The following is a 52,111-nucleotide window of genomic DNA, read 5'->3' on the forward strand; positions in this document are numbered from 1 at the left end:
AAAGCTAATAGACCAATAACAATGCAAGGAAAGCCCAACGCCGTAGGCAAACAACCAAAGCCCAACGCCGTAGGCAAACATGAAAACCCTGATTTCCCGACATTGAAAAAACCATGACCATGACTATGACCTTGACCCACTTCCAGAAAACCCTAAAAGACCCTTCCCTGTTCAGGGAAAAAGCCTACCTCGCCGGCGAATGGAAAACATCGGATGACGAATCAACGTTGGAAGTCAGGAACCCGGCAACCGGTGAGCCACTAGGCAAAATCCCCCGGATGGGTACCTCAGAAACACGCCGCGCCATCGAAGCGGCCAACAACGCCTGGCCAGCATGGCGCGCAAAAACCGCCAAACAACGGTCGACCATCCTGCGTGCCTGGCACGACCTGATGCTCGAAAACGCCGACGACCTCGCACTCATCCTCACAACCGAACAAGGCAAACCCCTCGCCGAATCCAAAGGCGAAATCCTCTACGCCGCCTCGTTCCTCGAATGGTTCGCCGAAGAAGCCAAACGCGTCTACGGTGACACCATCCCCACGCCCGCGGCAGACAAACGCATTGTCGTCACCAAAGAGCCCGTCGGCGTCTGCGCCGCCATCACGCCCTGGAATTTCCCGGCCGCCATGATCACCCGCAAAGTCGGCCCCGCTCTCGCGGCCGGTTGCCCGATCATCGTCAAACCCGCCGAAGCCACCCCCTTCTCCGCGCTCGCACTCGCCGTCCTCGCCGAGCGCGCAGGCGTCCCCGCCGGCATCTTCAGTGTCGTCACCGGTGAGCCAAAGGTCATCGGCGCGGAAATGACCGGCAACCCGACCGTGCGCAAACTGTCCTTCACCGGCTCAACCGCAGTCGGCCGTCTGCTGATGGCGCAATGCGCTCCCACCGTCAAGAAGGTCTCGCTCGAACTCGGCGGCAATGCGCCGTTTATCGTTTTCGACGACGCCGATCTCGACGCAGCCGTCGCCGGCGCCATTGCATCGAAATATCGCAACAGCGGTCAAACCTGCGTCTGTACCAACCGCTTCTATGTGCATGACAAGGTCTACGAAGCATTCGCAGCCAAACTGCGCGATGCCGTCGAACAATTGAAGGTTGGCCGCGGCACCGACGAAGGCGTCACGCAAGGACCGCTCATCAACGAAGCCGCCGTGCTCAAGGTCGAGTCGCATATCGAGGACGCACTCGCCAAGGGCGCACGTATCGTGACCGGTGGCAAACGCCATGCGCTCGGTCACGGTTTCTTCGAACCGACCGTGCTCGCCGACGTCACGCCCGCCATGAAAGTCGCCCGCGACGAAACCTTCGGCCCGCTCGCGCCACTGTTCCGCTTCTCGTCGGACGAGGAAGTCATCGCCCTTGCCAACGATACGGAATTCGGCCTCGCTTCGTACTTCTATAGCCGCGATATCGGGCGCGTGTGGCGCGTCGCCGAAGCGCTCGAATACGGCATGGTCGGCATCAATACGGGTTTGATCTCGAACGAAGTCGCACCGTTCGGCGGCGTCAAGCAATCGGGACTCGGCCGCGAAGGCTCGCATTACGGCATCGATGACTATGTCGTGATCAAGTATCTGTGCATCGGCGGCGTCTAAGCCGTACAGGTGTGGCGGTCACGTGGGACCTCCGCGTGATCGCGTTTAAAACTGCCGCCGCAACCTGGCGCTAAAGCACGCCCGTGCTGTCGCATCCAGCGCACGCCTCCCCTCACTCACAGCGTTGACGCTGTTTGGCTGCGTCAATTCAACTGCACGGTATACATCTTCATTTCGGCAGCACTCCTTACGCACGATGCGGCACGCGTAACGGCACGCCGGGTTCGTCCTCGCGTGCGCAAAACATGCATGCTATATTCATCCGATAATATCCACGCCGACCGCCAGGGAGACACGGCACGGACGTGGCCATCCCCATTTTTTGCCGCGCTGCCATGTACGACACGTCGAAAGCTGTCGGCAAGTCATTCACCGTCGAACCGCACGGGTCGGCGCCTGCCTGGCGTGGCATCGCACCGCGTCTGTCGCAGTTGGCTGCAGTCAGCCTGGGCGTCGTCATCATGCTGGCCTCCCTTCTGCTCGGCGAGCAGTACGCCACCAGCGCGGTCAACGCGCGTGAACGACTGGTTGGCAGCGAACTTGCAGCGTCCGTCGACAGGATCCTGAGCCGCGTCGTCACACGCCGCCACCTCGATCTGGCCGCGCTGCCGGGACGCAGTTGCGGCGACGCCTGGCGTTCGCTATCGGAACTGCAAACCTACGTCGCTTACGTGCGCGTGGTCACGCTGGTGGATCATGGGCGCGTCTACTGTTCGTCCGCCCTCGGGCCGATCGACCTGCCCCTCTCGAACTATCTCGAACCAGGTCCCGGGCCCGTCACGATCAACCTGCTGGCCGAGACGCGGTTCCAGCCAGGTGTGCCGGTCATCGCCGTGTTCGACGCTCTCGGGAAAGACACCGGCATTCTCTATATCGTCGAAGGTGAATACATCGCCGACACGCTCGCGCACGGCGTCAGATACGGTGCGCAGCACCCCGCCTTGTCGATGGCGGGCGTCGGACGACTGACCGACGAGGGCAGGTTCGTTCCGGCCTCGCAGCCGCTGCCGCGCGACACGGAGCGCGTCGCGTCCGGAGCGTGGCCGTTCTCGATCGAGCTGTCCGCGGCGCCGGACTTTGTCAGCGCAACACGCTGGAAATACGGTCTGCTGTTCGGCGCGATAGGCGTGCTGCTGAATGCGCTGATCGCCGCTGTCTACCTGCTCGGCTTCGCACCGCGCCGCCTGATGTTGAACGCGGTACGGCGCGGCCTGAAACACGGCGAACTGCACGTCGTCTATCAGCCGATCGTCGAGATCGCGAGCCGCAACGTGGTCGGCGTAGAAGCGTTATTGCGCTGGAGCCATCCGAAGTGGGGGCCCATCAGCCCCGTCGTGTTCATGGCCGAAGTCGAGTCCAGCCCGCTGCTTGCCGACGTCACACGCTTCATCCTGCGCACGGCGGCTGCAGAAATGAGCCGGCACGCACCCAGCCTGCCGCTGCGTATCGCGGTCAATATTGCACCGAGTGACCTCGAACGCGAAGACTTCGTGGCCGAAGTGCTGGCCGTCAACGACGCCTTGCCGCCGGGCCTGAGCCTGACTCTGGAACTGACCGAACGCTTCCTGCTAAACAAAAACCCGCATACAGAGGCGATCTTCGAGACGCTCAAGGCGCACGGTATCCGTTTCGCCATCGACGATTTCGGCACGCAGCACAGCAATCTGGATCTGTTGAGCCGTTTTCCGTTCGACCTCGTGAAAATCGACCGGCAGTTCGTGCGCGAAGTCGATACAGGCGGCGCCGAGCTGATCAGGGGAATCGTCTCCGTAGCACGGCATTTTGGCTTGCAGATCGTTGCGGAAGGCGTAGAGACCGAATCCCAACATGAGGCGCTGCGCGAAGCAGGCGTGCCGTTCGGTCAAGGCTATCTGTATGAGCGTCCGTTGGCCGCCCAACAACTGGCCGACCGGCTGGAAACCGCGCAATCGGCGCATTCATGATGCATCGCTCTGCGGCACCCGTTACCCCTAAAGCTAAACGACAAAGCGCGCTACTGCGATCTGCAGTGCCTTCGCCTGTTCGTCCAGCGAGAGCGCCGCGGCGGTGGTCTGCTCAACCAGTGCAGCATTTTGCTGGGTCACTTCGTCCATCTGCGCAACCGCACGGTTGACCTGTTCGATACCGTCGCTCTGCTCGCCGGATGCTGCGGCGACTTCGCTCATGATGTCGCTGACCTTCTGGATGGATTGCACGATCTGCTGCATCGTGGCGCCCGCTGTTTCGACGAGCCCCGTGCCGTCGCCAACGCGGCTCGCCGACGCCTGAATCAATCCCTTGATTTCCTTGGCCGCAGCGGCCGAACGCTGCGCCAGGGTGCGGACCTCGCTCGCGACGACCGCAAAACCCCTGCCCTCCTCGCCGGCCCGCGCCGCTTCGACAGCGGCGTTCAGCGCAAGGATATTGGTCTGAAACGCGATGCCTTCGATTGCACCAATGATCGCCGACATCTTTTCGGACTGCTCGTGAATATCGGCCATCGTGTCGACCACGCGGTCCATCACGCCGCCGCCGCTCGCGGCGATTTCGGATGCCTCTTTCGCCAGCTGGCTGGCATGGCTCGCGTTGGCATTGTTCTGTTTGACTGTCGCCGTCAGCTGCTCCATGCTCGCGGCGGTTTCCTCCAGGGCGGCGGCTTGCGATTCGGTGCGTCGTGACAGATCCGCATTTCCCGCCGCGATCTCCTGAGTCGCCGTCACCATCGTGCCACTGCTGTCGCGCACCGACGAGACCGTGCCCAACAGAGCGTCGCGCATTGCTGCAAGCGCGCGCAGCAGGGTGCCCATTTCATCGCGCGAGGTGGAGGTAATCGTCTGGGTGAGATCGCCCTTCGAAATCGCCGAGCAGGCGCGCAGCGCCGCCGCCAACGGCACCGAAATCGCCCTCTGCAGTCCCACCGCGCACAACGCGGCGATTGCAATACCCAGTAGCAGCAGGCCGCCCGCCACCAGGCTCATGGTTGCGAGCGTTTGCTGGAAGCCGTCGTAATTGTCGGCGCCGCGCTTGAGCAGGTACGCGTTCAGTTGTTCGGTGCTCTTCGTCAGCGCGAGCGACAGCACCGGCACGACCGTCATGGTGAGCATGTCAGCGGTTTTCGCATCGCCGTGCTGGAGCGCCTGCAAGGCGGGCTCGACGCCTTCGTTGAGGAGCTTGTCGAAGTTGGCGGTCACGGCGTCGACCAGACGCTGCTCGTCGGCGTCGTGAGGCTGTGCGAGGTAGCGGGCCAGCGCCTGCTTCGATGTGTCCAGATAACCGCGCGTCTTGGTGATCAGAGTGGGGACGTCCGGCGCTTCCGGGTGCAGCAGCGCACGGTCCATCGTCGCGCGGGCGATTGCGAGGTTGTACTTGCTATCGCCAATTGCCACAGCCGAGGCGAGTTGCACGGAATAGGTTTCGCGCAACGCAGTTCTGCCGGATTCGGTGCTGAACTGGTCCAGCATCCCGATGACCACCAGCAGCGCCACGAGGCACCCCACCGTCGCCCAGATACGGGCCTTGATCGAGAATCGGGAAAACATGATACGGCGAGCGCTCCGGGAGATTGGGCGGCCGGCCCATACAGGCCGGTCTCAATGGCATTAACGGCCGCGCGACGTAAAACTTTACGCATGCCGTCACGAAGATGTCCCCACTATTCTTCCGACAAATTTCCCCCGGTGCGTCCCTCGCACACCTACTGCACCGTAATCGTCTCCTTCATGTTGGGATGAATGCCGCAAAACACCTTATAGACGCCCGGTTTGTCGAATTTGAACTGGTAGGTGTCGTTCTGATCGAGCGCGGCTGAGCGGAACAGGCCGGCGTCGTTCACCACGGTATGCGGCTCGCCGTCGAGATTCTTCCACGTCACGGTCTCGCCCGCCTTCACGGTAAGCGCCATCGGCGAAAACATAAAGTTCTTGATGGTGACCGCATTCGGTTCCTGCGCCTGCGCGACGCCCGCCGTCAGCATCGATCCCACAAGTGACGCGGCAAGAACACGGCGAATAACTTTCGTTAGCATGACTGATTTCCTGATGGGTGATGAGATCTGCAAGATTGACGTTACTTAGACGAGCGTGCTGTCGTCCAACGTAGCCTTTAACGGATGCCGTTTGATCTGGATGCTCGTGACCCCCAGCATCTTCGGCAGCTGGTCGCTCGCAACCGTCAGCGGCATCGGACCAGGCCCGTTGCCGGCCGTGGGTTGCGGATAGGCCGTCGAACGTGCCGTGTGAAACGTGATATTGCCTTCCACCTTCGAGACGATCTGGTGAATATGGCCATTCAGCACGGTGACCGAACCGAAACGCTTCAGGTAGCTCATTGCCTGCCCCGCGTCGCCGGTACCCCAACCCCAGGGTTCGTAGATGGTCCATAACGGCATATGGGCGAAGACGACAATCGGGGTGCTCGACGAGCGCCCTTTTAGATCGTTTTCCAGCCATTCGAGCTGATCGTCGCCAAGGCCGCCCAAACCATTCGGCTTGAAGTGCATGACGTTGACGAGTGCAATGAAATGCACACCGTTATGATCGAAGCTGTAATAGCCCTTGTTGTCGGAAGCCTGCCCGAAGCGGTTAAAGTATTCGGTGCCGGGGCCGTCGGTCACGTCGTGTTCGCCGGGCACGGTATGCAACTCCGTGATATTCAGGCCCGACATCAACTGCGCCGCGAGATCGAACTGCTCCGGCTTCGACAAATGCGTGATGTCGCCCGTATGGATGGTCAACGCCGGCTTGACGGGCATTGCGTTGACGAACTCGATGGTCTGCTTGAGCGTGCCGGCCACATCGGGATTGGCTTCTTTGTTAAAGCCAATGTGCGTGTCGCTGATCTGCAGAAAAAGCGGTACGCCAGCCGCTTTTGACGAGGCTTTGGCTTCCGCCGCAAGCGCGAGATCCATTGGAGTGAGAACCCCGCCCGCGAGCACGAACAGCGTACCCACGCCGCCAAAGGCGAGGCATTTCAGCGCGTCGCGGCGCGACGGATTGGATAGATGATCTAACGACATGGTGACCTCTCGACGAAGGATCAGGAGGTTGGCCGCCGGATCATCCGGCGGGCCGCCTGACTGGATTCGAGAAGTAGACTTGCGCGCCGTCCGCTTTATTCCGCGCTTTGGCACTTTTATGCGGCGTTACCTGATTCGCCGACTTTTCTGCGCGGCACCCGTGGCACCCGGCGCATCGCAACGTGCCCCGCCACTGCTATGAAGCCGAATGGGCGCGCAACGCCGCGAGGAAGCCGTCCAGTTCCGTGTCGCCTGCGTCTGTCACCGCCCAGTAATTCATCCCGCCAGCACTCCAGTGCGCGAGGTGATAGCCCTGCCGCTCGGAGAGGCGCGGCGTCGCGCTCGCATCATTGCCCGGCCAGACATACAGGTTGATTGGATGCAGCTTGTAGCGATACACCATTACCGCGACCGCTCGCCCATCCAGATAGTCGAGCCGGCCGCCCACCAGCGGATAGCCCTGTTGCGCGAGGTCCACCACCGGCGGCGCGAAGTCGAGCTTGCCGTCGAACCACGGCTTGACCGTATGGCGGTCTGTCGAGATCACGTCGTAAAGGTGATTGAACTGCAACGACCGCACGTGGCTGTCCACCAGTTCTTCAGTGAGGCGGCTGTTGCCCGATGGCATCGACAGATACAGCCCCGCGCTCCAGCTCAGCGCTACCAGACTGAGCGCCATGACGCCCACCGGCCCCCAACCCAGCGTGCCGCCACGTGTGCCGAAGCCGGCGAAGCCACCCGCGCCGCCCTCGGCGCCGAAGCGCGCCGCGAGCCGCTGCCACCACGAGCGGCGTCCGGGCAGCGAGGCGCGAATGCGCTTCACCAGCTCCGCCGGCGCTTCCAGACGCAAATCCGCCTGCCTGAGTTGCGCGCTGACCTTGCGCTGCTGCTCGTAGGCCCGCTTGCAGGCTTCGCAGCCCGCGAGGTGACGCTCGAATTCGAGCGCCTCGGACAGGCTCAACTCGTCGTCGATATAGCCTGCCAGTAGTTCAAACGCCTGTTCGTGATCCATCACGCCTCCTGATCCGTCGGGGCGAGCAACGCCGCGAGTTGCTGGCGTCCGCGCCCGAGGCGAGACATCACCGTCCCCATTGGGATCCCCACGATGACGGCGATTTCCTTATACGACAACTCCTCCAGTTCCCGCAGCACAACCACCTCCCGGTACTCCAGACGCAGACCGCGTAACGCCATATGCACCCGCTTGCGACTCTGGCTGCGAATCAGCAGCGCTTCCGGGCTGTCGTCGCGATCGGCGTCAGGAATCTCGAGGCTATGCATGTCTTCCTCAAACTCCGTGGTTTGCGCCGCGTGCCCGCGGTTCTGCTGATGCCAGGTGTAAAACGTATTACGCACAATGCTCAACAGCCAGGCGCGGGCGTCCTCGCCGCGAAATCCGCCAAAAAAGCGGAACGCGCGCAGATACGCCTCCTGGACGACGTCCTGGGCGTCCTGGTCGTTATGCGTCAGCCAACGTGCAACGTTGAAGGCCGAATTCATGTGAGGCAATACGAGCGTTTCGAAGCGCTTCGCAGTGTTTGGATCGGCCATTGAGAAATCCCTGCGGTAACCCCTATTCGTGACCGACATCCAGCAGACTGCCGGCGTGCGAGTTTTATTCCGTTTGCTCGAAATAAATCCGTATTACGAGTGATTTCAGAGGCATTGTAGCCGCGTTGAGCACCATAGCGAGAGGCGTGCGGGCGCCCCACACGCCGAACGGCTCAACCGCCGCACGCATTTTGACCGGTACCTGGGAATATCCCGCAGCGCGAGCGCGTCTCCTCGTCGCATACTGCACAATCGTTCTGGGAGCCGTTCTCGTGGAAACCATCCTGCGCCGCCTGCAACTTGCATCGGGCGTCGTGCTGCTCATCTATCTGTTTCTGCACCTGGTCAACCATGCGCTCGGCATCTGGTCGATCGACCTTGCCGGACACGGGCTCGTGCTGGCGCTGCGGCTCTGGCATAGCGTGCCCGGAACAGTCCTTCTCTACGGGGGCACCCTGCTACATTTTTCGCTCGCCCTGCGCACGATCTACGGACGCCGCCACTGGACGCTCTCGAGGACCGAATGGATACGCCTATGGGCCGGGCTCAGCCTGCCGCTGCTGCTGATTCGTCACGCGGTCGCCACACGGCTCGCCAGTTCGCTCTATGGCTTCGAACCGAACTACGAGCGCATCGTGATCCTGCTGATTACGAGCGGCACGCAAGGCTTGCAACTGGCGCTGCTGGCGCCAGGCTGGCTACACGGCTGCCTTGGCCTGTGGCTGCGTTTGCGCCACTATCCGCGCGTGCGCCGCGCCAAGCCTGCGCTGCTTGCCTTTCTGGTGGGCATGCCCCTGCTGTCCGCGGCTGGCTTCGTGCGCATGAAGCACGCGGTTGTGGCAATGCGCGCCACACTGCCCGCGGCCGATCCAATCCTGGTCGCGCACCAGGCCGCGCTCGAAACGTGGCGTCACAATCTCGTGACGCTCTATCTGTCGCTCATCATCAGTGCGTTCGTTGCCGGCCAGTTGCGCAACTGGCTCGAGCGGCGCAGATTGCGCAAGGCGTCGTTCAATCTGTAATCAATGATCAGTCAACCGACGCATCGCACCACCGGAGGTTGCGGCCTCTCCATTGGTTCACCCAAGCTCCTTAACCTGGTCAGCGTGATACGACGAGCGCACCAGCGGCCCGGCCACGACCTCGTGAAAACCCATCTGCAGTCCTTGCTCGCGCAGGTCGTTGAAGGTCTCCGGCGTCACGTAGCGCCGCACGGGCATATGAAAGCGCGACGGCGCGAGATATTGACCGATGGTCAGCACGTCGACTCCATGTGCGCGCAGATCGCGCATGGTCTCGAGCAGTTCGGCGTCGGTTTCGCCAAGGCCTGCCATCAGGCCCGATTTGGTCAGCAGCGCCTGATTCGCCTGTTTGACACGCGCCAGTAATTCCAGCGAGCCGCGATAGTCCGCGCCGGCGCGTGCCGCGCGATAAAGGGCCGGCACGGTTTCGATGTTGTGATTGAACACGTCCGGCCACGCCAGCGCCAAAGCCGCGAGCGCGCGTTCGATGCGGCCGCGGAAATCCGGCGTCAGCACTTCGACGCGGATTCCCGGCACACGCTCACGCAAGAGCGCAACGCAACGTGCGAAGTGCGCGGCGCCCCCGTCGCGCAGATCGTCGCGGTCCACGGACGTGATCACCACGTAGCGCAGCCCTAATGCCGCGACGACATCGGCGAGGCGTTGCGGTTCTGCTTCATCCAGCGCTTCGGGACGTCCGTGCGCAACATCGCAAAACGCGCAGCGCCGCGTGCAGATGCCGCCCATGATCATGAAGGTCGCCGTGCGCTGCGCAAAGCACTCGCCGATGTTCGGGCACATTGCCTCCTCACACACCGAATGCAGCCGGTGTTCTCTCAGGATCGCCGCCATGCCGGCCACGGTCTCGCTCATCATCGGTCTCGCGCGCAGCCACGGCGGTTTGGGCAAGACATCCGCCTCGGTCCGCACGACTTTCACCGGAATCCGCGCGAGCTTGTCACGGCTGCGCAACCCATGCTGACCGAGTGCCGTGACGCTGTCGCCATGCAGTGCGGCGTCCATGGTCATGCTCCGAGGAAATCGTTGAGCAAACGGTTCACCTCGGAGGCCGCCTCCATCTGCACCATGTGCCCCTTGCCGTCGATCACCTGCACGCGAATGTCCCCTTGCAGACCTTGCGCGTGACTCGCCGGAATGATCTGGTCCTGCGCGCCCCAGATCACCAGCGTGCGTGGCGCGAGTCGTGCGAGACGATCACGGTACAGACGGCGCTGCGTGTTGCCGTCGAACGCGGACGATGCGATCTTCTGCAGGCTCTCGTTGACGCCCTCCAGCCGTTTGTACTTGACGATATCTTCGATCAGTTGACGCGTCACGAGCGTAGGGTCCGCGAACAGTTTCGCCAGATGCGGCCTGAGCGTATTACGGCTGCTGCCGGCCACGAAACCGTCGATATAGTCGCGGTTGATTTCCTCCCCGAGCCCCGCGCCCGCGATCAGCGACAACGAGGCCACCCGTCCCGGCGTTTTCTCGGCGACCGCCATCGCCACCAGAGCGCCCATCGAATGTCCGATCAGATGCGCGCGTTCGATCCCGCGATCGTCGAGCAACGCAATCACGCTGGCGGCCAGCTCATCCACGTCACCGGTTTCCACGGCCTTGCCCGATTCACCGTGCCCCGGCAGATCGAGCGCCCACACTGCCCGATGTGCGGCGAGGTCGGCATGATTGAAGAGCCAGTTATTCAGATCGCCGCCGAAACCATGGATCAGCACGGCCGGTGTGCCGCCTTCGCCAAGCTTCAGATACCGCAGCGTGCGCCCGCCGATCTGCGCCTTCTCGGGCTGGGGCCCTACGTCGGTCGCGTCGTCGCTCGGCGGCACGTAGTCGCGCTGAAACGCTTCGACAGCCTGATCGATTTCCGCATCCGGCGTCTCCACATCCGCCACCACACCCAGCAGCGCGCCGACCGGCAACGTGTCGCCCTCCTGTGCGACCTGCCTGCGCAAGGTGCCGTCGAAGGCGCACTCGACGCCGGACGCGATCTTGTCCGATTCCACGTCGAGCACCTCATCGCCCTTACCGACCTTGTCACCGATTGCCTTGAGCCACCCGTTGACCTGTCCCTGCTGCATCGAAAGGCCCCACTTGGGCATCGTAATCATATGAATCGGCATTGCTCAGCTCCTCACTTTCATGACGGCGGCGGCGATCTTGTCGGCCGACGGGATATACATGTCTTCCAGCACGCCGGAAAACGGCGCGGGGGTGTGTGGCGCGGTGACGAGTTCGATCGGCGCTTTCAGCGAATGAAAAGCACGTTGTGCGACGAGCGCCGCAATATCAGTGGCGATCGAGCAGCGCGGATTGGCTTCGTCCACCACCACCACACGCCCGGTGCGTTCCGCGCTTTCGAGAATGGTTTCTTCGTCGAGCGGCGAGGTCGTGCGCAAGTCGATCACTTCCACCTGGATGCCGTCCTTGGCCAGTTTCTCGGCTGCCTCGGTGGCTAAATGCACCATCCGTCCATACGTGACGATGGTTGCGTCGTCACCTTCGCGCACCACGTTCGCCTCGCCGAAGGGAATCGCATACAACTCTTCGGGGACGTCGCCCTCGCGGCCGTACAGCAGTTTGTGCTCGCAGAAAATCACCGGGTCGTTGTCGCGAATCGCCTGAATCAGCAGGCCTTTCGCGTCATAGGGGGTGGACGGGCACACCACTTTGAGGCCGGGGATATGGGTGAACAGCGAGGTCAGCATTTGCGAGTGCTGTGCGGCTGCGCGCAAGCCCGCGCCTTGCATCGCGCGAATCACGACCGGCGTGACCGCCTTGCCGCCGAACATATAGCGAAACTTGGCGGCCTGATTGAAGATCTGATCGAAGCACACGCCCATGAAGTCGATAAACATCAACTCCGCTACCGGACGCATCCCGCACGCCGCCGCGCCCACTGCCGCGCCGATATAACCGCCTTCGGAGAGCGGCGTATCGAGCACCCGTCCCGGGTATTTGTGAAAGAGTCCCTTCGTCACGCCGAGCACGCCGCCCCATGCGTCCTGCTCGCCAGGCGAACCTGCCCCGCCCGCGTTGTCCTCGCCCATCACGATGACGCTTTCGTCGCGCGCCATCTCCTGACTCAGTGCTTCGTTGATCGCCTGAGAAAATGTGATCTTCCGTGCCATGTCTGTCTCCAGTGTCGGTTTGCGATGCGGGTTACGTTAGGGGTACGACACGTACACATCCGTCAGCAAATCCTCGGCGGTAGGCAGCGGCGCCGCTTTGGCCTCGCTCACCGCAGCGTCGATCAACTGCTTGACCTCGGCGTCGATGCCGCGCAATTCGTCGGACGTCAGCATTTCCGCGCGCACCACGCGCTCTTCGAATCGCTTCAGGCAGTCTTTCTCGTCGCGCAGTTTTTGCACTTCACCGGGTGCGCGATAGGTCTGCGCATCGCCCTCGAAATGGCCGAAATAGCGGGAAAATTTCACTTCGACGAGCGTCGGACCACCACCCTTGCGGGCCCGCTCGATCGCTTCGCCTAGCGCTTCGTGTACCGCGAAGAAATCGAATCCATCGACGATCACGCCCGGCATGCCGAAGCCGCTCGCCCGATCCGCGATGTTGTCGGTGGCAACCGAATACGTCGATGAGGTCGCTTCCGCATAGCCGTTGTTTTCGGCTACGAAGATGGCAGGCAGGCGCCACACTGACGCGAGATTCATCGATTCGAAAATCACGCCCTGATTCGACGCGCCGTCGCCAAAGAAACACACGCCTACGCCGCCGCTTTTCTTGTACTTGGCGGCGAGCGCCGCACCGCAGATCAATGGGCCGCCCGCCCCCACGATGCCGTTCGCGCCCAGCATGCCCTTCGACAGATCCGCGATGTGCATGGAGCCACCCTTGCCGTGACACACGCCCGTTTTGCGGCCATAGATCTCGGCCATCATGCCGCGCACGTCCACGCCTTTGGCAATGCAATGGCCGTGACCGCGGTGGGTGGTCGCCACATAGTCCGCCGCATCCAGATGCAGCATCGTGCCGACTGCGGACGCCTCTTCGCCCGCATACAGGTGCACGAATCCGGGAATCTCGCCGGTGGCGAATTCGACGTGCAGACGTTCCTCGAATTCGCGGATCGTGCGCATCATCCGGTACGCCTCCAGCAGTTTTTCCTTGCTCAACTGACTTGAAACCGACATGGTGTGTCTCCTTGGAGTGGAATCAAATGCACTGCCTGCCTCAACCAACGTCGCGCAATCATCAGAACATTGCGGACGTCGACTACCTGCGCGGTGGTGCGGCGCTTGCCGCGGCTTCATCCGTGATGAGCGTGGTGTCCAGCGCTTCGCGCATCAGTTGACGCGAAGCCGAATAACGCAGCGTGCGTTCGACGTCGACCGTGAGCGGGCCGCCCCAATCGAGCGAAATCTCATAGCGGTCAGCCCGTTCGAGTTCGATTTCGCGCTCGCCGTCGAAGGCGAGCGTGCCGTGTTCGGTATGCAACGGCGTCCATACGCCGACTTCGAAGCGTTCGCAGGTGCGCATCGTCACCTGCTCGACACGGCCGGGGGCGATCGGCGCGATCAGCGGCACACCGTCTTCGCCGGGGCGCGCAAAACGCAGATGCAGACCATGCGACGCGGTGCGTTCCACCGGCGCCCATGCACCGCCGATCGACGAGAGTCCGATTCCGTCGGGCGCCGCGAAGGTGAGAAAGAGCGTTTCGATATCGGCCGGCTCCGACACGGCGCGCGCGCCCACGAAGCGTTGCCGGCTCACGCACACATCGACGAGTGCAATCTCTTCGCGGCCGCAGTTCGGCCCTGCGACACAGCGCACCACGAGACGCTTGTTGCGCGTCAACGCGACCTCATCGGGCACTGCGCCGGACGCGACCAGCGCGCCCGCCAGACCGGCGACGGTCGCCTCGCGCAGGTCGGGGAAGGCGTTGTTGGTGCCGGTGGACAGCGTCAGCAATGGCACATCGCCGCAATGCGCGGCCACTGCACGATGGGTGCCGTCGCCGCCCAGCACGGCAATCAGGCTCACGCCGGCGCGCACCATGGCGGCGACACCGGCGTGGGTATCCGCGACGCTGTCGGTGATGGGCAGATCGAAGAATTCGACTTCGGGCCAGCGCTGTGGCTCGACGGTTGCCGCGTGTGTATCGATGGCGCGCAGCAGCAAGGCCGCGACGCCGGTTCGGTCGCGCAGCGTCAGCACGCGCTCGACGCCGAGCACGCCCAGTCCCGCCAGCAAACGCACCACCATGTTGGCTTTTTCGGAAGTCGGGAATACCGACGCATGACTGGTAAGACGACGAATATCGCGTCCGGATGCGGGGTTCGCGATCACGCCGACGGTGATGGGCAATGACACTGTGCTGTCTCCACGCAACATGGTTGTCTTCCGCATGCGAAGCGGATTCGTTGTATGAAGCACCGGACTACCGCCGCGCTTCGTGACTGGCAGAGACACTGCAAAGGCTATGCCAAAACACAGACATGTACGCGACAAGCCCACGAAAACCGCTTGTTTACAGGGGTTTCGCGATATAGGGACCTCATCTTCGAGACGTGACTAGCAACCGCGCCAACACTGTGAGACGTCTCAACCACGTGTCGCGCGACGTGTCGCGCGTCTCAAAGACGCGTGCCGGCACCACGCAGAGCCCCGCCACATCGGCCTCTGAACATGTACACCAATGTCTCACGCCTGCCTGAGACAAACGTCTCACACGTCTCACATGCTGCATTGCAGGGTGATTGCGTCGAACGGATGTGCTACAAGAACAGCCTGCACTCACCGCGTCGTCTGAAGGGAGCCGGCCATGCCCTACGTCTCTCAAACACAGCACGTCGACCGGGTGCGCGGCGCCATTGAAGGACGGCTGCCTGCGCCCGCCGGTTCGCCGCGTCTTGTGTCGTCGTGGCAGCGTTCATTCGAAGAATATCGGCTGGACCCAGGCGCTTCGATCGGGCCACGCGTGCTCACCTCTGCCGAACTACGCGAAGTGCAAAGCAAGGAAGAGGCGTTCCTGCGCGCATCGGGGCAATGCCTGACCCGGCTGCATGACATGATTCGCGTGGCCGACTATTGCGTGATGCTGACCGACGCGCACGGCGTGACGATCGACTACCGCATCGAGCGCGACCGTCGCAGCGATTTCAAACACGCGGGCCTGTACATCGGCTCATGCTGGTCGGAGCGCGAGGAAGGGACCTGTGGCGTGGCGAACGTGCTGACGGACCTCGCACCCATCACCGTGCACAAGACGGACCACTTCCGGGCGGCCTTCACCACCCTCACCTGCAGTGCGGCGCCCATCTTTGCGCCGACCGGCGAGATGATCGGCGTGCTCGATGCATCAGCGGTGCAGTCGCCGGACAACCGCGACAGCCAGCGCCTCGTGTTCCAGCTCGTGCGGCAAAGCGCGGGCCTGATCGAGGATGGCTACTTCCTGAACCAGACCACGCAGCACTGGATTCTGTTTGGCCATTCGAGCCGCAATTTCGTCGAAGCCCAACCGGAAGTGCTGATCGCCTTCGACGAATGCGGCAATCTCGTCGCGTCGAATCGCAAGGCGCACGAATGCATTGCGGGGCTGAGCGGCCCACGCCATATCGACGATGTGTTCGATACGTCCGACGTGCATTTGCATGACGTCGCACGCACCGACGCGATCGTCGCGCTGCGCTTGCGCGCGAGCGGCGCGACGCTGTATGCGCGCATTCGCGCGCCGCTCAGGCGGCCGACACGCAGCGTGTCCAATGGGCTCGCCGCAGGGGTGGCGCGCGAGACGCTGGCCGACAGCAACCTCGGCCCGATCAGCCGCTTCCTGCATAGCGCCGATCCGCGCATTGCACATAACGCGCAGGTGGCGTTGCGCATCGCCGGCAAGCGGCTGCCTATTCTGATCCTCGGTGAAACCGGTGTCGGCAAGGAAGTGTTTGCCCGCGCCGTGCACGATTCGGGCGTGCGACGCGCACGGCCGTTCGTCGCAGTGAATTGCGGGGCGATTCCCGAATCGCTGATCGAAAGCGAATTATTCGGTTATGCGCCGGGCGCGTTCACTGGCGCACGCAGCCGGGGGGCGCGCGGCAAGATCGCGCTCGCGCATACCGGTACGCTGTTTCTCGACGAGATCGGCGATATGCCGCTCAACTTGCAGACGCGCTTGCTGCGCGTGCTGGCGGAAGGCGAAGTCGTGCCGCTTGGCGGCGATGCGCCGGTGCGGGTGGATGTCGACGTGATTTGCGCGACTCACCGCGACCTCGCGCAAATGGTTGCGCAAGGCACGTTCCGCGAAGATCTGTACTACCGGCTGAGCGGCGCAACGCTGCAAATGCCGCCGCTGCGTGAGCGCGCGGACATCCGCGACGTGATCGACGCGGTATTCGACGAGGAAGCGCAAACCGCCGGACACGTGCTGACGCTGGATGCGCAACTCGCGAGCCGCTTATGCGACTTCGCGTGGCCGGGCAACATCCGCCAGTTGCGCAATGTCCTGCGCTATGCCTGCGTCGTGTGCGATTCGACGCGTGTGGAGTTAAAGCATCTGGCGCCGGATATCGCCGCGGCGCTGGCGCCCAACGGCCCAACCCAGCCCGCGCTATTCGGCGCAATCCCCGGCGAGCCTTGCGACGAACGCACACGTATCGTCGAGGCACTGACGCGTCATCAATGGCGGCCCAATGCGGCCGCCGCGGCGCTCGGCATCTCACGCGCAACCTTGTACAGGCGCATCGCTAAACTCCGGATTGTCGGTCCGCATCGCGGTTGATGCCGCCATCAGAAGAACCAACACCCCTGCCTTGAGGGGTGTTGATCTATTCTCAGCCGTTGAAACCGCTAGGTTTGAGCTTATTGCGCCGCATCCTGTGGCGTGACCTGCACAGCCGCGGCCGAAACGAATACGGCGTGAATCATGTCGCCCACCTTCACGCCCTTCAGGTCGATGTCCGGCGCGACTTGCAAGGTCTGTGTCTGGGCGGCGCCACGCAGCGTAACGAGACGCTTCTTCCTGTCGATCTTCTGCACGGTGGCGAGCACCTCGATCTGGCGCGCCGACTCGAAGCCGCCCGACGCCGGCGCGTAGACCTGCGTGTCGACACGCGTGCGGATGCCGTTATTGGCGACCTTGTCGGCCTTCACGAGCAACGCGTTCTTATAGAGGACATCGACCCGGTCGCCCACCTTCAGCTTGTCGAACCCTTCCACTTGCTGGCTCACGAGGACGGTGACCGTATTGCCCCCCGGCCCTTGCAGGATCAGCGAGCGTGTGCCCGCATCAATGCCCACGATTTCCGCCTTCACATGCACCGGCTGCACCGCATCGATTACGCTGCGCGCGTTGCTCGCGAGCGGGTCCTGTGCCCAAACGGGTTGCGCCGTGGCGGCGGCCGCCACCAGCCATGCTGCTCCAATCGTCGCTGCCTTCATTGATGTTCTCCTTGAAATCACCTGGTCCGGCACGGCGCCAAAGTCGCTGCGTAAATGCCGATTTACAGCACCATTGAATGCAATATGTCTTTTGCAAGACATTATTTCAAAGAACGCCAGCGCAATGATTGTACATGCCGAGGCCAAAAGCGCCAGACCTCGCAGCTATTTCCAAATCGGAATCAAAAGGGTTTGATATTTCATTTAATGATTTAAAAGGCACGCTGTGGGCATGTCCTGGCCGATCAGGCAGCATGAGTGAAAACGCCATTCTGTCCTCAAGGCAGCACACGTTGAATGCATCCGGAATGACACAATCGTACTAATTATTTACCGAATTATTCAGAATCTGCAAAACTGCGATTTAAAACCCACGTCCCCGAATATCCACACATTCTCAAGGCGAAAAAAATGCCCCGTTTCATCACAAAACGGGGCATTCGCGAAACTGACGCCTTACATAAGCAAACTCAAACGCGTTCGATCGCGATCGCGATGCCCTGGCCGACGCCAATACACATCGTGCACAGCGCAAAGCGGCCCTGGGTGCGCTGCAGCTGATACATGGCCGTCGTGACGAGGCGCGCGCCGCTCATGCCAAGCGGATGGCCCAGCGCAATCGCGCCGCCGTTCGGATTGACGCGCGCGTCGTCGTCCGCCACGCCCAGTGCGCGCAACACCGCGAGGCCCTGCGACGCAAACGCCTCATTCAGTTCGATCACGTCGAACTGACCGATGTTCATGTTCAGACGCGCCAGCAATTTCTGGGTAGCCGGTGCCGGGCCGATGCCCATCACGCGCGGTGCGACGCCCGCGGTGGCAATGCCGAGCACGCGCGCACGCGGCGTCAGGCCGAAACGCTTCGCCGTGGCTTCGTTGGCGAGCAGCAGGGCCGCAGCGCCGTCGTTGACGCCCGACGCATTGCCCGCCGTCACCGTGCCGTCCGCACGCACCACGCCCTTGAGCTTCGCGAGTGCTTCGAGACTGGTTTCACGCGGATGCTCGTCTTGCGACACCACCAGCGGATCACCCTTCTTCTGCGCGATCGTCACCGAGACGATTTCCTGCGCGAGCGTGCCATCACGTTGTGCACGCGCGGCTTTCTGCTGGCTGCGCAGCGCGAAAGCGTCCTGATCGGCGCGGCTCACGTGGTAGTCCGTGGCGACGTTTTCGCCGGTTTCCGGCATCGAATCGACACCGTACAGCTGTTTCATGAGCGGATTGACGAAGCGCCAGCCGATCGTCGTATCGTAGATGTCGGCCTGACGTGAGAATGCGCTGGTCGCTTTACCCATCACGAACGGCGCACGGCTCATGCTTTCGACGCCGCCTGCCACCATCAGGGCCGCCTCGCCCGATTTGATCGCACGCGCGGCGATGCCGACCGCGTCCATGCCCGACCCGCACAAACGATTCACGGTGGAACCCGGCACGCCCTCCGGCAAACCTGCCAGCAGCAACGACATGCGCGCGACGTTACGGTTGTCTTCGCCCGCCTGATTGGCGCAGCCATAGATGACGTCGTCAATGGCGCTCCAGTCGACGTCCTTGTTGCGCTCCATCAGCGCCTTGAGCGGCACTGCGCCCAGATCGTCGGCGCGGACCGACGACAGGGCACCCGCGTAGCGGCCGATTGGCGTGCGAATCGCGTCGCACAGGAAAGCTTCAGTCATGTGATGTCTCCAGTTGGATACTGCGCCGCTTGCGCCGCCGCGTGAGCCGCTACACCCGTCTGGTGTCGCGCAACGCGCCATGGCCGCTCATGCATGAGGCGACGGCAAGCGGAAGGACTCTGCGGAATCCAAGCCACGCTGCCACCGTGGACTCCGTACAACCCCAGTGCAGGATAGCAGCGAATGGTTCCGGCGGATTCGAGTTTTGTTCGATATATGAACAACAGATCGTATATCGAACATTCAGGCTCGATAATAGGCGCGTGCCGGAAACCCTGTCAAGCATGCGCAGACAGGGCCAGGGATTACCAGCAAGGGGAATGGATGCGGTTTGGGACGGCGAAGGCGGCGCAGCACGCCCACAAACCGCTGACGGGAAGAACAGGAAGGAAGCGCGGCCAGCCGCCTCAAGTCAGACGAATCTTTTCGTCTTCGATATAGCTGCGGATCACGTCCGCGAAACTGGCATCGCCCTTCAGACCGAGTTGCTCGGCACGCGTGGCGTCGAGACGCACGGCCCAGCCAGCGACGATCTTGTCGATGCGCGGATCCACTTTCCATTCGATGCGCGCCGCCACGTGCTCTCCGGCGACTTCGCGCAGCGCCGCGACCATCTCGTCGATGCTGACCGAGATGCCCGGCAGATTGAGCGCGCGCTGCATGCCCAGCACGTCTGCGTCGATTTCAAGCCCGGCAATCAGCGACGCAATCGCGTTGCGCGGCGACAGCAGCCACACCTTCGTGCTGCGTGACACCGGACAGACCGTCGTCTCGCCGTTCAATGGCTCACGAATGATGCCGCTCGCAAACGACGAAGCCGCCGCGTTCGGTTTGCCCGGCCGCACGCTGATGGTCGGCAGGCGCAGCACGCGGCCGTCGACGAAACCGCGTCGCGAGTAATCGTTGAGCAGCAATTCGGCGATCGCCTTTTGCGTTCCGTATGAGGTTTGCGGATTGAGCGCCGTGTCGCTGCGTACGAGCTCGGGCATCTCGCCGCCATACACGGCGACCGAACTCGTAAACACGACGCGCGGCCGATGCCCGCGCATCCGGCAGACTTCAAGCAGCAAACGCGAAGCGTCGAGATTGATGCGCATGCCCAGATCGAACTCCGCTTCGGCCTGGCCGCTGACAATCGCGGCCAGATGGAAAATCGCCGAGGTCGTGTCGTCGATCACGCCTTCGAGCACGCTGCGCTCGGCGATATCGCCCACCTCGATACGCACGCGGTGGTCGTCGAAACCCGTTGCCGCTACCACGTCCAGCAGGATCAATTCGGTGATCTTCTGCGGCTTGCCGTCCGGGTCCTTCAGTTCGCCGCGTGAGAGCAGTTCACGCGCGAGGCGCTGGCCAAGAAAACCTGCGCCGCCTGTGATCAGTACTTTCATGATGTCGAGCGTCCTTGATCGTTACCAGTCGCTTTGCTTCAAGCGTCGTTCTTCAAGCCTGGTTCTTCAGGTACGGCTTGACCCACCCGAGCCCGGCCGACGTACCCGCGCGCGGCCGGTACTCGCAACCAATCCAGCCGTCATAGCCGAGCTGGTCGATTACATCGAACAGGTACGGATAGTGCAATTCACCGCTATCCGGCTCGTTGCGCTCCGGCACACCCGCTACCTGAATATGGCCGATGCCCGGCATATCACGCTTCAGTTTGACCGCGAGGTCGCCTTCGACGATCTGACAGTGATAGCAATCGAATTGCACCTTCAGATTCGGCGCGCCCACTTCCGCGCAGATCGCCTGCGCGTCATCCTGACGGTTGAGGAAAAAGCCGGGCATATCGCGCGTGTTGATCGGCTCGATGACGATCATGACGCCTTCGGCCTGAGCAGTTTTCGCCGCATACGCGAGGTTCTGCAAATACACCTCGCGATGCCGTTCGCGCGCTTGACCGGCGCCGAGCAAACCCGCCATCACGTGCAGCTTGCGATTGCCGAGCTCGCGAGTGTATTCGAGCGCGGTATCCACGCTGCGGCGAAACTCGTCCTCGCGCCCCGGCAACGAAGCGATGCCGCGCTCGCCCGCCGCCCAGTCGCCTGGCGGCGCATTGAACAGCACCTGGGTGAGGCCGTGCTCGGCCAGCAGCGCCTTCAGCGTGGCCGCCGGAAAATCATAGGGAAACAGGTATTCCACGGCCTTGAAGCCGTCTTGCGCGGCAGCGGCAAAACGTTCGAGGAAGCCGTGTTCGGTGTACATCATCGTCAGATTGGCAGCGAAGCGAGGCATTACAGCAACTCCTTGGTTTGACTAGACGAATCCCGGACAGCTGGATGTGATGCGTGACAGCCTGCCCGGAGCAGCATTACCAGCGCGCACCGAACACCGTGCGCAATTCTTCGAGCGCGGCCTCGTCGAGCGGCGCGGGGCGCGGGTTCGACATCAGCCAGAGCCGCGCGGTTTCTTCGAGTTCTTCCAGTGCATACGATGCCTGCGCGACCGAGCGCTCCCACACGACCGGGCCGAGCCGCTCGAGCAGCACGCCGCGCACGCTGTCGGCAAGCGCCGCGATCTGTTCCGCAACCTGCGGATCTCCCGGGCGACGATAGCGAATCAGCGGTACGTGACCCACTTTCATCACGTAATACGGCGTGATGGGAGGCAGCACGTCGGCGTCGCTCCATACGCCGGCCAGCGTGAGCGCGACGAGATGGGTCGAATGGGTATGCACGACGCCGCGCGTATGCGGGTTGCGTGCATAGATGCCACGATGCAGCGCCAGGGTCTTCGACGGCTTGCCGCCCGAGACCGCGTTGCCGGCCAGGTCGACCTTGGCGATATCGGCGGGATCGAGCCGGCCAAGACAGGCATCGGTGGGCGTGATGAGCCAGCCGTCGTCGAGACGCGCGCTGATATTGCCCGCCGTGCCCACCGTATAGCCGCGTTCGTACAGGCTCGCGCCGGTCGAGCAGATTTCCTCGCGCACGTCAGCCTCGTTGCTGGAGCGGATCGCCGGCGTCATGCTGCGGCGCCCTCCAGATGACGCAGCGCTTTCGCGAAGAAATCCGTGGCGCCGAAGTTGCCGGATTTGAGCGCCAGCGCGAACGGTGCGTCGCCGGTGGTGGCGGTAGCAGGCACCCCTGGATCGATCTGCGCGCCGATGCGCAGCATCCGCACATCGAGTGCCTGCACGACCGCGCCCGAAGTCTCGCCGCCCGCGACCACGAACTTGCGCACCCCCAGATCACGCAGACCCTGCGCAATCGCGGCGAGTGTTTTTTCGACCAGCTCCCCAGCGTGCTCGGCACCGAGTTCGCGCTGGACGACCTTCACTTCATCCGGCGTAGCGGTGGCGTAGATCAGGACCGGTTGACCCGTGACGGCGTACTCGCGCGCGAACGCGAGCACCTCCTCGACCACGGGTGCCCCGCGCGCAATCGCCAGGGGATCGATCCGGAACGCCGGCCGCGACGCATCGCGCCACGCGGCCACCTGCGCGTTGGTCGCCTTCGATGCACTTCCGGCCAGCACGGCGGACAGGCCTTCGACCTTAGGCAACTGTGCCGCGTTCGCGGTGGTGGCCAGCAAACCGGCGCGGCGGAAATTGTCCGGCAAACCCAGGGCGAGTCCTGACCCCCCGGTGACCAGCTTGAGATTCGCGCAGGCTGTGCCAAGCGTGTGCAGGTCCGCGTCACAGACCGCGTCGGCAATCGCCATCCGCACGCCGTCTTGCTGCAACGCTGCAAACGACACGCGCACCGCCTCGGCGCCCTGCGCCACCTTGTCGTAGCGCACCAGTCCGACCTTCGATTCAGTCTGGCGCTGCAAGACGCGCACGAGGTTGGCGTCGGTCATCGGCGTGAGCGGATGATGTTCCATGCCGGACTCGTTGAGCAGAACATCGCCTACGAACAGATGGCCGCGATAAAGCGTGCGGCCGTTTTCCGGAAACGCGGGACAGGCAATCGTGAAAGCTTGCGCATCGGCGCCGCACAGCGCGTCGAGCAGCGCGTCCGCCACCGGACCGATGTTGCCCGCGTCGGTCGAATCGAAGGTCGAGCAGTACTTGAAGAAAAACTGCCGGCATCCTTGCGCGCGCAACCATTCGAGCGCGGCCAGCGCTTGCGTGACGGCGTCCCTGACCGGAATCGTGCGCGATTTCAGCGCGACCACCAATGCATCGGCTTCAAGCGGCTCACTGGACGACGGCACACCGATCGTCTGCACCGTGCGCATACCGCCGCGCACCAGCATGTTCGCGAGATCCGTCGCGCCGGTGAAGTCGTCGGCAATGCAGCCGAGCAACGCACGTGTGGCAGAACCCGTCATATCGCTCGCTCCTCGTTATTGCGCCGCCGGCACGTCGATGCCGGGAAAGATCTTGATCACCGCTGAATCGTCTTCGCCGCCATGCCCTGCCGCCGACGCCATCATGAACATCTGATGCGCCGCCGCCGAAAGCGGCAACGGAAATTTCGTGCGGCGCGCGGTATCGAGCACGAGACCCAGGTCCTTGACGAAGATGTCCACCGCAGACAACGGCGTGTAATCGCCCTTCAGAATATGCGGCACGCGATTCTCGAACATCCACGAGTTGCCCGCGCTATGCGTGATGACGTCGTAAAGCGCTTCGGCGTCGACGCCCTCGCGCAAGCCCAGCGCCATGGCTTCCGCAGCGGCCGCGATATGCACGCCTGCCAGCAGCTGGTTGATGACTTTTACTTTCGAACCGATACCGTGAGCGTCGCCTAGCCGGTACACCTTCGCGGCAATCGCGGCCAGCACGGGCTCGCATGCCGCGTAGGCAGCGGCGGGACCGGAGGTCATCATGGTCATTTCGCCAGCGGCGGCGCGCGCCGCGCCGCCCGAGACCGGTGCATCGAGCATCAGCAAACCGGCCGCTTCGACGCGCTTGCCCAGCGCGACGGCGAAGTCCGGTGCGACCGTTGCGCTCGCAATCACCACGCTACCGGGTTTCATCTGCGCCACCGCGCCTTCGCTGCCGAACAATACCGCTTCGGTCTGCGCCGCATTGACCACGAGCGTGATCACCGTTTCGCATTGCGCGCCCAGTTCCGCCGGACTCGCGCAACCCATCCCGCCTTCCGCGACGAATCCTTGCAACACCGCGCTGCGCAAATCGCACGCGTGGACCTGAAAGCCTGCTCGCAGCAAGGATCGGGCAACGCCCAAACCCATCGCGCCCAAACCAATCACGCCGACCTTTCCGGACATGCTCCACCTCTCCAATCAATGCGTTGTGTACCGCGTGCGCCGTTTGCCCGCTCAGCAGATCCCAGCTTCCGCGAGACGGCGCGCAGCGTTGTACAGATGCGTGCTGGCGGCTTCACGCGCCGCCGACGCGTCGCCCGCGCGAATCGCGGCGACAATTGCCGCGTGTTCGTCGCGCACCTGGCGCGAGAAGTCTTCACGCAATGCCTCATTGCGGCGCGTGACAAGCGTGCCCGCCTCGAGGTACTGGTTGAGAAACGTGAGGGTCTTGAGAAAATACGGATTGCCGGTGGCAACCGCGATGGTGCGGTGGAAAGCGACGTCTTCGGCGACGCCGTCGTGACCTTCGGCGACGGCTTCGTCGATGCGGGCGAGCGCGGCGTCGATGGCGGCCATGTCCGCGTCGCTGCGGCGCTGGGCGGCTTCGGATGCAACCTCGGCTTCGATAGCTCGACGCAACGCGAGAATCTGCGGCACCGAGCCGGCCTCGATGGCCTCCGCATAGTCGATCCGCAGCGGCCGGACCGTGCCGTGCGCAGCGATGAACACCCCGCTGCCCTGGCGCGGCTGCACGACGCCTTCGTTCTTCAGACGCGAGATCGCCTCGCGGATCACCGTGCGGCTCACGCCGAACTGTTGCGCGAGGACAGCCTCGGTGGGCAGCTTGCCGTCTTGCGCAAAGGCGCCCTTGTCGATTTGCGTCAAGAGCTGCTGGGCAACCGTATCGCTGAGCGCGCGGGCAGGAATTTTCTCGAACATGATGTCAGCACCGGTCACGTGGTCTGGTCATCATACAAATTTACCCGGGAGATCGCATCCCGGAAAACCCTGATACAGCCTGCCATTTCGATGATGAAACACGCATGCAGCGAAGCAGGTCCCACCTTTGGCCGCCTGACCGGCGTAAATTCGGCGAGGTTGGCGAAACGCAAGGCTTAAGCTATCTTCACGGCTTTCTACGCGCCCCGTGCAGAAAGGCCCAGCGCGCCGCGCCGTCGTGCTGCACGGCGCCCGCAGCCGCCGCGACCGTCACCTACCGCTTTCCCAACAGGCCCATGAGCAAAGCCCCACCAGCGTCTCCCGATGATCCGCTCACCGCTGCCGACGCGCCGGACAAGCCGGGCGACTCGTACGTGCAGTCGTTCGCCCGTGGCCTCGCCGTGATCCGCGCATTCAATGCCGAACGGCCCGAGCAGACGCTCACCGACGTCGCCGCCGCGACCGGTCTCACGCGCGCGGGTGCCCGGCGCATTCTGCTGACCTTGCAGACCCTTGGCTATGTCGAGGCCGAAGGACGCCTGTTCCGCCTGACGCCGAAGATTCTCGATCTGGGCTTTGCGTATCTGACTTCCATGCCGTTCTGGAATCTCGCCGAACCGGTGATGGAAGAACTGTCGGCGCAAGTCCACGAAAGCTGCTCGGCGGCCGTGCTGGATCGCACGGAGATCGTCTATGTGCTGCGCGTGCCGACCCATAAGATCATGACGATCAACCTGTCGATTGGCAGCCGCTTGCCGGCATATTGCACGTCGATGGGCCGCATGCTGTTGTCGGCGCTCGACGACGAGACGCTCGACGCCACGCTCAGTTCGACGCCGCTCTATGCCTATACGCCGCGCACCGTCACCGACAAGGAAGAGCTGAAGAAGTTGATCGCGCAGGTGCGCCGCCAGGGATGGGCGATCGTCGATCAGGAACTGGAGGGGGGATTGATCTCGCTGTCCGCGCCGATCCGCAACCGGCAAGGGCGCGTGATTGCCGCAATGAATATCAGCGGTAACGCCCAGCGGAATTCGGCCAGGCAAATGGTAAAAGCGTTTCTGGAGCCGTTGCAGCAGGCCGCGCAAAACGTGTCGGACCTGGTGGCGCGGCGGGGGTAGGGGGCCCTGGCGGGCGGCGGCCCGCGCCGCCCTTTTTAGGTGCTTGTCGCGGTGCCCTCAGTGCGCCCTTTCTGCGCCACTACTTCGCCGATATTGGGCCACTACTGCCCCACTACTGCCCCACTACTGCGCCACTATCGCGGCCTCGCTGCGCGATTACTGCCCGAGATAACGCTCAACCAGCCGCGTCCAGAATGCCGCGCCCACCGTGAGATTGCGGTCGTTGAAGTCGTAATGCGGGTTGTGCACCATGCAGCCGTCTTCGCCCACGCCGTTGCCGATTCGCAGGAACGTGCCCGGCCGCTTTTGCAGCATGAACGCGAAGTCTTCGCTGCCCATCAGGATGTCGGTGTGCGCGACCACCTTGTCGTCGCCCACCAGTTCGCGGGCCACATCAATCGCGAACTGCGTCTCGACGTCAGAATTCACGACCACCGGATAGCCCTCGACGTACTCCACCCTCGCCCTGGCGCCGTAACTCGCGGCCTGGCTTTCCGCGAGTTCGGTGATGCGCTGTTTCAGCAGCGCGCGCACTTCCGGGCTGAACGAGCGCACGCTCAACTCCAGCTTCGCGGTACTTGCAATCACGTTGCTTGCGGTGCCCGCGTGCATTGAACCAACCGTGACGACAGCCGGCTGGGAGGGATCCACATTGCGCGCCACGATGGTTTGCAAGGCCATCACGATGCTGGCCGTCACGACCACCGGATCGACCGTCAGATGCGGACGCGCCGCGTGGCCGCCGACGCCTTCGATCGTGATGACCGCCCTGTCGCCCGCCGACATGAACGGCCCCTTGCGAAACAGCAGCACGCCCGGCTCCGCGCCCGGATGGTTGTGCATGCCGAACACCGCATCACACGGAAAGCGCTCGAACAGACCCTCTTCGATCATGGTCTTCGCGCCGCTATCGACACCGGTTTCTTCAGCCGGCTGGAAATACAGATGTACCGTGCCGCAGAAACGGCGCGTTTTCGCCAGATGGTGCGCCGCGCCGAGCAGCATCGTCGTATGGCCGTCGTGGCCACATGCATGCATCTTGCCGGGCGTGCTGCTTGCATAGGGCAAGCCGGTTTGCTCGATGATGGGCAGCGCGTCCATATCCGCGCGAATGCCGATGCTGCGTGCGCCGTCGCCCACCCTCAGCGTGCCGACTACACCGGTGCGTCCCACGCCGCGCGTCACTTGCCAGCCCCATTGTTCGAGTTTGTCCGCCACCAGCGCCGCCGTCGCAACTTCTTCGTAAGCCAGCTCGGGATGACGGTGGATCTGGTGACGAATTTCGCGCAGGCCTTCGGCTGCGTCGCTGAGGTCGGCGAGTTGCGTCAAACCTGGAGGGGAATCTACGGTTGAAGGTTCGGAAGGACGCACTGCTTCTCTCATCAGGAACTCCAGATAGGGTGTACCGCAAGCCATGCGGCGAACCGGCGAACCGGCGAGCCAGAGCACGACGCCGCCCGGTGTCAGGCTGCGCTTCGAACAGGGATCATTCAGTCGCGAGCAGGCGGGGCAATTGACCGACACACATCAGCCAGGCCATACGCAAAGAGACCGCAGCACGACGTGACAGATTCTGCCACACCATACGGCGTCAAGAACGGCGTGAAGCGCGCGGCAATCCGCACGCCCAGGCAAACCGACGTCACTCGCTGCCTGGTTTGACGATGCCTTCCAGCTGATAGAGTTCGAGCTTGCGATAAAGCGTGCTGCGCGAAACGCCTAACGAACGGGCGGCCTGAGTCAGATTGCCGTGCGCGCTATGCACGGCCCGCGCGATGGCGAGCCGTTCGGTCTCCTCCAGGCTGCCCGCCTCCTCGTGCACCGGCCGCATGACGCCGGCAGTCGCGGTTTCGTCGAGTATTTCAGCCGGTAGTTCGTCGAGCGACACGGCCGCTTCGCTTGACGTCAACAGCAGATTCTCGATGACGTTGCGCATTTCCCGCACATTGCCCGGCCATGAGTAGGCGCGCAGCACCGCCATGATCTCGGGGCTCAATTGTCGTTCCACCACGCCGTGCCGTTGAGCGAGCCGGCGATTGAAATACTCGACGAGCAGGTCGATGTCGATATCCCGCTCGCGCAGCGGCGGAATGCGGATCCGCGTGACGCTGATGCGGTAATACAGATCGCGGCGGAAGTGGCCGGCCTCGACTTCTTCGCGCAGATTGCGATTGGTCATCGCAAGCAGACGCACGTCGACGTGCCGCGGCTGCGTGTCGCCCAGCCGGTACACCACGCCCTCCTCCAGCGCACGCAGCAGCACCGGCTGAAGTTCAAGCGGCATCTCGCCGATTTCATCGAGGCACAGCGTACCGCCGTGCGCCAGTTCGAAGCGGCCCGCGCGGCCTTCCGTGGTGGCACCGGTAAAGGCGCCGCGCACATGGCCGAACAACTCGCTCGCGATCAGTTCTTTCGACGCCGCGCCGCAGTTGTAAGCGACGAAAGGGCCACCACCCGCCTCCTCGCCGTGGATGGCGCGCGCAAACAGTTCTTTGCCCACGCCCGTCTCACCTTCGATCAACACCGGTACCCGTCTGCAGGCAAGCTGACGGCCCCGGTGGAGCGCGGCCAGCATCGCCGTGCTTTGGCCCTGGATCTGCGCGAAACAGTTGCGCTGCGGATCGGCCTCGCCGCTGCGCTGCGCGACCCGTGCTGCGACGGAGCGCGAGCGCGCCGGCACCACCAGCATGGCGCCAATCGTGTTGCCCTCCACCACCACCGGATTGAACCATTCGGCACTCAAGCCTGCGGGCAAACGGTGCGCCCATTCCTCGACGGCGGAGTTTTCGTCCATGCCCGGAAAGCGTTCGCCGATGCCGACCGGCAGCGTCATCTTGCCTGTCGTATGCACGAGCCGGCCGCTGCGATCGATCGCGATCATCCCGGTTGCATCCGACGACGACAACTGTTGCAGGCAAAACGACAGCAGGCGCATATGCTCGCGAGCAGCCTGCTCGGCGAGCACCATTTCGATCTGGCGCGCGGCTGTCACCGCCAGGGTCAGGTTGTTGATCTGATACGTGGAAGGCGGCCCGGATATATCCAGCACGCCGATGACCTTGCCGGTGCCGGGCTCGCAAATCGGCGCCGCCGCGCAACTCCACGACTTGATGCCTTCGCAGAAGTGCTCCGAAGCGTGGATATAGGTCGGCTCGCGCGTCGCGATTGCCGTGCCGATACCATTGGTGCCGGCATGCCCCTCGCGCCAGTCGCCACCAATCGTCAAATGGATTTTTTCGGCCGCGGCGAGGGTGCGCAGGTCGCCTGCGGCCTTGAGAATGATGCCGTCCTGGTTGGTCAGCAACAGCACGGAGTGCGAATCGGCGAAGAGGTCGGCCGTAATGGCGAACAGACGATCGGATGCGGCCAGCAATTCGCGGTGCCGCCAGCACAACTCCGCAATCGCGTCGCCGCGCACCGCGATCGGCGCCGATCCCGCCGTGGGGCTGACACCGGATTGCAGACTGCGTTGCCAGGAATCGATCAAGGCCGTGGGCGCGGATGTCGATGTTTCACCCGCCAGAAAACGCTCCCATGCAAGCATGGTGACGCGGTCGGAATGACGCACGCTGGCGCGCTGCGCGTTCGCGACGATGCTGCGCATCGCCGCCTGATCGCCTAGACCCGACATGCTGCCAATCTGATGTCTCCTCGCCACAGCTTTCCTCCACGGCGATGCGTCAGCGCGGAACCTGGCTCTGCGGCCGGCCTCGTCGTGACTCGCGGGTATGTTTCGAGTGGGGACTCCTGTCTGCTTCCATAAAAAACTGGCAGCGCGTTCGCGGCCTAGTATAGGCCTGGATTTTCAGCGCGTCTTTTGGGGAAAACACAGAGCGAAGCAACGCACGGCGCGAACCTGCGTGTCATGCCATTGCCTTCATGATGGCGTCGACCACACCGTGAAAAAAGGGCGTGGCTGCCGCGCTCAAATCGGCCATCAGCAAACAGGTGCCGCCCAACGTGATGCTCCAGCCCAAGCCGCGCTTGAGCCGGCGTGCCGCGTCCCTAGCCATCGTTCGTCTCCTTTCCTGCGTGGCCGTTCGATCATCGCCGATCGCAGCCTTTCTGTGTCACCTGTTTGACATCGACCGGCCACCTGCAAAGCAGATATAGCCGGCTATAGCGCTTCTATTGACGGCCGAGCAATTCGGCGCCCGCACCTAATGCGGGTCCGGCGGTTGGATCGAGCGTCTCCGGCTTCTTCGCGATCAATGTCTGCGTCGTCAAGATCAGGCCCGCTACCGATGCCGCGTTACGCACCGCACTGTAGCTGACCCGCACCGGGTCGATGATGCCTGCCTCGATCAGATTGACGAACGCACCGCTGCGCGCATCCAGACCCATGCCAGGTTTTGCCCGCACGGCCTCCGTCACGATTGCCGCACCATCGAGGCCGCAATTCGTGGCGATATGAAAGAGCGGCTTGGCCAGCGCGCGCTGCAGCAATCTGGCGCCCTGCTGCACGCTGCCGTGGGTTTTTGCAATCACGCCTTCGAGTTCGGACGACACGCGCAATAGCGCCATGCCACCCCCGGGTACCACGCCCTCGGCGATCGCCGCGCGCGCAGCGTGAATCGCGTCGTCGATCAGATGAAGCCGCCGTTTCTGTTCAACCGGCGTTGCTCCACCGGCCAGAATCAGCGCCGTGCCGCCCGACAGTTTCGCGAGGCGCACCTGATATTTATCGCGCTCGACGTTTTCCGGCGCCATCTCGTACTGGCGCGCCACCTGCTGACGCCGCGCCGCTATCGCAGCCGTATCGCCGCCACCGGCGGTAATGATGGTCTGGTTCGACGAGATGCGCACCTGGCGCGCGCTCCCCAGGTCGCGTAGTTCGGTCGCCTCCAGTTTGCCGCCCAGGTCACGCGCGATCACCTTGCCGCCGGTGACGATGGCAATGTCCTCCAGCATGGCCTTGCGCCAATGCCCATATTCGGGCGGATGGATCGCCGCGACCGGCACGCCGCCGTTGTCGCGCCACGCGAGCAGCGTCATCACGCAAGCCGGCGCCACTTCTTCGGCAATGATCAGCAACGGACGCTTGCTCTGCGTCGCGAGTGCCTGCAAGGCCGCCACTTCTTCCTGCGACTGCAGCCGTTGATCGGTCATCAGAATCAGCGGATTGTCGAGCACCACCTGCATGCGTTCGATATCCGTCACCATGTGATGCGAAAGATAGCCTCGATCGAACGCCATACCGTCGACCACCTCGAGGCGCGTTTCGACCGTCGTGCCGTATTCGACGTCGACGATGCCATCTGCGCCAACGCGCTCCAGCGCCTCCGCCACGAGTTTTCCGGTGAACTCGTCGTTGGCGGCCACGACTGCCACGGCGCGTACCTCTTCGCTGCCGCGCAGCGGCGTCGCTGCGCGCTTGAGTGCCTCGATCACTTCATTGACGGCCAGCTCCAGACCCTGGACCAGCTCGACGGGATTCGCGCCTTGCGCAAGACAGGCGAGGCCGTCCTGCACCAGCGCGTCGGCCAGCACCGTGGCCGTCGTGGTGCCGTCGCCGGCGACTTCGTTGGTCTGCTTCGATACCTCACGCACGACCTGCGCACCGATGTTCTCGAACGGATCCTCCAGCTCGATCTCGTTGGCGATGCTCACGCCGTCGCGCGAAATGATCGGCGTGCCGATCGGCCGGTCGATAATCGCGTTCATCCCGCGCGGGCCAAGCGTGCCGCGCACTGCCTTGGCCAGCTTCGCAACGCCACGTCCGAGCGCCATCCGGGCCTCGTCGTCATGCAGCATGATGTTCGGCATGATCCTGCTCCTCCTGGGGTCCAGTTATTTCGGATTGCTGTCTTTTACGTGGGCCTTGCTGCCTGCCCCGAATCCGCGCACGGACTACCTGTGCCATGGGCACGCAGATCCATGAAATGCACGGGCTTGATTTCGACTGCGGTGGCTGTACCGGCTTCGCCGTAGCGAGCGGCGAGCAAGCCGCGACACAATGCACCGTTGAACTCGGTACTGACACCCACTCTTCGCAAAGCGCGCAGATACGTGTTCAACCCGGCAGGGTCAAGCGGCACGCCGTCGCTATCGACGAAAGCGAGAGCATTCGCTTGCGCTGCCTCGTCGATACGCGGGCCCACTACGAAGCGCCGCTCGCGGTAGCGCGTGACGAGCCGAATGCCATTGGCCTCGTCTGAAGCCGAAGCCGAAGCCAGACCGCTCGCCAGCGCATCCAGTTCCATCATGCTCACGCGCACCAGCACCGCGCCCTCGCCGCCCTGCGCGAGCAGCCAGCTCAGCAGTGCCTCTTGCCTGCGCTGAAACGCCTTGACGAGAAAAATCTGCCGCACATCCTCGACTTCCCCGTTGGCCGCGGCGCCAAAGGTGTCCTGAAACGACGCGCCGGCCGCCACGCCACAGTTGATTTCGTCGGCATACATGTGCTCGCCGAGTCTCACCGCAACCTTCGTGACCCACGGCAAGGCCGCCACTGCGCGGCGCATGTCGTCGGCCATCAGGTAGGCGAAGTTGGCGGCGCACCAGTAGGTCGGCAGCCGGAAGCCGATCTGCACCGCGCCGCCGGCCTCCACCTCGACGCCGGTGACGAAACCCAGCTCCGTCACCGTTTCGTCGAGTTCCGGATCGTTGACGGCGGCAAGCTGCGCCCACACCTCGGCGGTCCTGGCGTCAAGGTGGCCCGCCGCGCCCACCGCAGCCGGGGCGTTCATGCGCCGACCGCTGCCGGCTGCCGGACGTCCTCCAGCAGACTCTTCTGCGCCTCGACGTCGATTCCATACAGGCGCGCCGCGTTGAGTCCGAGTATTTTCTTCTTGGCCGTCAACGACAGCTGCACACCCGTTTCCTTGCTGACCGACTCCGGCAACTCGAAGGCCATGAACTTTTCGATCAGCCACTTCGGCGACCAGATGCCATAGTCGCTGCCATAGAGGATCTTGTCCTCGCCGATCCAGAACAGCAGTTCCGAGATCACATGGGCGAAATACTCGGGACGTGTATGGATAAACGGCAGCACCACCGCGAGACCGCCATAGACGTTCGTCTCTTGCGTGGCGATCCAGCAGAAATCGTCGAGCCGCGGCAAGCCGCAGTGTTCGACAATGAAGTTCAGGTTCTGGAAGCTCGTGGCGGCGTCGTCGATATCGGCCACATCGAAAGCGTCACGATTGAGCGGCAGGATCGTCGGTCCCTTGTGAACGTGGATATTCTTGATGCCGAGCTTTTCGCAGCGTTCAAGATAGCGCTGCGCACTCGGGTCCGACAGCTTGTAGCCCTTGCTGTCGCCACGCCATTCGGCCGTGTAGAGTTTGACGCCCTGAATCTTGTAGAGCGCCACCAGTTCTTCGAGACGATCGAGCCCGGCCTCGCCGTCGCGCGGATCGAACGCGCCGTTGACGATGAAGCGGTGCGGATACTTCTTCTTCAACACATAGTTGCTCTCCGTCGTGTTGAAGCCGTTCTTGTAGAAGTCCGTCAGATAGGTAGGCTGACAGATCGCCATGTCGTCGTAGCCCGTGACGAACAGGTCGTTGTACATGGCATCCTCGCCGTACTTGTCGAACTTTTCCTTCGGCCACAAATATTCCTTGGGGCTCAGGTTCGAGTGGTAGGCGTAAAAGCAATCGATGAACTGCTGGCCGTGCACATTCTTCAGGTTGGCCTTGCTGCCGTCCCATAGATGGACGTGTCCATCTATGACGAAGATTTCCTCACCGTCCGTGGTTCGATACATGACATTCGTCTCCGTGGTTGTATGAGCGGCCCGCCACCGCCTCGGTGGCGGGCCGCCGGATCAGGTAGCGGGCTGCGTACTCACTCGTAGGCCATCGCGTCGTCCATATTGCCGAACAGCACGACGGTCTCGTCGTCGACCATCACCATGCGGCCGTAGTGCGTCGAAGTGGAGATTTCGAACAGGTGCGGAGTCATCTCGCGGCCCAGCACCTCGCTGATCTCACCCATCCGGAATTCGATCTTCCCTTGCCCGTCGATGCGAATCATCGCCGGCAGATAGGTCACGGTGATGCCCGGCTTGGTCGACATCAGTTCAGCAATGGCGCGGGCCTCCACGCTGTCGTTCATGGTGACGCCGCATTGATGCGAAATGGTCTGCTCGAAGCGAACGTCCTTCATCGACTTGAAGATATTGTCGGTATGCACTTGCATTGCGTACTCCTCTGCGCGCTTGGGCGTGATGGGGGCGAATGGATGTGAATGCAATCAATCAGGCCCGGATCGATAACGGAAAGTGAACGCCGATCTCTCTGGCGATCATCTCCGCCCGCTCGATCGCGCTGTTCAGCGCGTCGTTGAACTGGACCGTCTTCACGTGCGGAATCGACCAGACCGGCTGTAGCTGCTTTGCCGCGGCAGAGGCCAGCGCCCCGTGTTTTTCCAGCCACTCGCTAAACAGCTTGCGGTTGGCGTCGCCGTGGCGAGGATCGTTGGCGAGCATGTGGAACAGTTCGACCGCGTTGGCCAGATTGCGCTCGTAGTCCCCTTCCGCGGCGGACACGACCGTCGGAGTCAGGAAGTCGTTTTGCGCGGCCGCCACCTGCATCACGAAACCGCTGCGGAACAGATCCGCCACGAGCGGCTCGAACACCACGTTCACGGCAAAGTACTTCTCGAGGAAATCCGTCGCACCGCCGATGGTTTCGATCGCCCGCCGCGTGTCCTGCCAGATCGGATCGGTCAGCCAGTGCGCCTTGCCGGCATCGAGATCGAGGTTCGGCAGGTCCAGCGCGATTTCGCCGAGATACAGCGTCAGGTCCTGAGCAAAGCGCAGCTTGTACGATGCGTTCGTGAGGATCGCGCTGTTGATCATCTGCGTGTAGCCGTAGCGCTGCGCGTGCATGGTGGCCGTGCCCAGACCGAACTCGGCATGCTTGTACGCGCCAAGATGCTGTTCCAGCACCTTCACCCAGGTCTTGTCGAAACGCTTGACCACGCCCGAGCGCCGCGCATTCTGGATCGCGCTGCTGATCATGCCGACAATGGTCGACTGCCGCTGATAATGGGTGCGCTCCCATTCCTCATCGACCGCGCGGAATTGATGCCAGTCCGTGCTTTGCGCCGCGGTCCAGGTTTGCGAATAGGTCGGCGTGCCGTCGGCAAACGCAAGGATCCAGTCCTGTAGCAGGTAGCGTTTCGGGTCCGGCTGCACATCGACGGTCATGTCCTCGTAATGACTGGCCTTACGTCCTTTCGGCTCGAAATAGTTGTACTTGCGGCTGTCCCATCCGGCAAACTGCGCCGCGCCGGCCGCGCCTGACCTGAGCGGCGCTTGCTCTGGCAACGTACTCATGTTGGTCCTCCTTCCTGTTTCGGTTATAGGCACTTCGTCTGGGTACTTCGTGTGAGCACGCTGCCAACGCGCGCGTCAGCGTACGGCCTGGGTGAACTTGTCGAAATAGAGCCGCTCAGGCGCGACACCCGCCATCTGCAGCACGGGCATCACCGCTTCGATCATCGGTGTCGGCCCGCAGGTGTAGGCATCGATCTCGCCGTCGAGCCCTTCTTCGCGCAGGCTTTTTGCCAGTACTTCGTGAATGAAACCGGTTGCGCCCGACCAGTCGTCCTCCGGCTCGGCATTCGAGAGCGCCGGGATGAAGCGGAAATCCGGCAGCGTCTCTTCCAGCTCGGCGAATTCGTCGAGATAGAACAGATCGCGGCGGCTGCGTGCGCCGTAGAAAAAGCGCACCGGCCGTTGCTCGCCGCTCTGAATGTGGTCGTTGAGAATCGACCACAGCGGCGACATGCCCGATCCGCCGCCCACCAGCACCATCGGCCCGGGCTGATCCTCGCGCCGGAAACAGGTACCGTAGGGGCCCTTCGCTACCAGCCGGTCGCCCGGCTGCAAACCGTCATCCAGTTGCGATGAAAATGCACCATTGGGGTACTTCTTGATGATGAATTCGAGCTTCGTCTGACCGTTCGGCGTGCTCGCCATCGAAAACGAGCGCGTGATGCCCACGCCGGGTATCGTCAGATCCACATACTGCCCGGCCCAAAAGCGTAGAGGCCGGGTCAGGGCCACTTCCAGCAGTCTGATGTCGTGGGTGAGCGCGGTGATCTTCGTGAGCGTCGCGTCGAACTCGCTCACCGCGATCGAGCGGCGCATCAGGTCCTCGTCGTAGTTCAGCAACTCGACGGTCAAATCGCTATAGGCGAGCGTGCGGCACAGCAGGATGTGACCTGACTCGCGCTCGTAGTCCGGTAAGGCGAACGTCGAGTACTTTTTCAGTTCGACATCGCCCTCCACCAGTAGCGACTTGCAACTGCTGCACTGACCTTCCTTGCAGCCGTGCATCACCGCAATACCCTGGCGAAACGCCGCATCGAGCACCGTCTCGCCTTCCGCGACCGACATCTCGACGCCAACCGGCTCGAAGTAAACGGTATGGAAGACCTTGTCATTGCCTGTGTCCGGCATGTCGCGCCTCTTCTCTTGCAAGTCGCTCATCGTTGCGCTCCTGTCTCGTCCGGAAAGCATGCAGACCGCGTCCCGGACGAGACCCCTCGTCAATGCACCGGATTGATCTTGAAGCCGGCGCGATACTCGGCAATATGTTTCTCGCGCTGCTCCGGTGTCATGCCGCGCAACAGCACGATCGGACTTTGAATCGTGTGACCGCGAACATGGTCGAGCGTCCACATGTTGCGATCGTCGAAGCGCAGATGCGGTTGCGGCACGAGCGTCTTGCCGTCGCTGCGCACGAAGCCGAGATCCTTGATGCAATCGGCGAGATCCCAGCCGTGGTAGCACTCTTCCCATTGACGACGTCCGCTGAAGCGGCCCATGGCCGGGGTCGGACGGCCCTCGTATTCCGAGGCGAACGCGACCTTGTGGGTCCAGCGGCACAATTCCGAGCAGTACGTATAGAGCTGGCCGTCGACTTCGTCGACCACGAAGTCTTCACGAATCAGACACGGCACCAGACAGCTCCAGCAGCGATGCGGATAGACGTAGCCGTTCTCCTGATCGAACAGCATGTTGGTCTCGCCAGGCACGCTCTTCTTTGCATACCACTTCCAGTAGTCGCCGAATTCCGCATACCACCCCGGGTATTTGTGTTCGAACCATTCGAAGTCCTTTTCCGTCTGGGCTTCGATGCGCCAGAAGTTGACCGGCCAGCCCACCGAGAAGAACTGCGCGACCTTATGCACATAGTTCTGCTTGACGATCCGGTCCCAGGCAGCGGCGACGTCGTCGTGATGGATCTTGATGCCGTATTTTTCCAGAGGCAGCATGTAGGTCCGGTAGTAATCCTCGTAGATCCACCGGTGCCACAGCTCTGCATACGATTCCTTGTTCTTGTCGCGGTCCGTGGTGCCGTATTCGATGAAGGTACCGATCGCCGCATCCACAATGGCGTGGTTTTGCCAGAACGCATAGCGCAGATCGCGCTCGAGCAGCAGGTGGTTGTCGGGGTCGTTGATGATCGACATCACCAGCGAATGCCCGTTGCCGATGTGCCGGCTTTCGTCCGACTGCACCGAGAGAAACACCGTCGGCAGCGCATAGTCGCCGTTGCGCGCCGCTTCGGACGGCATGGCCACGAACAGCGTATTGGTGAACGCCGTTTCCGCCACGACCTGCAGGAACACGTTGGCTGCCGTGACCGCGTCGCCGGTCAGGAAACCTTCGGCGAACTGACGGCCAATGGTGGTCGCATAGCACTTGCCGAAGGCCGCCTCGGTGATATCGAAGCCGGCCGGGTCGATATAGTTTTCCATGTACCACTTCTTCAGATTCATCTGGATCGTCGAGTGGCGAAACTCGTCGACCATCTGCATCGTGAAGCCGGTGCGCAGTTCCTCACCGGGAGCGAGCCGCCCTAGCATCGCCATCGACCGCGCCGCGGAGATTTCCGGGAACGGAATGATCGCGAGGAACAGCTTCATCCACTCCACCCAGCGCGGCTGCACATTGCGGAACATGTCGCCGCGCAAGGCGGCGTCGAGCGCGCCATAGACGCGGTTGTCCTTTTCCTCCTGCATCGGAAAATACGAGCGCAGCACCTGCTTCATCGGGTCACGCGGCGCCTTGCTGATCTTGTAGTCCGTCGGGAAGGTCATCGCTTCCTGGACGTAACTGGGGGTCCAGCCGAGATCGGCAACGCGGCGTGCCGCCTCGCCAATGCTGATCCCGCGCTGGGACGTGATCTTATTGAGCGTTAATCCATCAGACATTGAGCTCTCCTAGTTCCATTTCACGATAACCGTCGCAACGCGACGCTTCGGACAGGGCCCGCTAACGCCAGGACCAGAGTCAACCACGCGGACGGGTCGCCGCGCTCTCAAACGAAAGATGGTGGACAACAAGGTCGAAGGACAGGCAGGGGCTGCCGGTCTTCTTGAGCGTGTCTCCTGCCATTCTTGTTTTGCTGCGGACGTCAGCGCGTTACGCTTGACGCAGACCTGTAGAGCGATAACCGTGCCACCTTTGCGCAATGCGGCGGTCAACGAGACTGGGTAACGCGCGCCGGGTTTCGCGAAAAATTCCGCTGGGTGAGTTCTGTTTTGTTCTGCGACATTTCCGCGTCACGGACCTGTCCGATATTGGGACGCTGCCGCGAGCTCAGCCTCGCCGTGCGCCTTGCCCTCGGCAACGAAGCGGGCCGCAAGAACCAGTACACCGATGGAAAAATCCTTGCCGTAGGCAGCGATCATCTCGTCGGCGAGCGCTCCTACTCGTTCGAAGAACTGATCTTTGGAAGGGTGTTCGATGCTCATCGTCGTCTCCTTGGTATGTGATCGAGCCGGCCGCTCCCTCACCTGCGCCGTCCGAAGCGGAACAGCTCGTCCGGCAGGAATACCAGCGCGAGCTCGCCGGCCTCGTTACCCAATGCGAGGCGCGTGCCATCCGGCGACCAGGCTATCACCGTGACCGCGCTGTTGCCTGAACCTTTGATGAACAGCACGTCGTTGCTGCCGGGCTGACACAGCAGCACCGCGCCGCTGTGATGGCCCACTGCAATCATCGGATGCACCGGATGGCAGACCACCCGGCTCACCGGCGTCTTGCCGGCCATCCCGCATTCGTGCGGCTGATCGTCGGCGCCTGGCGGGTCGAATCCCCAGCAGATTGCGCGCGAGCCGCCGCTCGTGGCGAGAAAGCGGCCGTCCGCTGAAAACGACAGCGAACGCGGCTGCCCGGGATAGCCGCCCATCTCGAGGTGCGCGCCGTCCGGCAGACGCCAGCCATGCAGCGCGTTCTCCTCCATGCCGCTCACGAGATAGCGGCCGTCGGGACTCCAGGCGAGCGTGCGGTGATAGCCGGGCCACTCGAGCTCGCGCTCAGTGAGCGTGGCCGTCGACCACAACGTGACGCCGCCGCGATGCGAGATCGCCAGTTGGGTTCCCGCCGTATCGAAGGCCAGTGCGGTCGCCGAGCCGGGCAGGCTCAGGCTCGCGGCTCGCGCTCCGAGCCGGTGAACCCGGCGGCCCGATGCATAGGCACGTCCTCCCGCCGGACTGGCCGCGACGAGGTCGATCCATGCGCCGGCCGCCTCCACCAGCACCTCGCTGGAACCGTCGAGGTCCAGATGGACGAGCCGGCCATCGTCGCCGCCGCTCAGAAATCCGCCCGCAGGATCCGCCGCCAATGCGAGGCAGGTGCCTTCGTGCACGCTATAACGTGCGAGCGGCGCGGGCGGTGCTTGCGCCTGCACGAACTCGACACCACCGCTCTCGCGCGGCTTGAGTTGCGGGCCGCCGTCCCAGGTGCCGGTCGCGAGCGCCAGCGTGCCGTCGCCGAGCGCAAAGCCGGCGCACTGGCCCGCCGTGTCCCAGGCGGCCGCGACCACGGGCGCCCCGGTCACCCAGGTGGCGCCCAGCAGTTCGATCAGAAGCGGCGGCGCGTTCATGAGTCGATCTCGCAGTGGCGAATGCTTTCGCGCAATTCGCGCCGGTCGAGATTGCGGCCAATGAACACGAGGCGGCTGTCGCGGTGCTCGTCGGCACGCCAGGGCCGGTCGAAGTCGGTGTCCATCGTCATATGCACGCCCTGAAATACGAAGCGCCGCTCGGAGCCGGCCAGATCGACGATTCCTTTCGCCCGCAACAGATCCTGGCCCTGCTCCACGATCAGTTGCTGCAGCCACGAGAGAAACCGCGTGCGCTCGAGCGGCCGCTCGACCCGCAGCGACACGCTGTCGATGCCGTGACTGTGCCGTCCGGAGCTAACCGCCGCCCCTGGCTGGACCGGTACGTAACGCCAGCTCCGTTCGCCGTGCGACTGCGCGCTCGCTTCCTTCTGCGATGCAGCGAGCTGCAGGCGTTTGAGATCGAATGCGCCGCGCTCGAGCAACGCTGCGAGCGGCACTTCGCAGCGCACGCTCGTCAGCTGTTCGACTGTGGGATTGATGGACCGGATCGCGTCCTGAACTTCGCCGAGCGCTGCCGTATCCACGAGATCGATCTTGTTCAGCAGCACGATATCGGCTTGCGCGAGCTGCTCCGCCGCTTCGCGGCTATCGGCCAGACGCGCTTGCAGATGCCCGGCATCGGCCACGCAGATCACGCTGTCGAGCCGGGTGCGCTGGCGAATCTCGTCGTCGATGAAGAAGGTCTGCACGACCGGTGCGGGATCGGCCAGGCCCGAGGTCTCGATCAGGATGCCGTCAAAGCCGTCCTTGCGCTTGACCAGCCCCGCCACCACGCGAATCAGGTCGCCACGCACCTTGCAGCAGACGCAACCGTTGTTCAGCTCGATGACCTCGTCTTCCGCACCGACCACCAGCCCGCCGTCGATGCCGATCGCGCCGTATTCATTGACGATCACCGCATAACGCCGGCCGTGCTGCTCACGCAGGATGCGATTGAGCAGCGTGGTCTTGCCGGCGCCGAGAAAACCCGTGAGCACCGTCACCGGGATCCGATTCATTGCCAGTCCCCTTGATTGCCGCTCGATCCTGTCGCGTCGAGCTGATCCAGTTCGTGAGCGAGCCGCTCACGCTCGGCTTCGATCGCCTGCAGGGCGCTTTCTGCCTCGCCGAGCCGCTCGCGCAATTGCGCGATTTCCCGCGTGCCGTCAGGCGAAGCGCCGTCGCGTTTCTCGCAGGCGAGCGCGCACGCCAGCTCGATCTCCGCGCCGGCGCGCCGGCTTTCGCCGCGCAAGTGATGGGAGTTGACCTCGGTCAGTGCGATGACCAGCCGCATCCGTTCGAAAAGCGATGCGGCATTGCGCTGCGCAATCACGGCGTTCTCCCGGTTCAGGTTCACCCGCTGCGAATCTACGGAATCAGCACCGCCCGGCCCTTGACCTTGCCGTGGTGCAAGTCCTTGAGCGCCTGGTTCGCCTCACTCAGCGGGTATTCCCGCGTCGCCAGATGTACGAGGCCGCGATCGGCAAGCGCCATCAGTTCGACCAGCTCCGGATAAGTGCCGACCAGGTTGCCGACGATGGTCTTCTCGCTCGTGATCATGTCGATGGTCGGTATGTCGATCTTGCCGCCATAGCCGACGATGTAATAGAAGCCCGCATTGCGCGTCATCGCGAGCCCCTTGGCGACCGCATCGCCTTCGCCGACAAAATCGATCACTGCTTCCGCACCATTGCCGCCGGTCAGTTCGAGCACCCGCTCGACTTCGTTGCCGTCGCCCTTGACCATGTGATGCGCGCCGCACTCCTTCGCCAGTTGCAGCGCCACCTCCGAGCGGTCGACCACGATGATTTCAGCCGCGCACAGCGCGTTCAGGACCTGAATGCCGATGTGACCCAGCCCGCCCGCGCCGATCACCACCGCGAACTGACCTGGCAGCAGATGACGCGACGCTTTTTTTGCCGCGCGGTAAGCGGTCAAGCCGGCGTCGGTATACGGCGCGACGTCTTTGGGCGCTAACGACTTCGGCAACTGGATCAGCGAGCGCTCGCCGGTGAGCAGGTATTGGGCGTAGCCGCCATTGGCGTTGATGCCGGGAAACTGGCTTTCCGTGGCATGCATATCGTCGCCGCGCCGGCAGGCGAGGCAGTGCCCGCTCGTCACGAGCGGATGACAGATCACCGGATCGCCGACCTTCACGCTTTCGACCGCCCTTCCGACCGCCTCGACCCAGCCGGCGTTTTCGTGGCCCATGATGTAGGGCAGCTTCACGTCAACCTTGCTGCGCCAGATGCCCTCCACTACGTGCAGGTCGGTGCGGCAGACACCGGCGCCGCCGATCCGCACGATCACGTCCGTGGGCCGCTCGATCTTCGGATCGGCAACCTCCTCGTAGCGCACGAACTCGTCGCGGGTCAATGACTCGTCGTACTCATGCAGCACAGAAGCTTTCACGTTTTGTCTCCTCCAGGATGGGTCGCCATGGAACCCGCGGGCCGCCTTGGCCGCTTCTTCGATGATGCGTTCTTCGCTCGTACGGGGCGTTTGGCGTGAATGACTCCGCCACGTGTGGAACACAAACCGTGACGGCGAGGCGGCAACGGCGAAGCTCGATGGTGCGTCCATCGTTCTGCTTCGCGTGACGAACTCAGCAAGCTCTATGCCAATGGAGGGGGAATCCGCGCGACAGGTCTATGCCTGCGGCTGGTGAGAGAAAATGACGGGGATGGAAGACGCAGCGCGCCGCGCCCGAATCCGCGTGGATGTCGCAAAATCGGACGTATGGCGCGGCGTCGGGCGTGGTGGGTGTCCTGGAATGGGACGGATCGCGGCGACGCCGCCCCGATTACCGCTCGAAAGCCGCCGCGCCGCGCACGACGTCGACGAACGCGTGGCCGGCGTCTTCGAGCGCGCCGGAGTTGTCGATGGCAATCAGGCGCACCCCATCCGGCAGCGAAAACGGCGCGCGCCGCGCCAGCCGCGCCGCCACCTGTTCCGCGCTTTCGCGGGCGCGGGCGCCGAGACGCGCTTCGAGCACATGCGGCGCGGCGTCGATATGCACCACGTCGGCAGCCGGATAGCGTACCAGCGCGTGTTGCAAATGCTCGCGCGAGCCGTTGATGACCACCGTGCAGCCGCGCTCGAGCCACGCATCGAGCTCGATGCCGATGCCATACCGCAAGCCATGACTCGACCATTCGAGCGCGAACAGGCCGAGCGTGGAACGCGCCGCGAACTCCTCCTCCGTGAGGGCCACGTGCTGCTCGCCATTGCCGCTGGGACGCGTAATGTAGCGATGCGCAAACAGAACCGGCTCACCTGTCAGCCGGTTGCGCGCGAAACCCAGCAGCGAATCCTTGCCCGCGCCGGACGGGCCCATCACATAGATCAAACGGCCACTCATTGTTGCTCCACTCCAGCGGTTTGAAACGGCAGACGCTGCCATAGCACGAAGGGCGCGCCGGGCGCAGGCTCGACAAAAAGCGCGGCGCCGTCGACGCGCAGCGGGCCCAACTCCGGAATCCGCTTCTGCCACCATGCGACCAGAGCCGCGCGCTCATCCGCGGCGTCGAGCGAACTGGACAGCGTCATGTGAAAACGAAACTCGTCGAACACATAGGGATAGCCCCATTCGACGAGCAAGGCCCGCTGGCGTTCCGTCAACGGCGCCGCAAGACGGCGCGCCAGATCCTGGGCAGTGGGTGCGGCACGCAGCGGGTGCAATGTGCGCAACGCGTTGGCAGCCAGTTCGCGTATGGCGAGGTCGCCAGCGGCGCTAGCCGGGCGCAGCGCGACAAAATCGCCGAGCGTGGCGGCTTCTAGCTGGAGTGCGAACGGCTGCTGCGTTTGCGCCCAGCGGCGCGACTCGGCCAGCACATGACCGGCGCCTACACCGTCAGCAAGACGAAAGGGAGCGACCAGCGTGCCGTGCCAGCCGTAGCGGCGCGGCGCGTGGGTCAATTCGTTGAGAGGACGTGACAGCGCTTCCGGTTGCGGCGGCGTGTACGCGACGCCGGTTTCGGCGTCGCCCGCCAGCCATTCCGAGCCGGCCCGCCACCACGCGGAAGCGCGCGACGGCGCGTAATAGATCGCGAAACGTGCGTCGGCGGACCACTCCACGGCTTCATTGGCAACCCATGCAGCCGTGCTCATACGTCGTGTTCCACCATCAGTTGCACGCGGTCGGCGGCGAAGTGCGTCACGCCGTATTTGATCGGCGTGCCTTGCAGATCCACGTCGACGTTCTCCACCCACAGCACCGGCTGCTGGCGGTTGATGTTCAGACGCCGCGCGACTTCCGGCTCGGGCAACACGCTACCGATGCGGCTCCATTTACGCAGATAGTCGCTCACGCCAAACTCGGCCAGCGCCTTGGTGATACCGCCCGTGCGCTCCAGCACCTCGGGCAGATCCGCGAAACGCGCGGCCGGGTACCAGTTGCGCGCAAACGTGAGCGGCACGCCGTCCGATTCGTGCAGCGACTCGATGCGGTACACCGAGGCGCCGGCGCGCAGACCGAGCGCCTTGGCGACGTTCGGCTCGGCCTTCACGCGGGCCGCCGACAGCATCGCTCCGCCGGCGGCATGATGCTGCTGGCGCAGGTTCTCGGTAAAACGCGTGCGGCGGCCGATCGTATAGTCGATGGCGCCTGGCTGCACAAAAGTCCCGCGCCCCTGCTCGACGCTTACCAGCCCGAGCGCCGCCAGTCCAAGCATGGCGCGCCGCACGGTGTGGCGATTGACGTCGAAGCGCTTGGCCAGCTCGCCCTCGCTCGGCAGCCGGCCGTCCGCGCCGAAGCCGCTGGCGGCGATCTCAGCGGCGAGGATCTGTTCGATCTGCCGCCACACGGCAACGCCCGCGCCACGTTCGAGTTGCGCGCCCGGCGCGGCGGTATCGTTCGATGTCATGGTGCTGTCATTCCCTTCAGTTCAAATATTCGTTGTGTCGTGCATTGTAGTGCGCCAGCCGTGATGAAAATATGAAATCACGAAGACGCTGCAGGCACAACGATTTTACCTCTAAACGTCTAGACGTTTAGATGAATAGATGGTCAAATGTCCGTATGCTGGATCAACAGGAATCTCGATGAGCGCCTCTTCCGCCTCCTCCTTGCCGTCGCCTTGCGCCGCTACCCGGCGCGCGTGGATGGCCGTGCTTGCCCACACGCCGCGCGCCGAACTTGAAGCCGCCTTGAGCCGTGCGCTGGATGGCACGGCCGCCCCCGCCTTCGACTGGCTGCGTCCGCCCGAAACCGGTCTCGCCATGGTGCGCGGCCGCGTGGGCGGCAGCGGCGACGCCTTCAACCTCGGCGAAGCCACTGTCACACGCGCCACCCTGCGTTTGCGCAGTCCCGCCGAACATGCACCGGTGGGCGTCGCATGCCACCTGGGGCGCGATCGCCGCCGCGCGGAACTCGCTGCGCTCGCCGATGCGCTGCTGCAGTTGCCGGAGCAACACGCGCGCCTCTATGGACAACTGATCGAACCGCTCGCCGCACAACTCGCCGGCCAACGTGAGAGCCGCCGGCAAGAGGCTGCCTCCTCGCGCGTCGAATTCTTCACGATGGTGCGGGGCAACTGATGGAACATCCCATGGAACCTTCAATGAATTCCTCGCAGATTGCCCTTTCCACGCTGGCGCCGGGTTTTGCCGATCCGGTGCACGACACGCAAGCCGTGTTTCGCACGCTGCTCGACGCATTGTCGCGCCCGGGCACGGTGGGCCTCGTCGAGAACGTGTTGCCGGCGGCGCAAGCCAATGGCACGCATCGCTCGCGCGCCGATCTGGCTGCTTTGGCAGCGCTACTCACGCTGTGCGACTACTCGACGCCCGTGTGGCTCGCGCAGCCCGATGCGGCTCTGGCTTCGGCATTGCGCTTTCATACCGGCGCACCGCTCGTCGACGACGCGCACGACGCTGCCTTCGCGTATATCCACGACGCATCGGCACTGCCGCAACTGGAGCACTTCTCTTTGGGCGCGGCGGAATCGCCGGAACAGTCGGTGACCTTGCTGATTCGCGTCGACGCGCTGACGGGCGGCGCACCCATCGTGCTGAGCGGCCCTGGGATCGAGAACACCGCCACCATCGCGCCGGTTGGCTTACCCGAACATTTCTGGCGCGAACGCGCCGGCCTCGCGCCGCTGTTTCCGTGCGGTATCGATTGCTATCTCGTGTGCGGTAACGCGCTGATCGGCCTGCCGCGCACAACTCAAGCAAAGGTGAACTGATGTACGTTGCCGTCAAGGGTGGAGAACGCGCGATCGAAGCATCGTGGCGTCTGCTCGACAAGGCGCGCCGCGGCGATACGCGGCTTGCCGAACTGAGCGTCGGGCAGATTCGCGAGCAATTGCGCCTTGCCGTGTCCCGCGTGATGACCGAAGGGTCGGTGTACGACGAAGAGCTGGCGGCACTCGCCATCAAGCAGGCTGCCGGCGATCTCGTCGAAGCGATCTTCCTGTTGCGCGCGTATCGCACCACGTTGCCGCGTTTCGGCTATACGCAACCGCTCGACACCGAAAAGATCGTGGCGGAGCGCCGCATTTCCGCAACCTTCAAGGACTTGCCGGGCGGCCAGCTGCTGGGTGCCACGTACGATTACACGCAACGTCTGCTGGATTTCGCGTTGATGGCCGACGCCCAGGCCAACGGCGACGAACGCGCCGCTCACGTTGCCGAGCCACAAGCGAGCGCAACGGCGAAGACCGAAGCGATGCCGCGCGTGGTCACCTTGCTCAACAAGGAAGGGTTGATCGAGCAGGAAACGCCCGCGAGAGAAGCGGCAGAACCTCGCGACCTGACCCGCGAACCGCTGGCGTTCCCGGCGAACCGCGCGACCCGCTTGCAGAATCTCGCACGTGGCGATGAAGGCTTCTTGCTCGCCATGGGCTACGCGACCCAACGCGGCTATGCACATTCGCACCCGTTTGCAGGCGAGATCCGCTTCGGGTCCGTCACGGTCGAAATGGAACTGGACGAGCTGGGTGAGGCTGTCGAAATCGGCGAAATCGACATCACCGAATGCCAGATGATCAACCAGTTCGCCGGCAGTACCGAGGTGCCCCCCACCTTCACGCAAGGATACGGACTGGCCTTCGGTCATTCGGAACGCAAGGCGATGGCAATGGCCCTGGTGGACCGTGCGCTGCGCGCCGAAGAACTCGGCGAGACGATCGAGTCGCCCACCCAGGACATCGAATTCATGCTGTCGCATAGCGATAACGTCGAAGCGTCCGGCTTTGTCCAGCATCTGAAATTGCCCCACTACGTCGACTTCCAGGCCGAACTCGAACTCGTGCGACGCTTGCGCGCGCAACATGTCGAGCAAACCCAGGCTGCACGCACGGCAAGCATTGACAGCACTGAAAGCAACGAGCCCGATCAGGAGCAAGCAGCATGAACGCGCCCGACACACACATGGCAACCGCGACCTTCGACAGCGCAGCGGAAGGCTACAACTTCGCGTATCTCGACGAACAGACCAAGCGCATGATTCGCCGCTCGCTGCTCAAGGCGGTCGCGGTGCCGGGTTACCAGGTGCCGTTCGCGTCGCGCGAAATGCCGCTGCCGTTCGGCTGGGGTACAGGCGGCATTCAGGTCACTGCCGCCATCATCGGCAGCAGCGATACGCTGAAAGTGATCGACCAGGGTTCGGACGAAACCACCAACGCGGTCAATATCCGCCGCTTCTTCGCCCGCACCACGGGTGTCGCGACCACGCGCCACACCTCGGAAGCGACGATTGTGCAAACCCGTCACCGCATTCCCGAAACGCCGCTCACCGACAAGCAGATTCTCGTCTATCAGGTGCCGATGCCCGAGCCGCTCTACCGGCTGGAACCGCGCGTCGCCGAATGCAAAAAGCTGCACGCGCTCGCCGATTACGGTCTGATCAGCGTGAAGCTCTATGAGGACATCGTGCATCACGGCGGGATTGCCACCACCTACGACTATCCGGTGATCGTCAACGATCGCTATCTGAGTTCGCCCTCGCCGATCCCGAAGTTCGACAATCCGAAGATGCATATGAACCCCGCGCTGCAACTGTTTGGCGCCGGACGCGAGCGGCGCATCCATGCAATTCCGCCCTATACGAAAGTGCGCAGCCTCGACTTCGACGACCATCCGTTCGAAATCCAGCGCTGGGAACATGCGTGCGCGTTGTGCGGATCGAAAGAGAGCTTCCTTGACGAGATGATCGTCGACGATAGCGGCAAGCGCATGTTCGTCTGCTCGGACAGCGACTACTGCCACGACCGGCGCGAGCAGCAGGCTGTTGAAACTGGTGAAGGAGAATCCGCATGACGCCGCTTATGAGCGCCCGCGCCATCACGAAGCAGTTTGGCGGCCGCAACGGCTGCAGGAACGTGAGCTTCGATCTGTATCCCGGCGAAGTGCTGTGCATTGTCGGCGAATCGGGTTCGGGCAAGACCACCTTGCTGAACACGCTTGCCTTGCGCACCGAAGCCGACAGCGGCACGCTGCATTACAACGCCGCGCATGGCGACATGATCGACCTGGTGGCGCTGTCCGAACCGCGCCGCCGCTTGCTGATGCGCACCGAGTGGGGTTTCGTGCAGCAGAATCCGCGCGACGGGCTGCGCAGCGGCGTGTCCGCCGGCGCCAATATCGGCGAACCGCTGATGGCGGTCGGCGCGCGCCATTACGGCCAGATTCGCCACACCGCGACGCAATGGATGGAGCGCGTCGAACTGGATGCCACGCGCATCGACGAATTCCCCGCCGCGTTTTCCGGCGGCATGCAGCAGCGCCTGCAGATTGCGCGCAACCTCGTCACGGGTCCGCGGCTCGTGTTCATGGATGAGCCCACGGCGGGTCTCGACGTTTCGGTGCAGGCACGCCTGCTCGATCTGTTGCGCACCCTCACGAGCACGCTGCATCTGTCGGTGCTGATCGTCACGCACGATATCGGCGTGGCGCGCTTGCTGGCGCATCGGCTGATGGTGATGCAAGGCGGCGAAGTCGTCGAAGCGGGCCTGACCGATCAGGTGCTCGACGATCCGCAGCACCCGTACACGCAAACGCTGGTTTCTTCCGTCCTGCCGGTTTGAGGTCCACGATGTCATCTATCGAATCATCCGCGTCCGAGCGCGCTTTCATCGACAACGCAGCGTTGATGCTGCGCGCCGTCAATATCGGCAAAACGTTTACGCTGCACGCCCAGGGCGGCGTGCGGATCGACGCGCTGGCAGGCGTCTCGCTCGAGGTCGAACGGGGCGAATGTGTCGTGCTGGTCGGGCCGTCCGGCGCGGGAAAGAGTACGCTGTTGCGATGCCTGTACGGCAACTATCTGGCAAGTTCGGGCTCCATTGCCATCCGCTCGGATGCGCGCGAAGAGCAGTGCGTCGCGATCACCGGCGCCGAGCCGCATGACGTTTTGCGTTTGCGGCGCAGCGTAGTCGGCTACGTGAGTCAGTTTCTGCGCGTGATTCCGCGCGTAACGGCACTGACCCTCGTAGCCGAGCCGCTCGTCTCGCGCGGCGTGGCGGAGGATGAAGCGCGCGAGCGCGCCGCCGCCTTGCTGGCGCGGCTGAATGTGCCTGAGCGCTTGTGGTCGCTCGCGCCCGCCACGTTTTCCGGCGGCGAACAGCAGCGCGTGAATATCGCGCGCGGCCTGATTGCCGGGCATCCGCTGCTGTTGCTCGACGAGCCGACTGCTTCGCTCGACGCAGAAAATCGCGCGGTGGTGGCGGACCTCATCATCGAAGCACGCGAGCGCGGCGCCGCGATTGTCGGGATCTTCCACGACGAGGACACCCGCACCCGGGTGGCGACGCGCCGCCTCGAACTCCAGCCGCCGCTGCGTCACAAAGCAGCGCTACACTGACCTCACTGAAAAAGACTCAAACGGAGCATGTCGATGTTGATCAGGAACGCTCGCATCGTGACGCGAGACGACGTATTTACCGGCGTGGTGCGCATTGAAGACGGCAAGATCCGCGACGTCGAACGCGGCACGACGTCTGCGCGCGAAGCCGAAGACTGGGACGGCGACTATCTGTTGCCCGGTCTGATCGAACTGCACACCGACAACCTGGAAAAGCATCTCGCGCCGCGCCCCGGTGTGCAATGGAATACGGACGCCGCGTTCGTGATCCACGATGCACAGGTGGCGGCCGCCGGCATTACGACCGTATTCGACGCGCTCGCCATCGGCTCGCGCTCGAATGTCGGTTTGCGTGGCCGCGATCTGCAAACGCAATGCGCGCAAGCACTCACGCGTTTCTCCGAGCGCCAGTTGCTGCGCGCCGAACACTTCCTGCATCTGCGCTGCGAAATCGCCACGGCAGATGTGGTCGAAGTGTTCGATTCGTTGTGCACGCATCCGTTGCTGCGCCTTGCCTCGGTGATGGATCACACACCAGGCCAGCGTCAATGGCACGACCGCGAACAATGGCGCCGCTTTCAGGAGCGCAACGGCAAGCTGAGCGACGAGCACGTGACAACCGCGCTCGCGGAACTGGCCGACGAACAGCAGCTCTACGCAGACAAGCACCGCAGCGAAATCGTCGCGCGCTGCAAGACGCTCGGCTTGCCGGTGGCGAGCCACGACGACACGCTGGTCGAGCACGTCGAACAGGCGGCGGCGGAAGGCATCGTGCTGGCTGAGTTTCCGACGACGCGGATTGCCGCCGAAGCGGCGCGCGAACATCGCATTTCGACCATCATGGGCGCGCCGAATATCGTGCGCGGCGGATCGCACTCGGGCAACGTGTCCGCGCTGGAACTGGCCAAAGCGGATCTGCTCGATATTCTTTCATCCGACTATGTGCCCTCGAGCCTGCTGACCGCGGTGTTCGAACTGGTGGCCAAGGCCGGCTGGACGCTGCCGCGTGCCATGGCCACCGTGTCCGCCGAACCGGCGCGTACCGCGGGCTTGCATGATCGCGGAGCAATTGCGCCGGGTTTGCGCGCGGACTTCGTGCGCGTCACCATGCTCGATGCTCTGCCGGTGCCGCGCGCGACGTACCGGGCCGGGGCGCGGATCGTCTGAGCCTGAACGGATTCGGGCGCACGTGTCGTTCTAGCCAGCAAAAAACGCCACCCTGCCGCCCGTTTCCGTCGTCGTAGTCAGATTCATTGTGCGCATATAACAACACCTCGCGCGGCCGCGCTGCCGCACCAATCAAGTGCCGCGACACCTGCACAGTCCTCAAATCCCTCGCAGTAGACAACTTCATTACGTAGCGGTTACGATTCGCGGCGCATTACCGAAGCACCGGCATTGGCCGGCTGACACGCTTCTGCGGTCCGCCGGACGGGAGCCTGCGCCCACCAAGCTTGCGCTTTTGGAGGCTAGCTTTCATGCGCCATCCGGTGTTGTACTGAGTACGTAAACTTTTTGAACTGGTAAGCTTCCCCCGCGCTGCTGGCCGCTCCGGCCATGCGGCCGTTAAACCTGTCCGGTCGTGAGTCGCGCCGGCCACTATCTCGCGGCGGCAAAACCGCCTGCGGGAGTAATACGAACCACTCCGAGGAGTAAAACAGTGAAAAAACTGCTAGCGGCTTTGACGGTTGCTCTGCTTGCTACCGTCTCGATTGGCGCACACGCTAAAGACTGGTCGACCGTCCGTTTCGGCGTTGACGCCAGCTATCCTCCGTTTGAGTCGAAAGGCTCGGACGGCAAGCTCGTTGGCTTCGACATCGACCTCGGCAATGAAATCTGCGCGCGCCTGAAGGCCAAGTGCGTGTGGGTCGAAAACGACTTCGACGGCATGATCCCGGCCCTGAAAGCGAAGAAGTTCGACGGCGTGCTGTCGTCGATGTCCATGACCCCGCAACGCGCCGAGCAGATCGCCTTCTCGAACAAGCTGTTCAACACGCCGACGCGCCTCGTGGCGAAGAAGGGTTCGGGCATCCTGCCGACGGCCGACTCGCTCAAGGGCAAGACGGTTGGCGTGGAGCAAGGCACGATCCAGGAAACCTACGCGAAGACGTACTGGGAAGCGAAGGGCACGAAGGTCGTGCCGTATCAGAACCAGGAC

49 protein-coding genes are annotated in these 52,111 nt (G+C 63.3%); 13 read left to right on the forward strand and 36 right to left on the reverse strand.

Annotated elements, in window-relative coordinates; all coding sequences use genetic code 11:
* The first annotated feature begins 125 nt into the window (after positions 1 to 125).
* A complete protein-coding gene (gene gabD / locus VGH41_RS21005) occupies positions 126 to 1,598 on the forward strand; it encodes an NADP-dependent succinate-semialdehyde dehydrogenase (protein WP_331599534.1) in 1,473 nt (490 codons plus the stop codon).
* A 335-nt stretch (positions 1,599 to 1,933) separates the two neighbouring features.
* Positions 1,934 to 3,541 (forward strand): EAL domain-containing protein, encoded by a 1,608-nt coding sequence (locus VGH41_RS21010; RefSeq protein WP_414696691.1) that lies wholly within the window; start codon positions 1,934 to 1,936, stop codon positions 3,539 to 3,541.
* A gap of 33 nt (positions 3,542 to 3,574) precedes the next feature.
* On the opposite strand, the gene VGH41_RS21015 is transcribed toward VGH41_RS21010, so the two are convergent.
* The 5 genes from VGH41_RS21015 to VGH41_RS21035 all read right to left on the reverse strand — a co-directional run bounded on the left by VGH41_RS21015 (position 3,575) and on the right by VGH41_RS21035 (position 8,142).
* Positions 3,575 to 5,116, reverse strand: a complete 1,542-nt coding sequence (locus VGH41_RS21015) for a methyl-accepting chemotaxis protein (protein WP_331599483.1) — start codon at positions 5,114 to 5,116, stop codon at positions 3,575 to 3,577.
* Between the two features lie 155 nt (positions 5,117 to 5,271).
* On the reverse strand, positions 5,272 to 5,601 hold the full coding sequence (locus tag VGH41_RS21020) for a cupredoxin family copper-binding protein (protein WP_331599484.1): 330 nt from the start codon (positions 5,599 to 5,601) through the stop codon (positions 5,272 to 5,274).
* Between the two features lie 45 nt (positions 5,602 to 5,646).
* On the reverse strand, positions 5,647 to 6,591 hold the full coding sequence (locus tag VGH41_RS21025) for a metallophosphoesterase family protein (RefSeq protein WP_331599485.1): 945 nt from the start codon (positions 6,589 to 6,591) through the stop codon (positions 5,647 to 5,649).
* 196 nt (positions 6,592 to 6,787) lie between these two features.
* On the reverse strand, positions 6,788 to 7,603 hold the full coding sequence (locus VGH41_RS21030; RefSeq protein ID WP_331599486.1) for an anti-sigma factor: 816 nt from the start codon (positions 7,601 to 7,603) through the stop codon (positions 6,788 to 6,790).
* Positions 7,603 to 8,142 carry a sigma-70 family RNA polymerase sigma factor gene (locus tag VGH41_RS21035; RefSeq protein ID WP_331599487.1) on the reverse strand — a complete coding sequence of 180 codons (540 nt, stop codon included), beginning with the start codon at positions 8,140 to 8,142 and terminating at the stop codon, positions 7,603 to 7,605. The genes VGH41_RS21030 and VGH41_RS21035 overlap by 1 nt, the downstream gene beginning before the upstream one ends.
* A 272-nt stretch (positions 8,143 to 8,414) precedes the next feature.
* Here VGH41_RS21035 and VGH41_RS21040 point away from each other — a divergent pair, with 272 nt between their 5' ends.
* Positions 8,415 to 9,164 (forward strand): hypothetical protein, encoded by a 750-nt coding sequence (locus VGH41_RS21040; RefSeq protein ID WP_331599488.1) that lies wholly within the window; start codon positions 8,415 to 8,417, stop codon positions 9,162 to 9,164.
* Positions 9,165 to 9,221: 57 nt separating this feature from the next.
* Here the strand turns inward: VGH41_RS21040 and lipA are convergent, their stop codons facing one another.
* From lipA to VGH41_RS21065, 5 genes are all read right to left on the reverse strand, one after another.
* Positions 9,222 to 10,187: a lipoyl synthase gene (gene lipA / locus VGH41_RS21045; RefSeq protein WP_331599489.1), complete on the reverse strand. Its 966-nt coding sequence runs from the start codon at positions 10,185 to 10,187 to the stop codon at positions 9,222 to 9,224.
* A gap of 2 nt (positions 10,188 to 10,189) precedes the next feature.
* Positions 10,190 to 11,302, reverse strand: a complete 1,113-nt coding sequence (locus tag VGH41_RS21050) for an acetoin dehydrogenase dihydrolipoyllysine-residue acetyltransferase subunit (RefSeq protein WP_331599490.1) — start codon at positions 11,300 to 11,302, stop codon at positions 10,190 to 10,192.
* A 3-nt stretch (positions 11,303 to 11,305) separates the two neighbouring features.
* Complete coding sequence (locus VGH41_RS21055) at positions 11,306 to 12,310, reverse strand: alpha-ketoacid dehydrogenase subunit beta (RefSeq protein ID WP_331599491.1); 1,005 nt, start codon at positions 12,308 to 12,310, stop codon at positions 11,306 to 11,308.
* Positions 12,311 to 12,346: 36 nt separating this feature from the next.
* Complete coding sequence (locus VGH41_RS21060) at positions 12,347 to 13,330, reverse strand: thiamine pyrophosphate-dependent dehydrogenase E1 component subunit alpha (RefSeq protein ID WP_331599493.1); 984 nt, start codon at positions 13,328 to 13,330, stop codon at positions 12,347 to 12,349.
* A gap of 82 nt (positions 13,331 to 13,412) precedes the next feature.
* Positions 13,413 to 14,510 (reverse strand): ATP-NAD kinase family protein, encoded by a 1,098-nt coding sequence (locus tag VGH41_RS21065; protein WP_331599494.1) that lies wholly within the window; start codon positions 14,508 to 14,510, stop codon positions 13,413 to 13,415.
* 451 nt (positions 14,511 to 14,961) lie between these two features.
* Between VGH41_RS21065 and VGH41_RS21070 the strand changes: the two genes are divergently transcribed.
* On the forward strand, positions 14,962 to 16,914 hold the full coding sequence (locus VGH41_RS21070) for a sigma-54-dependent Fis family transcriptional regulator (protein ID WP_331599495.1): 1,953 nt from the start codon (positions 14,962 to 14,964) through the stop codon (positions 16,912 to 16,914).
* An 80-nt stretch (positions 16,915 to 16,994) separates the two neighbouring features.
* On the opposite strand, the gene VGH41_RS21075 is transcribed toward VGH41_RS21070, so the two are convergent.
* From VGH41_RS21075 to VGH41_RS21110, 8 genes are all read right to left on the reverse strand, one after another.
* Entirely contained in the window at positions 16,995 to 17,573 is a 579-nt protein-coding gene (locus tag VGH41_RS21075; protein WP_331599496.1) for a hypothetical protein, read from the reverse strand.
* Between the two features lie 470 nt (positions 17,574 to 18,043).
* Positions 18,044 to 19,246, reverse strand: a complete 1,203-nt coding sequence (pcaF, locus tag VGH41_RS21080) for a 3-oxoadipyl-CoA thiolase (protein ID WP_331599497.1) — start codon at positions 19,244 to 19,246, stop codon at positions 18,044 to 18,046.
* Between the two features lie 407 nt (positions 19,247 to 19,653).
* Positions 19,654 to 20,634: a D-erythronate dehydrogenase gene (denD, locus tag VGH41_RS21085; RefSeq protein WP_331599498.1), complete on the reverse strand. Its 981-nt coding sequence runs from the start codon at positions 20,632 to 20,634 to the stop codon at positions 19,654 to 19,656.
* 52 nt (positions 20,635 to 20,686) lie between these two features.
* Entirely contained in the window at positions 20,687 to 21,475 is a 789-nt protein-coding gene (otnI, locus tag VGH41_RS21090; protein ID WP_331599499.1) for a 2-oxo-tetronate isomerase, read from the reverse strand.
* Positions 21,476 to 21,551: 76 nt separating this feature from the next.
* Positions 21,552 to 22,208: an aldolase gene (locus VGH41_RS21095; RefSeq protein ID WP_331599500.1), complete on the reverse strand. Its 657-nt coding sequence runs from the start codon at positions 22,206 to 22,208 to the stop codon at positions 21,552 to 21,554.
* Positions 22,205 to 23,515, reverse strand: coding sequence for a 3-oxo-tetronate kinase (otnK, locus tag VGH41_RS21100; RefSeq protein WP_331599501.1), 1,311 nt, complete (start codon positions 23,513 to 23,515; stop codon positions 22,205 to 22,207). The genes VGH41_RS21095 and otnK overlap by 4 nt, the downstream gene beginning before the upstream one ends.
* Before the next feature lie 15 nt (positions 23,516 to 23,530).
* A complete protein-coding gene (gene ltnD / locus VGH41_RS21105; protein ID WP_331599502.1) occupies positions 23,531 to 24,421 on the reverse strand; it encodes an L-threonate dehydrogenase in 891 nt (296 codons plus the stop codon).
* A gap of 51 nt (positions 24,422 to 24,472) precedes the next feature.
* Positions 24,473 to 25,177 carry a FadR/GntR family transcriptional regulator gene (locus tag VGH41_RS21110; RefSeq protein ID WP_331599503.1) on the reverse strand — a complete coding sequence of 235 codons (705 nt, stop codon included), beginning with the start codon at positions 25,175 to 25,177 and terminating at the stop codon, positions 24,473 to 24,475.
* Between the two features lie 296 nt (positions 25,178 to 25,473).
* Here VGH41_RS21110 and VGH41_RS21115 point away from each other — a divergent pair, with 296 nt between their 5' ends.
* Complete coding sequence (locus tag VGH41_RS21115; protein WP_331599505.1) at positions 25,474 to 26,298, forward strand: IclR family transcriptional regulator; 825 nt, start codon at positions 25,474 to 25,476, stop codon at positions 26,296 to 26,298.
* A 156-nt stretch (positions 26,299 to 26,454) separates the two neighbouring features.
* On the opposite strand, the gene VGH41_RS21120 is transcribed toward VGH41_RS21115, so the two are convergent.
* The 18 genes from VGH41_RS21120 to phnF form a co-directional block, all read right to left on the reverse strand.
* On the reverse strand, positions 26,455 to 27,681 hold the full coding sequence (locus VGH41_RS21120) for a M20 aminoacylase family protein (RefSeq protein ID WP_331599506.1): 1,227 nt from the start codon (positions 27,679 to 27,681) through the stop codon (positions 26,455 to 26,457).
* A 259-nt stretch (positions 27,682 to 27,940) separates the two neighbouring features.
* Positions 27,941 to 29,956 carry a sigma-54-dependent Fis family transcriptional regulator gene (locus VGH41_RS21125; RefSeq protein WP_331599507.1) on the reverse strand — a complete coding sequence of 672 codons (2,016 nt, stop codon included), beginning with the start codon at positions 29,954 to 29,956 and terminating at the stop codon, positions 27,941 to 27,943.
* Positions 29,957 to 30,161: 205 nt separating this feature from the next.
* The gene (locus tag VGH41_RS21130) at positions 30,162 to 30,311 is read right to left on the reverse strand and encodes a hypothetical protein (RefSeq protein WP_331599509.1); all 150 of its coding nucleotides are present in this window, start codon (positions 30,309 to 30,311) and stop codon (positions 30,162 to 30,164) included.
* 115 nt (positions 30,312 to 30,426) lie between these two features.
* Entirely contained in the window at positions 30,427 to 32,064 is a 1,638-nt protein-coding gene (locus tag VGH41_RS21135) for a molecular chaperone GroEL (protein WP_331599510.1), read from the reverse strand.
* Between the two features lie 44 nt (positions 32,065 to 32,108).
* Entirely contained in the window at positions 32,109 to 32,987 is an 879-nt protein-coding gene (locus VGH41_RS21140; protein ID WP_331599511.1) for an iron-sulfur cluster assembly protein, read from the reverse strand.
* The gene (locus tag VGH41_RS21145; RefSeq protein ID WP_331599512.1) at positions 32,984 to 34,009 is read right to left on the reverse strand and encodes an amidohydrolase family protein; all 1,026 of its coding nucleotides are present in this window, start codon (positions 34,007 to 34,009) and stop codon (positions 32,984 to 32,986) included. Before VGH41_RS21145 ends, VGH41_RS21140 begins: the two co-directional genes overlap by 4 nt.
* Before the next feature lie 80 nt (positions 34,010 to 34,089).
* Complete coding sequence (locus VGH41_RS21150) at positions 34,090 to 34,443, reverse strand: MmoB/DmpM family protein (protein ID WP_331599513.1); 354 nt, start codon at positions 34,441 to 34,443, stop codon at positions 34,090 to 34,092.
* Between the two features lie 58 nt (positions 34,444 to 34,501).
* Complete coding sequence (locus VGH41_RS21155; protein ID WP_331599514.1) at positions 34,502 to 35,584, reverse strand: toluene hydroxylase; 1,083 nt, start codon at positions 35,582 to 35,584, stop codon at positions 34,502 to 34,504.
* Between the two features lie 75 nt (positions 35,585 to 35,659).
* On the reverse strand, positions 35,660 to 36,742 hold the full coding sequence (locus tag VGH41_RS21160; RefSeq protein ID WP_331599515.1) for an NADH:ubiquinone reductase (Na(+)-transporting) subunit F: 1,083 nt from the start codon (positions 36,740 to 36,742) through the stop codon (positions 35,660 to 35,662).
* Positions 36,743 to 36,801: 59 nt separating this feature from the next.
* Positions 36,802 to 38,472 (reverse strand): aromatic/alkene/methane monooxygenase hydroxylase/oxygenase subunit alpha, encoded by a 1,671-nt coding sequence (locus tag VGH41_RS21165; protein WP_331599516.1) that lies wholly within the window; start codon positions 38,470 to 38,472, stop codon positions 36,802 to 36,804.
* 351 nt (positions 38,473 to 38,823) lie between these two features.
* Positions 38,824 to 39,015, reverse strand: coding sequence for a hypothetical protein (locus VGH41_RS21170; RefSeq protein ID WP_331599517.1), 192 nt, complete (start codon positions 39,013 to 39,015; stop codon positions 38,824 to 38,826).
* Positions 39,016 to 39,053: 38 nt separating this feature from the next.
* Positions 39,054 to 40,148 carry a WD40 repeat domain-containing protein gene (locus tag VGH41_RS21175; RefSeq protein WP_331599518.1) on the reverse strand — a complete coding sequence of 365 codons (1,095 nt, stop codon included), beginning with the start codon at positions 40,146 to 40,148 and terminating at the stop codon, positions 39,054 to 39,056.
* Positions 40,145 to 41,167 carry a GTP-binding protein gene (locus VGH41_RS21180; protein WP_331599519.1) on the reverse strand — a complete coding sequence of 341 codons (1,023 nt, stop codon included), beginning with the start codon at positions 41,165 to 41,167 and terminating at the stop codon, positions 40,145 to 40,147. Before VGH41_RS21180 ends, VGH41_RS21175 begins: the two co-directional genes overlap by 4 nt.
* Positions 41,164 to 41,505 carry a hypothetical protein gene (locus VGH41_RS21185; protein WP_331599520.1) on the reverse strand — a complete coding sequence of 114 codons (342 nt, stop codon included), beginning with the start codon at positions 41,503 to 41,505 and terminating at the stop codon, positions 41,164 to 41,166. The genes VGH41_RS21180 and VGH41_RS21185 overlap by 4 nt, the downstream gene beginning before the upstream one ends.
* Before the next feature lie 11 nt (positions 41,506 to 41,516).
* Positions 41,517 to 42,560, reverse strand: a complete 1,044-nt coding sequence (locus VGH41_RS21190) for an NAD(P)-dependent alcohol dehydrogenase (protein ID WP_331599521.1) — start codon at positions 42,558 to 42,560, stop codon at positions 41,517 to 41,519.
* 391 nt (positions 42,561 to 42,951) lie between these two features.
* Positions 42,952 to 43,509, reverse strand: coding sequence for a phosphonate metabolism protein/1,5-bisphosphokinase (PRPP-forming) PhnN (gene phnN / locus VGH41_RS21195; RefSeq protein WP_331599522.1), 558 nt, complete (start codon positions 43,507 to 43,509; stop codon positions 42,952 to 42,954).
* Positions 43,506 to 44,258, reverse strand: a complete 753-nt coding sequence (locus VGH41_RS21200; RefSeq protein WP_331599523.1) for a DUF1045 domain-containing protein — start codon at positions 44,256 to 44,258, stop codon at positions 43,506 to 43,508. The genes phnN and VGH41_RS21200 overlap by 4 nt, the downstream gene beginning before the upstream one ends.
* On the reverse strand, positions 44,255 to 45,013 hold the full coding sequence (phnF, locus tag VGH41_RS21205) for a phosphonate metabolism transcriptional regulator PhnF (protein WP_331599524.1): 759 nt from the start codon (positions 45,011 to 45,013) through the stop codon (positions 44,255 to 44,257). Before phnF ends, VGH41_RS21200 begins: the two co-directional genes overlap by 4 nt.
* 178 nt (positions 45,014 to 45,191) lie before the next feature.
* Between phnF and phnG the strand changes: the two genes are divergently transcribed.
* From phnG to VGH41_RS21245, 8 genes are all read left to right on the forward strand, one after another.
* Positions 45,192 to 45,686, forward strand: coding sequence for a phosphonate C-P lyase system protein PhnG (phnG, locus tag VGH41_RS21210; protein WP_331599525.1), 495 nt, complete (start codon positions 45,192 to 45,194; stop codon positions 45,684 to 45,686).
* Positions 45,687 to 45,709: 23 nt separating this feature from the next.
* Positions 45,710 to 46,336 (forward strand): phosphonate C-P lyase system protein PhnH, encoded by a 627-nt coding sequence (phnH, locus tag VGH41_RS21215; RefSeq protein ID WP_331599526.1) that lies wholly within the window; start codon positions 45,710 to 45,712, stop codon positions 46,334 to 46,336.
* Entirely contained in the window at positions 46,336 to 47,505 is a 1,170-nt protein-coding gene (locus VGH41_RS21220; RefSeq protein WP_331599527.1) for a carbon-phosphorus lyase complex subunit PhnI, read from the forward strand. The genes phnH and VGH41_RS21220 overlap by 1 nt, the downstream gene beginning before the upstream one ends.
* A complete protein-coding gene (locus tag VGH41_RS21225; protein ID WP_331599528.1) occupies positions 47,502 to 48,410 on the forward strand; it encodes an alpha-D-ribose 1-methylphosphonate 5-phosphate C-P-lyase PhnJ in 909 nt (302 codons plus the stop codon). The genes VGH41_RS21220 and VGH41_RS21225 overlap by 4 nt, the downstream gene beginning before the upstream one ends.
* A complete protein-coding gene (gene phnK, locus VGH41_RS21230) occupies positions 48,407 to 49,177 on the forward strand; it encodes a phosphonate C-P lyase system protein PhnK (protein ID WP_331599529.1) in 771 nt (256 codons plus the stop codon). The genes VGH41_RS21225 and phnK overlap by 4 nt, the downstream gene beginning before the upstream one ends.
* Positions 49,178 to 49,185: 8 nt before the next feature.
* Positions 49,186 to 49,953 carry a phosphonate C-P lyase system protein PhnL gene (gene phnL, locus VGH41_RS21235; protein WP_331599530.1) on the forward strand — a complete coding sequence of 256 codons (768 nt, stop codon included), beginning with the start codon at positions 49,186 to 49,188 and terminating at the stop codon, positions 49,951 to 49,953.
* A 33-nt stretch (positions 49,954 to 49,986) separates the two neighbouring features.
* A complete protein-coding gene (locus tag VGH41_RS21240; protein WP_331599531.1) occupies positions 49,987 to 51,120 on the forward strand; it encodes an alpha-D-ribose 1-methylphosphonate 5-triphosphate diphosphatase in 1,134 nt (377 codons plus the stop codon).
* 493 nt (positions 51,121 to 51,613) lie between these two features.
* Positions 51,614 to 52,111: transporter substrate-binding domain-containing protein (locus tag VGH41_RS21245; RefSeq protein WP_331599533.1), on the forward strand; the 498-nt coding region annotated here is incomplete at its 3' end.

It is taken from the genome of Paraburkholderia sp. (genome assembly GCF_036488795.1).
GTDB lineage: Bacteria > Pseudomonadota > Gammaproteobacteria > Burkholderiales > Burkholderiaceae > Paraburkholderia.

Bases quoted from the DNA above. Each gene is read 5' to 3' on its own strand.
- gabD (WP_331599534.1), top strand. From the start codon at position 126: ATGACCTTGACCCACTTCCAGAAAACCCTAAAAGACCCTTCCCTGTTC.
- VGH41_RS21010 (WP_414696691.1), top strand. From the start codon at position 1,934: ATGTACGACACGTCGAAAGCTGTCGGCAAGTCATTCACCGTCGAACCG.
- VGH41_RS21015 (WP_331599483.1), bottom strand. From the start codon at position 5,116: ATGTTTTCCCGATTCTCGATCAAGGCCCGTATCTGGGCGACGGTGGGG.
- VGH41_RS21020 (WP_331599484.1), bottom strand. From the start codon at position 5,601: ATGCTAACGAAAGTTATTCGCCGTGTTCTTGCCGCGTCACTTGTGGGA.
- VGH41_RS21025 (WP_331599485.1), bottom strand. From the start codon at position 6,591: ATGTCGTTAGATCATCTATCCAATCCGTCGCGCCGCGACGCGCTGAAA.
- VGH41_RS21030 (WP_331599486.1), bottom strand. From the start codon at position 7,603: ATGGATCACGAACAGGCGTTTGAACTACTGGCAGGCTATATCGACGAC.
- VGH41_RS21035 (WP_331599487.1), bottom strand. From the start codon at position 8,142: ATGGCCGATCCAAACACTGCGAAGCGCTTCGAAACGCTCGTATTGCCT.
- lipA (WP_331599489.1), bottom strand. From the start codon at position 10,187: ATGGACGCCGCACTGCATGGCGACAGCGTCACGGCACTCGGTCAGCAT.
- VGH41_RS21050 (WP_331599490.1), bottom strand. From the start codon at position 11,302: ATGCCGATTCATATGATTACGATGCCCAAGTGGGGCCTTTCGATGCAG.
- VGH41_RS21055 (WP_331599491.1), bottom strand. From the start codon at position 12,310: ATGGCACGGAAGATCACATTTTCTCAGGCGATCAACGAAGCACTGAGT.
- VGH41_RS21060 (WP_331599493.1), bottom strand. From the start codon at position 13,330: ATGTCGGTTTCAAGTCAGTTGAGCAAGGAAAAACTGCTGGAGGCGTAC.
- VGH41_RS21070 (WP_331599495.1), top strand. From the start codon at position 14,962: ATGCCCTACGTCTCTCAAACACAGCACGTCGACCGGGTGCGCGGCGCC.
- VGH41_RS21075 (WP_331599496.1), bottom strand. From the start codon at position 17,573: ATGAAGGCAGCGACGATTGGAGCAGCATGGCTGGTGGCGGCCGCCGCC.
- pcaF (WP_331599497.1), bottom strand. From the start codon at position 19,246: ATGACTGAAGCTTTCCTGTGCGACGCGATTCGCACGCCAATCGGCCGC.
- denD (WP_331599498.1), bottom strand. From the start codon at position 20,634: ATGAAAGTACTGATCACAGGCGGCGCAGGTTTTCTTGGCCAGCGCCTC.
- otnI (WP_331599499.1), bottom strand. From the start codon at position 21,475: ATGCCTCGCTTCGCTGCCAATCTGACGATGATGTACACCGAACACGGC.
- VGH41_RS21095 (WP_331599500.1), bottom strand. From the start codon at position 22,208: ATGACGCCGGCGATCCGCTCCAGCAACGAGGCTGACGTGCGCGAGGAA.
- otnK (WP_331599501.1), bottom strand. From the start codon at position 23,515: ATGACGGGTTCTGCCACACGTGCGTTGCTCGGCTGCATTGCCGACGAC.
- ltnD (WP_331599502.1), bottom strand. From the start codon at position 24,421: ATGTCCGGAAAGGTCGGCGTGATTGGTTTGGGCGCGATGGGTTTGGGC.
- VGH41_RS21110 (WP_331599503.1), bottom strand. From the start codon at position 25,177: ATGTTCGAGAAAATTCCTGCCCGCGCGCTCAGCGATACGGTTGCCCAG.
- VGH41_RS21115 (WP_331599505.1), top strand. From the start codon at position 25,474: ATGAGCAAAGCCCCACCAGCGTCTCCCGATGATCCGCTCACCGCTGCC.
- VGH41_RS21120 (WP_331599506.1), bottom strand. From the start codon at position 27,681: ATGAGAGAAGCAGTGCGTCCTTCCGAACCTTCAACCGTAGATTCCCCT.
- VGH41_RS21130 (WP_331599509.1), bottom strand. From the start codon at position 30,311: ATGGCTAGGGACGCGGCACGCCGGCTCAAGCGCGGCTTGGGCTGGAGC.
- VGH41_RS21135 (WP_331599510.1), bottom strand. From the start codon at position 32,064: ATGCCGAACATCATGCTGCATGACGACGAGGCCCGGATGGCGCTCGGA.
- VGH41_RS21140 (WP_331599511.1), bottom strand. From the start codon at position 32,987: ATGAACGCCCCGGCTGCGGTGGGCGCGGCGGGCCACCTTGACGCCAGG.
- VGH41_RS21145 (WP_331599512.1), bottom strand. From the start codon at position 34,009: ATGTATCGAACCACGGACGGTGAGGAAATCTTCGTCATAGATGGACAC.
- VGH41_RS21150 (WP_331599513.1), bottom strand. From the start codon at position 34,443: ATGCAAGTGCATACCGACAATATCTTCAAGTCGATGAAGGACGTTCGC.
- VGH41_RS21155 (WP_331599514.1), bottom strand. From the start codon at position 35,584: ATGAGTACGTTGCCAGAGCAAGCGCCGCTCAGGTCAGGCGCGGCCGGC.
- VGH41_RS21160 (WP_331599515.1), bottom strand. From the start codon at position 36,742: ATGAGCGACTTGCAAGAGAAGAGGCGCGACATGCCGGACACAGGCAAT.
- VGH41_RS21165 (WP_331599516.1), bottom strand. From the start codon at position 38,472: ATGTCTGATGGATTAACGCTCAATAAGATCACGTCCCAGCGCGGGATC.
- VGH41_RS21170 (WP_331599517.1), bottom strand. From the start codon at position 39,015: ATGAGCATCGAACACCCTTCCAAAGATCAGTTCTTCGAACGAGTAGGA.
- VGH41_RS21175 (WP_331599518.1), bottom strand. From the start codon at position 40,148: ATGAACGCGCCGCCGCTTCTGATCGAACTGCTGGGCGCCACCTGGGTG.
- VGH41_RS21180 (WP_331599519.1), bottom strand. From the start codon at position 41,167: ATGAATCGGATCCCGGTGACGGTGCTCACGGGTTTTCTCGGCGCCGGC.
- phnN (WP_331599522.1), bottom strand. From the start codon at position 43,509: ATGAGTGGCCGTTTGATCTATGTGATGGGCCCGTCCGGCGCGGGCAAG.
- VGH41_RS21200 (WP_331599523.1), bottom strand. From the start codon at position 44,258: ATGAGCACGGCTGCATGGGTTGCCAATGAAGCCGTGGAGTGGTCCGCC.
- phnF (WP_331599524.1), bottom strand. From the start codon at position 45,013: ATGACATCGAACGATACCGCCGCGCCGGGCGCGCAACTCGAACGTGGC.
- phnG (WP_331599525.1), top strand. From the start codon at position 45,192: ATGAGCGCCTCTTCCGCCTCCTCCTTGCCGTCGCCTTGCGCCGCTACC.
- phnH (WP_331599526.1), top strand. From the start codon at position 45,710: ATGAATTCCTCGCAGATTGCCCTTTCCACGCTGGCGCCGGGTTTTGCC.
- VGH41_RS21220 (WP_331599527.1), top strand. From the start codon at position 46,336: ATGTACGTTGCCGTCAAGGGTGGAGAACGCGCGATCGAAGCATCGTGG.
- VGH41_RS21225 (WP_331599528.1), top strand. From the start codon at position 47,502: ATGAACGCGCCCGACACACACATGGCAACCGCGACCTTCGACAGCGCA.
- phnK (WP_331599529.1), top strand. From the start codon at position 48,407: ATGACGCCGCTTATGAGCGCCCGCGCCATCACGAAGCAGTTTGGCGGC.
- phnL (WP_331599530.1), top strand. From the start codon at position 49,186: ATGTCATCTATCGAATCATCCGCGTCCGAGCGCGCTTTCATCGACAAC.
- VGH41_RS21240 (WP_331599531.1), top strand. From the start codon at position 49,987: ATGTTGATCAGGAACGCTCGCATCGTGACGCGAGACGACGTATTTACC.